This window comes from Paraburkholderia bengalensis, from assembly GCF_037126505.1.
Taxonomy (GTDB): Bacteria; Pseudomonadota; Gammaproteobacteria; order Burkholderiales; family Burkholderiaceae; genus Paraburkholderia; species Paraburkholderia bengalensis.
The window spans coordinates 55238-111973 of record NZ_JACFYJ010000012.1 but is presented as its reverse complement, the minus strand read 5'-3'; the positions used below and the strand labels follow the sequence as shown (position 1 = coordinate 111973).

The following is a 56736-nucleotide window of genomic DNA, read 5'->3' as shown; positions in this document are numbered from 1 at the left end:
ATACATAGGTAATTGGCGGCACCTCGAACGTGTAGTGGCGTATTGATGGGTCTCCTTCCGCTAACACAGCCCTGCAGAATCGCGCGTCGCCGTAGAGGTAGAGGCGAGCACCGAGTTTCGGAGACTGCAAAATCCACATTGTGCTGTACCGATGGCGGGGTGCTCTCGACCGTTGAACGGGCGAAAGTGACTGTTCTTCAGAGAAAAGAAGTGGCAAGGGAGCAATCATCGATGCGGCCCTCCAATCTTAAGAACTGTTTGAGTGCCGTTAGACTGCCGATAAACCATGCGGCGGGGACGACTCCGTGAGGGCTGGTATGAACCCAGTCCGCCACTGCATCACTATCATCAACGACCGTTTTGCTATGACGTACAATGGCTTAAGAGGTGCTGACGGGCCTCAAGTGCCCAGTTTGAGCATGCCATCACAAGCTAAAATAAACAGATTTTTCCTCTTAAATGAGGAAAAATCGTGCTTTTTCCTCGCATCTGAGTTATATGTCATCAAGCGCCCGAAGTCAAGATTCTGCGGAAGTAATCGGTCACGAGACTGTCGTTGATTTCTCGCGGGAAGCGAAGCTCGCTTTGAGAGCGGAGTTGGAGCGGCGTCAGCTCACATATAAAGACCTCGCCGCCCGCATGTGTGAAGTGGGATTTCGCGAAACGCCAAAATCTGTCGCGGAGAAAATAGGGAAGGGACGGTTCCAGTTCGCTTTCTTTCTTCAGTGTTTCTACGCGCTAGGAGTGGATGTTGTGCGCATACATATTCCGTCTCGACCGGATATCGCTGTCGAGCTTGCACGGCTTCACGGCGTGCAAGAGTAAGGAATCCACAATTTTAGATTTTGCGTGCGTTTTACAGTCGCTCCGCACGTAAAACGTTGGCCGTAGCTTCTGTCGCTGCGCGCAAACCTTTACAACCCGAGCTTCTGCGGTGTGACGACAAGTCGAGCTTCTGTCGCTAGGCACCCATCTGAGCGATGCTCTGCCTAGCTCGTCGTGAGGTGACGCTTGCGAAACAGTGCGTAGCGCTAAAACGGGTAGCGGGCGGGGCTGCATCTAAAATCGCAACGACACCGGCGATGACGGTCGGTGCGGAAAAGATAGCTATAGGCTGGATGAAACCAACCTCTACCGCAGTCTTACCACTCTATCTAGATGCTTTCGACCTGGCCACCATGCTCGGTCTCTCAGTCGGGACAATCATCCTGCGAGCACGACACCGCCCCTGGCTGCTGCCACCGCGCGTCGAAGTCTACAACAGGGAACTGTTGCGCTGGCGGCAGGATGTCGTCCAAACCTGGTTGCGCAACGGATAAGCGCGAGTGTCCGGAACTAAAGCAACTCGACTGGATGGATTCCGAACGCCTCTGCGAGTTTCTCGAGCGTCGCAAGCTGAAGGGGCGTGCCGCGGCCGTGCGGTGCTTCGACCCTGGAGATGAAATTGCGGTCAACCCCCGCAAGCTGCCCCAAGTGTTTCTGCGAGATGCCCATCTTTTCTCGCAAGTTGGCGACCTTAGCGCTAACCGCGGCGCTAGTGACATCCCCGGTTGGCGGGCGTCGCTCGATTTCGCCCTTGCCAGAGAAAGTCATTAACACACGAACATCGATGTCAAGCGCCCTCGCGAGCGCCTCTGCGCGTTCCAATGTCAGGTTGGGGGATGTTCGTTCCAAACGACTGATGGTCGTGCGGTCGGCGCCAATATGAGTGCCAAGCTCCTCCTGCGACATCCCCAGTTCAATGCGATAGGCCCTCAGGTTTCTTGCGAAACGCTCTCGCAGGGTCACTGGTTCACTAGATTTCGTCATGCCGCCATTTTCATGACGACAACATAAATGTCTACGGCAGATAAATGTTCTACATTTAACGTGTAGACATTTACATGTACAATGTAAACGCCTACACTTCGCTTCATCGGTTTTAGATGGGGCTGAAAGCGTCAGCACGTCGCGTCCAATCGAGGTGCCTTTTGACTTTAGACAATTCTGGAAGCAGCAGGTGGAAGCGGTTTCGCGACCAGCCGTTTACCCGAGTTCAGTTGCTGGGCGGAGGCAATCCCGAGGAGCGCATCCGCGCTTTAGATAGCGTTGGCAAGTGCGATGAGCTTGTGGTGCCGGGCGGCCAGCCAGATATCGTCGATTCGGTGCGTGCGCTCTCGACGTTGCCTATGCCGGCGCTGTGCGTAGCCGGTCCTCACGAATGCCACGAGTGGCGGTCAATTCGAGGCGCTGTAAACAGGGAGCAGTCGTGATGTCGTTTTATGCAGTAGACCATGCAACGTTCAGGCGGGGAGAGGACATTGCCATTGCTGTGTGCATCGGCCGTTTCGGCTCGGACCTGCGATGCACGCAAGAGCTGTACAGCGGTTGCGTGCAGCACGGCGGCGCCCACAATATTTGGACCGACGCGTATCACGCTTTATATAGAAATGAGAGCGCTCAGCTTGTTTCGGACGACGGTCAGCTGACATTAACCAGGTCGGCGTCGACTAAACGGCAGCACCGTGTAACGCACGTGACGTGCTTTGTCGAGCAGGAACGAGCGGCGGTGCAAATTGCATCCGCTCGGTTTACGGTATCTGTCGACTCGGTAGGTCGTGTACGCGGCGAAGCTGTTGCCACTGGCCAGCGGGCGAAAAAAATAGCACGCTTGCGCGTTGACCCATTTCATTCTGCTTCGGAAATCGGCCTTGCGGTACTGCTGCATCTAGCTAGCCTGGAATACCAACCCGCGGTCTCAGACATCATGCGCCGAATGCGGCGGGAAGACCCATTGTGAACAGTCGATGAGCGAAGCTCCCGAATTGTCGCCAGCCACCCCCTTTCTGCAGACAGATGTCTCTGTGTACCTCGGTGATTGCAGCGGCGATTCGTTGAAGGTAGTGTGCGATGGCATCTCAATCGAATCGCGCGGGTCGACATGGCAGCGCGCGTTGCTCGCCCTTGCGCATCCGACGCCACCTGGTCCATATCCGGTCGCCGCGCAATTTACGATTTTTGTTCACGAGACGTCTGGCTATGCTACGACGGACCCTCGCGCAGTGGTCACCTTTCGAATTGACGTTCGATGCGACGGAATGTGGGCGCACGCCAGCGTTCAAAGTGCTCAGTCGGTCACGGAGCTCCCATCTGTCTCATACGTGATTGGCGACGATGTGGTCACTACTGCCCGTCGCGTGCTGGAGGCGTGGCAAGTACGTGGTGCCGCGTGAGGCACTGCCAATATCCCGGATGAGGCGATTGCTCTCGGGGTGCCTGTTTATGAACCCAACGCTTCCTCGCGCCACTAACCGGAGGTCCCGACAGGACATGGGTGAACTGACGATTTTTTTTTACGATGGCGCCTATGGTGGAGACCTCGCCACAATGGTGCACCTGTGCGATGTGGAAGGCAGTGTGGTGCCCGATGACAGGCCTCCCTTTCCGCTTCTTGAGGAGGTGAGGCGCGTGCTCGGGATGTGTGCGGAAAAGTATGCGGCGCCCTGTGCGTCAGGAGACTGCTTCTCTGTACTCATCGGTCGAAAGACGGAAGCGCAGCTCCAGCATCTGGCAAGGCTTGACGTGGTGGCGCAGCAAGGGCTCGCTCGCGCAAGCGTGATATACGCAGACGGCTCTCGGACTGACATAAACGGCGCAGTCTTCGAGGGTGACGACGACGTCGTGACGACACTCCTCAATGTTCTGGAAGCGCAAACGGACGGCGTGCGATAGGAACGATGTCATGGCCCTCATGCTGCATGTGGTGTGGGAAAATAGGATGCTGCTAGCCGTACCAGCATGCGCCGCTTTCCTCGGCTACCTCCTCGGTCGCTTGCTTCGCGGCGTTGGCCGAAAATAGCGCTGCTACAAGTCGCTTGGGCGACATGTGCTGATGACAGTCTTGTCAGCACCGCATTGAACGGTTTGCCGCAATCGCCTTTTTTATTGGCGTTCCGGTTTAGTCGTCATGCTTCGACGTGCTCTACTTGACACCCCGTGCTGTTCAGTTCGACACGGAACATCCATCATGAAGATACGTGCCGCGAGACCCGAAGACCTCGACGCCATCAACGTCTTGCTCACTGAAAATGCGCTGCCGGCGTCCGACATCACCCGTGAACTGTTGCGTGACTTCGCCGTCGCAGAAGGGGACGGTGGCTTTCTAGTGGGGTGCGTTGGGCTGGAGAGCTGTGGCGCCAATGCGCTGTTGCGGTCACTGGCTGTTGCGCAGACAGTGCGCAACGCCGGATTGGGAGGTCGACTGTTGGCACGTGCAGAAGACCTAGCACGCAAAAAGGGCATCTCGGAACTGTGGCTGCTTACTACGACGGCACCCGATTTCTTTCGCCGAAAAGGCTATGTGGACGTCGGACGAGGCGCCGCGCCGACCGAATTGCAGGCGACTTCGCAGTTCGCCCAATTGTGTCCAGCGAGTGCTGTCTGCATGACGAAAATTATCTCTTCATGCTAGCCGTGGTTATCGACCCAGGCGACACCGCGATAGACGTGCAAGTTCTGCTGCTCATCAGTAAACAGCCTGCTAAAGAAAGCAGTCAAGCGCGCTATCGGGGATAGGACATCACGCCACACTTCGTTTCACGAAGTACGAATCGCGGGAAAGAAACTGCAATACGTGCTTGAGTTCTTTTCACCCATTCTGCAAAGGGACCATCAGGCCGTCATCGAAAGCTTGGCGTCTGTGCAGGATGTACGTGGCAGGCTAAACGACCTCGTGACCAATGAAGCGCTCCTGCGCGAGCATGCGTTTCAGTTGTGGCCGGAAATAGATATGCTTCAAGTCGCTTGGGCAACATGTGCTGATGACAGCCTTGCCAGCACCGTATCGAACGGTTCTGCCACAGTCAAACCCTCGGAGCACCTGATTCCTATCAAGCATGAGCACCGCGCCGGTGGCGGCGCCGCGATAATATCGTCGCGTTACAGCGACGAAACGTAACTGTATGTCGCGTAGCAGCAAAGAAAGCTCCGCGCGTGTCGCGCAGCACTGAAAAACCAGCTCAACGCCCTGTTTGATTGCAGCATGAGTCGCGGTGCAGCGAGGACCAGGCGGCCGTGAAATCGGACAAAAACCTGTTGTATATTGATGCCGAACTTCGTACGTTCGTCTTGGAAGTTGTAAGAGTGCTCTGTCCGACGAGGAACTGTGAATACGCTTCGACGACGTGCGAGGACCTTGCTGGTCAGCTATCCGCGAATGCATCGTGGAACATCGCGACCGCCGGCATGTCCCGTGACGTGGCGTTGAGTAGAGCAGAAGAAGGCGTGAGAGCGAAGGTCGATGCGGCCGAGTGGGACTTTTCGCGAAGCGAGGTAGCTTGGGTACTGAACCGCTCGCGCGGGTTGATGCAGATGGGGGATGATGGCAAGGCGCAAATCTCGTGAGGTCTGCGAAACGGCGAGCCTGGGACTATGAGACGCAGAATCGACGCAAACAGTTGCATGCGCTATCCGACCACTACTAAAGCTAGGACGAACAAACGCTAAATCGTTCCTGACGGGCAGTCAACACGCAGGGAACGTTGCAACGTGCTGTGTTCCCTGCCAAATGACTGGCGACAATGTGTCGCAGGTTACGCGGCCGCTGCCAACTGTGCCTTGTGCTGTGCGACCACTGCTGCTTCTTCCTTCAAGGCTCTTTTGACCGCCGGGCGGGTCTCGATGCGCTCTATGTAGGCGTTCAGGTTCTTCAGGTGGTCGAGGCTCACGCCCGAACGCTCATGCCACAGCGTCGCCCATACGTACGCATCTGCGACCGTGAATTGCTCTCCCATCAGATAAGCGCGGCCATCAGCAAGTTTTGCGTCGAGCAAGCCGTAGGCGGTCTGCAGCTTGTGCGTGTGATATGCGATGCCGTCCGCGTTCATCAGCTTGCGCATGAGCGGAATGTGTTTCTGCGCGATTTCCGTCGCGATAAACGTTAGCAACTGGTCCATCTTCACGCGCTCCAGCGTGCCGCGCTTCGGGATGAGACCGGCCTCCAGATGCTGGTCAGCGAGGTACGAGATGATGATGATGGTTTCAGTCAATCGGGTTTTCGCTTCATCGTCAAGCTCAAGGACGGGCACGTACTGCAGCGAGTTGACGTCGGCGAACTTCGAGCCGTTCGACGTGGACTTGCCGAACACGTCGAAATGAATCAGTTCCGGGGAGAGGCCAAGCTCGTTGGCAATGACCTGTACAGCTTGTGAGCACGTTGCGTCGGCAATGTAGAGCTTCATTTCCTTGACTTCCTTGGTGGTGGGTAGGGCTAGCTGGTTGGGGAGATGTGTTGCAATAAGTTGTAGAGAAGTATCGGCATTTCTAGCAGTCGGATAAATCACTGTTCAGGAGTCGCTCTGTCGCTTTCCGGTCGACAATTCTCTTGGTTAAGTCACTGTATGCAGGCGCGCTATGCGTCGTGATGGGAGTGAAGCAGTGAACAAGATGGCTGGTGGCGACGGCGGCTGCACACTGAAGCTCACTCTCCGAGTCTCGACATGGACGAGGTGTGATGCGCTAAGTGCACTAACGAGCATGTCCGGTCATACGCCAGTCAAGTGCATTGCAGCGTCGATAGCGACGAAATCAGTCGCGAAGCGTCATGCGGCGCCTCTCATCCGTCGTGCAACGACGATGGAAGAAGTGGTGAACCTCGTCGTCTATCTGTCCTCGCCGTGAGCATCCGTGGTTATGCAAGCCATGAATGCGGGCGGACCGCGGTATCGCGGACGATTGCCAGGCACGACGTCATCGTTAAAAAGTAGGCCTGCCCGCAAAGCCGGGCGGCCCGTATGTATGTCGGACAGCGAAAGCCAGGTATTCGCCGTCACACAAGTCAGTCCGCCGCAGCCGTGACGTCTTGTGCAGAGCGGAATTTTGCAAATGCCGTGCGTATTTCAGCGGCAAAGACTTGTGGTTGCTCGAACGCGGCAAAGTGACCACCCTTCGCGGCCCGGTTCCAGTAGAACATGTTGCTGAAGGCGCGCTCCGCCCACTCCTTGGGCGGCGTATAGATTTCACCAGGGAACACACTGACGGCAACGGGAATATCGACCGGCACGGCAGCGAACGTCAGCCCGGGATGCTCCGCATAGATGCGGGCCGACGACGCACCGGTGTTGGTGAGCCAGTAGAACATGATGTTGTCGAGCATCTGGTCGTACGAGAAGACGTTTTCCGCCACACCGTTGCTGTCGCTCCACGCCGCGAGCTTCTCATAAATCCAGGCTGCCTGGCCCGCCGGCGAGTCGGCAAGCGAATAGCCGATGGTTTGTGGGCGTGTCGTCTGCAGGTGGTGATAGAACGAACCATCTTCAGCGAAGAGAATGCATTGCGCGATGGCGACCTTCTCCTCGTCGGTCGGATTCTCCGGGAAGGGAACCGGTGCAACGAAAGGCAGGTTCACATGAATCGCGCGAAGCCCTTCGAGCTTCAGGCGGCCCATCTCGGTCGTGATGACGCTGCCCCAGTCACCACCTTGCGCGACATACTCGAAGTACCCGAGCCGCTTCATCAGCAGGTCCCACGCACGGCCGATGCGCGTGCGGTTCCAGCCTTTCTCTGTCGGCTTACCGCTGAAGCCAAATCCCGGAATGCTCGGCAAGACGAGATGGAACGCCTCTTCCGCATGCCCGCCGTGTTTCGTCGGATTGACGAGCGGGTCGATAACGTCCAGGAACTCGACGATGGAGCCGGGCCAGCCGTGCGTCATGACCATCGGTGTCGCATTCTCGTGCTTGGAGCGAATATGCAGGAAGTGAATCTCCACGCCGTCGATTTCGGTCGTGAACTGTGGATAGCTGTTCAGTCGGGTCTCGAGACGACGCCAGTCATACTGCGTGCGCCAGTATTCAACGAGTTTTCGCACACGTTCGAGTTGGGGGCCCTGAGCCGAATCCACGACCGTTTCTCGTTCCGGAAAACGAGTTGCGCTGAGACGCTGCCTGAGGTCTTCAAGGTCCGACTGAGGAATTTCGATACGAAAAGGGGTGATGTCCATGGCTACGGTTGTCTGCCTGAATGGCGCTATTAGGGAACCGGAATGCTATGCGCGTGCAGGACGCCGTTGAAGCTACGTTCGGGAGACGCAGTGTCGCTTTGACGGAGACAGTGATTGTCGCTTCACGAGAGACGCTCTGACGACAACCGCGCTGTTTATCCAATTCAGCCGCGTAGCGAGAATGGCGACTTTCGTGCGCCTATCAGCTTGCCTGGGGTCGCTAATCGTATCCAAATCCATCTCGCAGGGCTTTCTTCATGAACACTGCAACGTCGCATGGCGAGGACGGAGAGAAGCTGCTGATTTTGGCAGCGGTCTGTCTGGCAGCGCTGGTGCTTCCTCTTTCATTTTCTGGCGGCGCGGTTGCCACGCCCGCAATCGGTCGCGACTTGGGCGGTAGCGCGACCATGCTCACCTGGGTGACCAACTCATTCATGCTGAGCTTCGGCAGTCTGCTGATGGCGGCTGGCGCGCTGGCCGACCAGTTCGGCCGTAAGCGCCTATTTGCGTTTGGCCTCGGTGGTTTCATCCTTACGTCCTTTGCGATGGGCTTCGCGCCGTCAACGCTGTGGTTGGATGTACTTCGCGCGATTCAGGGTGTAGCTGCCGCCGCGTCGCTGTCGAGTGGCGCCGCATCGCTTGCGCAGGAATTCGATGGCCATGCGCGCACGCGTGCATTCAGTATGCTGGGCACCAGCTTCGGTATCGGGCTTGCGTTCGGCCCACTCATGGCCGGTGTGCTCATCGAACACTTTGGCTGGCGCTCCATCTTCTTCATCATCTCGGCCATCGGCGTCCTCGCTTTCGTGTTCGGCATTCCGCGCATGCGTGAAACGCGTGACCCGGGTGCTACGGGTCTCGACTATCTAGGGACGATTACATTCACGGCAATGCTCGCGCTCTTCACGTTCGGTGTGATTCAGGCGCCGGAAAGCGGATGGGGCAGCACGCTCGTTGTGACGCTGCTTGTGCTCTCTGCCTTCATGCTGGGGACGTTCATCGTTGTCGAGAACAGGGCGAAGCGCCCGATGCTCGAGTTGAGCCTTTTCCGTTACCCGCGCTTTGTCGGCGTGCAGATTCTGCCTGTGGGAACGTGCTACTGCTACATCGTGCTCGTCGTGATGCTGCCGCTGCGCTTTATTGGCGCGGAAGGTATGAGCGAAATCGAAGCAGGCCTGCTCATGATTGCGCTTTCCTTGCCGATGCTCATCGTGCCGTTGCTGGTCGCATCCTTCACACGCTGGATTTCCGCCGGTGTGCTGTCGGGTATCGGATTTCTCATTGCTGCGGCGGGGCTTTACTGGTTGAGTCTCATCGATTTCAGTGCAGCCAAGTTGGCGCTTATCATGCCGATGCTGGTGATTGGCATTGGCGCAGGCATGCCGTGGGGGTTGATGGATGGTCTGTCGGTCAGCGTGGTGCCGAAGGAGCGCGCAGGAATGGCTGCGGGCATCTTTAGCACGACGCGGGTGGCGGGCGAGGGCATCGCGCTGGCGATTGCCACGGCTGTCCTGGCTGCTCTGGCACACACGAGTTTGCTGCGTATCATGCCGGAAAACGTCGACGGCATTGCGTCACGCGTGTCGGAAGCTGCACAGCGCATCACCGCGGGCGACATGGCCCATGCTGCGGAGATTCTTCCGGAGGCAACGCGCCACGCGCTTTCCACAAGCTATGCGGACGCTTTCACCAGCCTGTTACACGTGCTGATTGTTATTACTTTGCTGTCAGCCGTGGCCACTTTCGCGTTCCTAAGCCACACGCCTGAGCAGGACGATGAGCCGGGCGCTGAGGCCGGCGCGAAGAAGGTTACGGACACGGTGGCAAGTGCCTGAGCGATGAAAGGGTACGAGACCTGATACAGTTCCTGGATTCCTGTTATTACGTCAGGACGGTCATCACATGAATGAACGCGCAGATGCTCCTATCAATGAAATTGTCGCCTTTGTGGCGGTCGCGCAGAGCGGCAGTTTCACCCGTGCAGCTGAAGAGATTGGCACGAGCAAGTCGAATGTGGGCAAGGCTGTTCAGCGTCTCGAAACGCGGCTGGGCTCACGCCTTTTCCAGCGCACGACTCGCGCGGTGCGTCTGACTGAAGACGGTGAGATTTATCTCGAAGCCGCGCAGCAGGCGCTGGAAAGTCTGCGTGACGCGGAACAGCAACTGGCATCGAGACGCTCGGAGCCAGTCGGGCGCGTGAAAATCGACCTGCCTGCCGGCTTTGGTCGCCTGCTTCTGCCGAGCTTCATCACGCTGCGTGAGAGGTACCCAGGCATTACGCTGGAAGTCGCGCTAACCGACCGGATGTCGGACCCCATCGGAGAAGGCTGGGATGTTGTAGTGCGCATCGGCACACTACCTGAGACCAGTGAGCTGACCGTACGCAAGCTGTGCGACCTGCGGTTGGGTCTATATGCGGCACCCGAATACCTTCAGCGCAAGGGACGGGCCATCAGGGACATCTCAGAGCTGGGGGCTCACGACGCTGTTGTCTTTCGGGGGCCTTCGGGGCGTCTGCGGCCGTGGTCACTCAAGGATGCGGATGCGGTGCGGGAGTTTTCACCTCAACCCGTTCTGGTGCTCACAGATGGTCAGGCTCTAGTCGAGGCAGCGATTGCGGGCTTTGGCATTGCGCAGATACTTGACCGCGTGGCGCTCCCCTATGTTCAGGCGGGGCGATTGGTTCACGTACTCCCGGATGCAGACGTGAACGGGCCGCCTGTACATGCGATTATTTCCCTTGGCCAGAAAATGGCTGCGAAAACGCGGGCGGTCGTCAACCACCTCGCCGAAACTCTGCAATCAGCGTCGTGAAAGCTGAGCGCTTCCCGTCGCGTTGCGAATTTCCTGGTTGCATGATTGTTCAACTACGGGAAGAACTTGATTCTGCCCCGTGCGCACTATTCCATCCTTAGGGCGGGTTACCCGTCCGTCTTGCAATCCAGGGTAACGCGTTCACCACAGGAACGTCGGGGCCGTTTGCACTCGATTACCGGCAAGACTTAAGTAGAAAAATACATCAGTGATTCTCCAGCCGCCCGATATTACCCATTAAAGCGGTATCGCTGCCTCCATTCCTGTCATCTCCAATTCCATGTGCGTAGCGGAATCGGACGCAGGCCTGCAACGCGGAGCCTACCGGCTGAAGGACGGAAAGACGCTGCCTACGTACGATGAACCCGCGGACAGCCCTCAGACGATGGTGAACAGTGCGAGCCGCCGATGGCCGGCGGCACAATAATCACTGGCGGAGCGTGTCGATGATGAACCCGATTGATGCAGCATCCATGTTTGCCGAGTGCTTCATTTACGGCTCCGGGAATGTGCGAGAGATTGCGGCCATCGATGCGACGGGTCTGAAATTCGACCTTTAACCGCCGCATGAAGCACTGTGCTGGATGCATAACCCCATCTTCTGCTGTCAGTTGTCCCTTGGCGCCTGGGGCTTTGCGTCCTCCTCGGTAGCCAAGTCCCGATTCTATTGTTTTGCGTCTTCCGGCCGCGTCCGCTCGCCGTAACCCCGAGGCGAGCGGGCATTTTTCTATACACCGCACTTGGAAATAGGAAACCCGCCCTGCTGTGGGCGGGTTTCCGGGATAACTCCAGCAGGCAGTTTGCTTATTTCATCGCTACGGCCGGTTCAGTTGCGTGGCGCCGTTCGACTTGCCCGATGGCAGGTTCAGCGAGCCGTGGAACAACATCGCCCCAGCCACCACCGAGCGCGCGAATCAGGTTCACGGTCGACGCAGCCTGAACACCCTGCAGCTTCACGGCATCACGACGCGCCTGCAGGACTGTTCGCTGGGCTTCGAGCACGTCGAGATAGTTGATGGCTCCCTCGGTGTACTGCTTCCGGGAAAGGTCGGCAGCCCGTTGAGACGCTTTCACCGCATCATCCTGTGTTTTCGTCTGCGTCTCGAGGATGCGCATGTCAGATAGATTGTCTTCGACCTCCTGAAATGCGACGAGAACCTGCTGTCGGTACTGGGCGACGTCCTCTTCGTAGATAGCGCGTGCGTTTGCTAGGTTTCCCTTGCGGCGACCGCCATCGAAGATTGGAATGTTCAACGAGGTGCCTGCGAGCGGGCCTAGCAGAAATGTGCGACTGCTCCATTTGAAGAGCTCGCCAATGGTGTCCGATTCGAACCCGCCCATTCCAGTCAGCGTCAGCGACGGGAAGAATGCGGCCTTGGCGATGCCGATGCGTGCATTGGCCGCGGCCATGGCGCGCTCGGCAGCGGCGATATCTGGACGGCGCTCGAGCAGCGACGAAGGCAGGCCCGGCGGAATGCGCAGATTGACCGGCTGAAGCGGATTCGCTGCTATCGAAAACTCCGCAGGAGCCTTGCCGAGCAGTACGGCAAGGCTGTGCTCGGACGTTGCGCGCAGGCGCTGTACTGTCATCGCATCCGAGCGCGCGGTCGACAAGTCCGCCTGGGCACGCTGAACGTCCAGTTCGGTCACGTCACCTTCGGCAAATCGCCGCTGCACGAGCCTCAGGCTTTCTTCACGCAGCTGGACCGCCTGCGTGAATACATCGGCTTCCGCGTCAAGTTCGCGCAACGCAAAGTAGTTCTGTGCAACGTCAGCCTGCAACGCGAGCAGCACGGAGCGGTAAAGTGCCTCGCTTTGCTGGGATTGCGCCTTCGCGGCGTCGATGTTTGATGCCACGCGCCCGAACAGGTCAACTTCATAGGACGCGGTCGCCTGCGCGCGCCAGAACGTCTGCTGCGGGATGTTCGTGCCGTCCGGCTGGAACTGCGAGGCGGCCGACAGCTTTTGCCGCGACGGACCAAACCCGGCATCCAGAGTCGGGTACAGGTCCGCACGTGCAACCTGGTTCAGCGCCCGCGCCTGCTTCACGCGGGCGACCGCTGCCTTCAGGTTCTGGTTCGCATCAAACGCCTGCTTTTCCAGGTCGTTGAGTGTCGCGTCGTCAAACACCTTCCACCATTCGCCGCGCGCGACATCTTCGGACGGTTGCGCCGTCTTCCACGTGCCAACTTCTTCGCCGGTCAGAGGCTGTTTTGGTGCCTCCTTGAATGCGATTTGGGGGGTGGGGGCCACCTCATACTTTGGCGCAAGGGAGCACCCTGCCAGCACGAGCAAGGTCCCCAGCAAAAGCGACCCAGTAAAGCCGCCTTTCATCGATACGATTCTTTTCACGATTGACTCCTTATTCGGAAAGCGCGGGTTCCGCGACCTTCGGGCCATTCTTGCCCGAACTGACGGACTGCACGTCCTTGTGGTCATCCGGGCCGTGGATGTGCGGGTGATGTCCATGCTTGTCGGCGAGTCGCTTCCCGCCCGCAAGCTTGCGCAAAATCACGTAGAACACGGGTGTAAGCACCAGGCCGAAGAACGTCACGCCCAGCATGCCAAAGAACACCGCGATGCCCATCGCGCGCCGCATTTCCGAGCCGGCGCCGGTCGAGACGACGAGAGGAATCACTCCCATGATGAACGCGATGGACGTCATCAGAATCGGACGCAGACGCAGACGACACGCTTCGATGGCGGCCTGAACAATGGTGCGGCCTTGCATCTCCAGTTCGCGAGCAAATTCGACAATCAGGATGGCGTTCTTTGCCGACAGACCTACCAGTACCATCAGGCCAATCTGCGTGAAGATGTTGTTGTCCCCGCGCGTGAGCCATACCCCGAAGAGCGCCGACAGTATGCTCATCGGCACAATCAGGAGAATCGCGAGCGGCAGCGTCAGGCTCTCGTACATTGCAGCGAGCACCAGGAATACAAGCAGCACGCTGATGGGGAATACCCAGAATGCTGCGTTGCCTGTGAGAATCTGCTGATACGTGAGGTCGGTCCACTCGTACTTGATGCCGCGTGGTAGCGTTTTCTCCGCGATGCGTTCAACCGCCGCCATCGCCTGGCCCGACGAGTATCCAGGCGCGGGACCGCCGTTGATGTCCGCAGCAAGATAACCGTTGTAGCGAACCACCATCTCCGGACCATACGTCGGCGTCACCTTGACCAGTGACGACAGCGGCACCATCTCACCGCGGTTGTTGCGGGTCTTGAGTTGCAGGATGCTGTCCGCCGTGGCCCGGTACTGTGCGTCCGCCTGGACACGGACCTGATAGACGCGACCGAACTTGTTGAAGTCGTTCACGTACAGCGAACCAAGATAAATCTGCATCGTGTCGAATACGTCCGTTACCGATACTCCCAGCTGCTCTGCGCGTTCACGGTCCAGTTCCACATTCAACTGGGGCACGTTAATCTGGTAGCTCGAGAACGACGGCCCGAGTTCGGGCGCCTTGGCTGCCTCGGCGAGGAACGCCTGTGTGGCCTTGTTCAGCGCTTCGTAGCCGAGCGCACCGCGGTCCTCAATCTGGAGCTTGAACCCGCCGATGGTGCCCAGACCCTGAACCGGTGGCGGCGGGAACGTGGCAATAACCGCGTCCTTGATGCCCGCGTATTTCGCATTCAGACCTCCGACGATGTCCGCTGCCTTTTCTCCCTTACCCCGTTCCTTCGAAGGATTCGTCACGGAGAATACGAGCCCGCTGCTTGACGAGTTCATCAGGCCAGTCACCGACAGGCCCGGGAATTCGGTCGTATGCTTCACACCCGGCTGTCGCCGGGCAATCGCCCCCATGTCGTCCACCACTTTCTGGGTGCGGTCGAGTGATGCGCCCGGGGGAAGCTGCAGGATGCTGACGAAGTAGTCCTTGTCCTGCGCTGGCACGAAGCCGCCGGGGACGACCTTGCCCAGAAGCAATGTGCCGCCAAGCAGTATTGCGTACACGACCATCATCGCAGCCTTGCGTTGGACGATGCCGCCGACGCCCTTGCCGTATGCTTCCGAGCCGCGGTGAAAGACCTTGTTGAACGCGCTAAAGAACGGTCCAAGGATGCGGTCCATGACGCGCGTGAGCCAGTCCTTCGGCGCGTGATGGTCCTTCAGCAGCAATGCGGAGAGCGCCGGCGACAGGGTGAGTGAGTTGAACGCCGAGATGACCGTGGAGATAGCGATGGTCATCGCGAACTGCTTGTAAAACTGGCCAGTGAGACCCGACATGAACGCGAGCGGTACGAATACAGCAACGAGGGTCAGCGCGATTGCGATGATTGGGCCGCTCACTTCGCGCATAGCCTCGTACGATGCTTCAAGTGGCGTCAGGCCTGCTGCAATGTTCCGCTCGACGTTCTCGACCACCACGATGGCATCGTCGACCACGATACCAATGGCCAGCACCATTCCGAAGAGCGATAGAGCATTGATGGTAAAGCCGAAGGCGAGCATCAGCGAGAACGTGCCCACAATCGATACCGGGACGGCGAGCAGCGGAATGAGCGAGGCACGCCAAGTCTGCAGGAACACGATGACCACAATAACCACGAGGACAATTGCCTCGAAGAGCGTGTGCACGACCGCGTCGATACTCTCACGCACGAACTGCGTTGGGTCATAGACAATTTCTGCCTTGACGCCATCGGGCATGTCTTGCTGCATTTCTGCAGTGAGCTTGCGGATGTCATCCGAAATTTGAAGCGAATTGGCGTTCGGCTGCTGGAAGATGATGATTTGCACCGCCTTCTTGCCGTCAATGCCTGCACGTAGCGCGTATTCTGATGCCCCCAGCTCAACACGTGCGACGTCACCAAGGTGCGTCACCGCGCCGTCCGGAGAGGTCTTCAGGATGATTCGGCGGAATTCCTCCTCCGTCTTCAGCCGCCCCTGCGCATTGACACTTAACTGCATAGGGATGTTGGTGGTCATCGGCGCACCGCCGACGATACCGGCCGCCACCTGCACGTTCTGCTCCCGGACAGCCTTGATGACGTCTGTCGCGGTCAAGTTTTGGCGCGCGACCTTAGTCGGGTCGAGCCAGATTCGCATCGAATAGTCGCCAGAGCCCCACAGTGCAACTTCGCCAACACCCGGGACCTGAGCAAAGCGGTCCTTGATGTTGATGAGCGCGTAATTACGCAGATAGGTGAGGTCATAGCGGTCGTTCGGCGACACCAGGTTCACCCCCATCGTGAGTGTTGGAGACGACTTGATGGTGGTTACACCCAGACGCTGGACGTCTTCCGGTAGTCTGGGCATTGCCTGTGACACCCGATTCTGCACGAGCTGTTGTGCCTTATCCGGGTCGGTGCCGAGCTTGAAAGTGACGGTCGTCGTCATATTGCCGTCGCTGTTGGCCTGCGACTGCATGTACAGCATGTTTTCGACGCCGTTAATCTGCTCCTCGAGTGGTGCGGCTACGGTTTCGGCGATAACCTTCGGGTTGGCACCTGGATACTGAGCGCGCACGACGACCGACGGCGGCACAACTTCGGGGTATTCGGCGGTAGGCAGCTTTGTCAGCGCAATGATGCCCGCTAGCAGAATCACCACCGATAGCACGGCCGCGAAAATGGGCCGGTCGATGAAGAATTTGGATATGTTCATGTTAGGCTCACTTGGGTTACGCCGCAGGCTTGGCCGCCTCGGCCATCTTCACCATATGTGGCTGAACAGTGTCGTTTGGCCGCGCGTGCATCATGCCGTTGACAATGATGTTTTCGCCGGGCTTGAGACCCGAGGTCACGACGCGCAGGTTGCCGTGTAACGGCCCAAGCGTGACCTCGCGGTATTGGACCTTGTTCGAACTGTCGACGACGAGTACGTACTTCTTCGCCTGGTCTGTGCCGACTGCGGCGTCGTCGATAAGCACTGCAGGATGCGGCTCGCCGCCGCCGACCTTCACTCGTGCATACAGACCGGGTACGAGCGTGCCGTCGCTGTTGTCGAACGTTGCGCGAACGCGAATCGTCGCCGACGTCGTATCGAGCCGGTTGTCAACCGAGGTGACGAAGCCTTTACGCGAGTAGCCGTCTTCGTTCGCCAGCCCCATGGAGACAGGCAACCTGGTATTGCGGTCGCGACCGAGGTACTGAAGGTAGGTTTGCTCGTCCACTTCGAACGAAGCGTAGATGGGTGACACGGAGACGAGCGTCGTAAGGAGCGGTGCGTTCGCACCGGCCGACACGATGTTGCCCACGGTCAGTTCAGCGCGCGAGACACGGCCCGTCACCGGGGCCGTGATGTTCGTGTAACTGAGGTTCACCTGAGCGGCCTCGAGCGCAGCCTCTGCTGCCTTGACAGCTGCTGTGCCTTCGCGGGAAGCGTTTTGCTTTTCGTCGTAATCGCGCTTAGCAATCGCGTTATCGACCAGCAGTCGCTGGGCGCGCTCGGCATCCGTGAGCGTGTAAGTAGCGCGGGTCTTCGCAGCTGCCAGCTGTGCGGCAGCGCGGTCGACTTCGGCCTGATACGGACGCGGGTCAATCGTGAAGAGCGGTTCACCCTTCTTCACGAGTGCCCCGTCCTTGAAATGCACGGTGACGATGGTGCCAGCCACAAGAGGCCGGACGTCGACGTGGTCGACTGCCTCCAGGCGGCCTGAGTAGCTTTGCCAATCAGTAATCGTTTGGCTCAGAACGGTCGCTACGTCGACGGCTGTCGCCGCCGGCGAGTCGGCTGCCACGGCGTTGGACACCGGCCAGGTTTCCACTCCCCGCAGATAGGCGGCGCCATAGACGCCGCCTACAATGGCGAGGGCGCCAAGCGAAAGGTAAAGCGGCTTGCGATGCATCTTCACAATACGTACTCCTTAATGTCAAATTTGGCTGAAACTGAAGTTTGTTTGTTTCCTCTGAGCGAAAGCGTGAACCTTCAGCCTGCGGCAAGCCGCCTTCTTAGAAAGGCAACAGTGTCAGCAAGCGCCGACTCATGCGAGACCAGACCGTCATGAGTCGCTCCCCCGTAACGGGTTATCTCGACTGGGACGCCAGACGAAATCAGTTCACGAGCAAAGACTTCGCCGTCGGCTCGAGCAATGTCGCGCTCGGCAGTGGCAATCAGGGTCGGCGGCAGATTTCGAAGCCGCTTGGACTCGAGAGGCGCAGCATATGGGTGCATTCGTTGGGCGACGAGAGGCAGATAGGCACGGTACGCGCGGCTGCAATCTTCGGGGCCCGGCTTGCAGGCGTCCGCGAACGCCGGGTGCAGGAGTCTCGACATGCTCGGGTCCAACATCGGAGCCAGTAGCACCTGCGCGGTAACCTGCACCCCTGCGCGGTCACGAGCGACCGCCCCTAGCGCCGCTGCAATATTGCCGCCAGCGTCGTGCCCGACGGCGGCAACCCGCGAGCCATCCGCGTGGTGCGCGGGCGCCGCGCCGACAACCCACTGCAACGCCAGGTAGGCGTCCTCGGCCGCGCTCGGAAACGGAAACTCTGGTGCGAGCGAATAACCCACTGCTATAACCCACGCAGGCACTTTGTTCGCCAAAACACTCGCCAGTGCTGCGGTATCCGCTAAACCGCCTCCTACGAATCCACCACCGTGAAAGTAGAGGACAACGGGAAGCGTTTCGGACGCAGACGAGCGGAAACTGCGCAACACGATGGGTTGAGCGTAGCCGTCGATGCGGATGTCCTTGATTTGCAGTTGGGCGGTCATTTCGACAACCTGAGCGTATGCCATATGGGCTAACAAACATGAATGGAACGCGATTGTCTTAAGGGTGACGCGGTCGATAAAGCCCTCGACATCGATAAGACAATTCGCAGAAATCGAACTGTTCAACTCATGGCTGTCTCCCGGAGGAGCACATGCCGTGCGTCGCCCGTCTCTGACTGAGCAGCGATTTCTATATGGGACGCGCGCCGAGCGGGCGCTGGCGCGAAGGCCAGCGCCATGTCCTTTCGTAAGAGATGGCAGCTCTCGAACCGCTCAGCAGCCCACTCTACGAAGACGCGAACCTGCGCAGAGAGGTGCCTGTTCTGAGGGTAGACCGCCCATATCGGAAACGGCGCCGGTCGCCAGTCCGACAGCACCTCGACCAAACGGCCAGCCTCGATATGGGGAAGCGCAAAGAAATATGGAACCCGTATCAGGCCCAGGCCTTGTATGCCGCATTGAAGGTAGGCTTCGCCATCATTTGCAGCGAGCCTGGAGCGCATACGTATTTCGACTGGCTCGCCGTCCACAAGGAAGTCCATCTCGATGACGCGGCCATTGCGACTCGAAAAGTAGTTGACGGCGACATGGGCATCAAGCTCTTCCAGCGTTTGCGGTACGCCATACCGTTCCAAGTATTCGGGACTCGCGAGCGTGACAAATTCGGACGCGCCGACCCGCCTCGCGACAAGTGTCGAGTCCGGCAAGTGCCCCATACGAATCGCACAATCCACTCCGTCCTGTATGAGGTCGACGGGTTTGTCTCCGACGCCGAGCATGAGGTCTATATCTGGGTACCGCTGCTGGAAGTCGGCAAGCGCCGGGACAATGAGAAGCCTGCCGATTGAGCCCGGCATGTCCACTTTCAGCTTGCCGCGCGGCGTGGCAGGAGACGAGAAGGTGGTCTCTGAATCTTCCACGTCAGCGATAATCCGAGCGCAACGTTCATAGTACGCGGCGCCTTCAGGTGTGAGACTGATTCGACGGGTGGTGCGATTGAGCAGCCGGACCTTTAGATGGGCCTCCAAGTTCTGGATAATTGTCGTGACTGACGAGCGGGTCATTTGCAGTGCATCAGCTGCTCGAGAAAAGCTGTTCGAGTCGACTACCCGCGTGAACACCTGCATTGCCTGAAGCTTGTCCATGATTCGGCGCATACCTCACAAGTTATGTGGTGTTCGCCGCCGGTTGGCCACCACAAAAGTCCGCAAAAACTCGATATCCGTTCTGTTCCGTTGCCCGAAGTACCCTGTTATTGAGGGTATTTCTGAATGGGTGTCAGTATCGCTGTTCGAGCTATCCGGATAAACACTCGCTCTGGAGACGCTTTGACCTCTCGCGAGCGACAATCGCCCCCCCGCGTCGCGGGACTGTGTCCTAGCGGAAATCCAGGGGGCTTGTGTTTGTGCCTGCAAGTGCACGGGCGAGAATCATTGCGTCGCCATTCAGCGTGTGAGTCCGCCGTGCACATGAGGTTTCCAGACGTGGTCGCCAGCCTAATCGGCATACCTGGCGCAGCAGGGATACCGGAACGCCGGGCGTTGCCCGCACACCAAACCTGTTCTTCGTAGCTGCATAGCGGTGGGGGAATGCGACGAAAGGGCCAGCAATTGGTTGGACAGCTGGTCGACGATTCGCATGGTATGCGCCTTCCCCATTCTGTTTGCCTGTGCGCCCGTCGGTTGGGAGAGCGGCATCGTGCGCCGGGGCAACTGCCTCACTTGTGCTGGGAGCTGAGCACTCCGTACGTGCCAGCATCTGCGACCACAGGATGGCAGCCGGGCGCCGCTTCGAAACCTTGAAGGTTAGTTGGCCATTGCGGCGTTCAAACACGATATGGCCGGTTGAAATTTCAGTCAGGGACAATGGCCTCAGCGCACGCGACGAGGATGTTCCAAAAAAGTTCGACGCGTTTTTTGCGGCCCGGAGCAACGGGATGGTAGGGGCTTGCCATCGTGCACCTATGGTGGATGCACAGGCAAATCATGCGAGGCTTATCACGGCCTAGGGCCAGGGTCTGGATGAAAGTCAATGCACGGCAGGCGGCTTTGAGGGCGCAGGAGCGGCTCGCGAAAGAGCGGCCTGTCGCCAACCTGTCCGAGGACCCGGAGCTTCGAAATGTCGCATAGGATTGCGGGCTACCAAGGCAGGTCGTGCGCACTTCTCGCAACACGGTAGGCATGCCTCCGTTCAGATGATTGCGTGCGTATCGCGTCGAACGCTCAAAGCACCCGTTGCGGCACACGCTGCTTAGCGGGTTCGCGGACCAGAGCCACTTCGCACCCGGCTTTCTTGAGGCAATCGGAACGACGCCTGGACGTGGCGTCGTCAATGCGGAGGTTGAGGGCGACGAGCGACTGCCTGTTAAATCAGCCCGTTCAACACTTCCGGGTTCCAAGGCTTCAGGAGGTCGATGCGTCCGTCGCGCACCTTGTTAGCCCAATCGGGATTTACCAGCATGCCGCGGCCGATGGCAATCAGGTCGAAGTCGCCGCGTTCGACCAGCTTCAGAACATTGTCGAGCGAGTCGACATTTGCTGTATCGCCCATCAGGGTTTCGATGTGCTCGCCTGTCATGCCGATGGAGCCCACAGTAATCGTTGGCTTACCTGAGAGTCTTTTCGTCCAGGCGGCGAGGTTCATGTCTGAACCGAATTCGTTTTCCCAAAAGCGGCGCGTCGAGCAGTGGAAGACATCCACGCCGGCATCGACCATCACGCGTGCAAACTCCTCGAGCTCCGCCGGTGACTCCCAGTTCCTGGCAGCAAAGTCCTGCACCTTCCATTGGGAGATTCGAATGGAGATGACGAAGTCGGGTCCGGTTACCCGCCGGATTTCTGCGATGGCATCGGCCGCGAGGCGCGCGCGATTCCGTAGCGAGCCACCCCACTGGTCTTCGCGTCTGTTCGTGCCCGGCCAGAAGAACTGGTCAAGCAGATAGCCGTGCGCGGCATGCAATTCGACACCGTCGAAGCCTACCGATTTGGCATTGAATGCAGCCTTGCCGTACGCTTCGACGATGGCGTCGAGGTCCGCCGGAAGTGCGGGCTCGCCATCGGGCGTGGTGGGCTTTCCGATACCGCCGAACAGGCCTGACGGGCCCACGCGGCGAGGCGGGCGATAGTCGGTGCCTTTCGGGGCATACAGGCCGTCGATTGTGTGTTGCTTCATCTGGCCCACGTGCCAAATCTGCGCGAGGATAGGAGTGCCTTCGGCGTGGACCGCACCGACGACTTTCTTCCAGCCGTCGAGCGCTTCACGGCCGTACATGCGCGGAACATCCGTTTCATTGGCGGCCGCATCGTGCGGAATCCAGGTGCCCTCGGTGATAATGAGGCCCACACCGCCAGCGGCCCGCTTGCGGTAATACGCAGCGTTTGCATCGCCAGGCACTCCGGCCGGCGCCATCGTGCGCGTCATGGGAGACATCACGACGCGGTTGTTGACCCGCAGTCCGCCTATCTGGACTGGTTCGAACAGCTTCGCTGTCCGTGCGCCGGCAATCGATTCGATATTTTTGCGGGCAGACGGCACGACTTGGATATCTTGCATGTTGGTTCCCGTGAGGTTAAGGGCACTGCATTTACGCCACTACCTGTGCAGCTACATAGCCTTGTAGACGCCGTTCATTGAGGTGGAACGATTCGTATCGAAATACGAACTCGTTCGGGGTCTCAGAGAACGTCCGGCGTTTGCCTTATGGTGGGGTAACCGCGCCTCACGAAAAAGCCGTGACGGGGAGACGGAGTGTCTCCCTGTGTGCTTCAATCCCAGATTCTCTGGTGACTGCAGCGCCACGAACAGGCGGTAGTTCAATACTTCCGGGCATCGCCAGGTTCGATGCTCCAGTTCGCCGCCGTCTCGCCTTCGGTAACGGAGGCAATGCAGATGATATGGTTACCCTCGGGGAGTCATTCGTGGGCGCTGCGGAGGTCGCATGCCGGATTCAGCTGGAATTGTTCAATCGCATCTGAGAGCGCATCGATGTATGGGTCCTGCAGGCCGTGCTCCTCAAGCGCGGCATGAAGCTTGTGAAGGTATTCGACGTTGGTACCGAAATTGCCGGAGGCAGACGCGATAAGCGGTGCAACGGTTGGCACCGAGGAATCAGGCTCGAACTGGTCGCGGGTGATGTCGGCTACAAACGCCAATGCGTGTGTGCGTGTGCCATCCCTGAATGTCACCGGCGCCCATTTTGGAAGGTATGACCCGAGCACCATCTCGCGAATCCATACGAGCAGGAGCTCCTCGTTGACGGTGTCTTCAGAGAGTTTCAATGCGACGCCATCCGTATGACCGCCGGCTTCCAATGCAAGCATGCGCCCAGGTTTGTCCGGGCTGCCGCGGCCGACAACCATGCGAAGACAGAAGCTGCGATGCCAGTCGTGCAGCGTTGCAGCCTGTTTGCTAGCGATATTCACCGTCGGATTCCATATCAGTGACCCGTAAGCGAAAATCCAGACGTCGGTTGCGTCCGCCGGTCGGTCACGCATCGTCGCCGCGAGGGATGCTTCGATGCGTTCCCGCGACCACAAATTTGGCAGGGACTCAAAGTTCTCCAGGTATGCGCCCGAATGAATAGCTTGGCGTGTCAACATGTCGTGCCTTGTCGTGATGGGAATGCCCCAAATGTGGACAAAGTATGACGGAGCTCCTTTGGTGGATAAATAGCGTGTTGAGAGACGCACCTACGACTCAGCGGCGACAATCGGGACACCGCTGGAGTACGTCATCTCGTCGGACCACGGGCAGGTCAGCATCTTTGGCACTGTCCCTGCTTGGATTGGTGCGTTGGTCGACCCGCTCGTCAATCAGGTATGCCGGGTTAATCTCAATTGCGAGTGCCAGCGAGGTTCGGACGTCTTCGCATTTGCCGGGCGCAAGGGTTCTGCGGGCAGCACGACGGCCGGCCAAGCGAAAGCAGTCAGAAAAAGTACTTATGCACAAGGTCCGCTAAACCAATCACGATTTCAAGGGCAATAAGCCCTATGACATACCATTCGAGGCGGTGAACATGCTTGGTTTCCGCGATTTCCGCCAAGGTTTGCGCAGTTCCTGAAATCAGCTGCAGCTTGCGTTCAAGCGCGGCTTGTCGCTCGTGCAGTTCGTATTCGTCCTCCAATAGTGCATAGAGGCCACCGAGCTCCGGGTGTTCCCAAAGGGTCTCCGGCTTGTCGCCGATTTCAGCCCGGCCGACCATGCGGTGTTCGATTAGGAGCATCCCGCCAATTTTTGAGAGTAGCGTTTTGGCGTCCGCGCTCACCTTTCCTGTTCTCGCCAGTTCCGATGCCAACGGAATGATGCTATCGAATTCGCTCGCGGTCTTGTCTTCGTACATCGACAGCACAAGGCTTTTGCTGAGGCTGTCCGCTATTATCTGAGCCTTTTCCAACGTCAGCGCGTCGAGCCATACTGCACCGCCTTGCACCCCAACGTTCGTTTTGCCGCTGTGGATGGCGATTTCTTCGAGCTGAGGTCGCTCGTAGGCGTTGTACAGCAACTGAGCTAACGAGGAGAGAAACCGTTGTTCATCACCAAGCGACACACCAAATAACACGACGACGCCGTACCTGAAAAGAACGGCGATGCCGTCAGCCCCGCCTACCGTTACCGTCAGCGGCGTGGTGGCGAGTGAATCGGTGATGCCTGCATCGCATGCGCGACGGCGGCTTCGAGCAGTTCGCTTTCCGAATCCGCGCACAGCGCGACCGTGCATTTGATGTCGCTCGGACATTCACGGCAATCAATGTATTTGCGGCTCATGACAGTCTCCTCAGATCAAAGGCGTCGCGCGAAACGCGTGCGCCGGCGTCGCCTCGGCGTGTGTCGGCGGGACGGCGGCGAGCGGGAACGCGTGGCTTGTGCGCGGCTAGGCGGCGCGGCGTGCGCCGGAGAAGGTAGGTAAAAAAAGTATAGGTCGCGTGCGCTGTTCCGCAGCCGCTCCGTCCCCTTCCATTCGTTTGCCGCGTTATCAGGCCGGTGGGACAATACCGCCCTTCGTCGCAGATGCCGCGTCACAACTCACCGCTTCTTTCAGCCGATGCCTAATTCGTCCGATCACGCCCTCGATCACGTCCGCGTCGCCGTTATCGGCGGCGGCCCTGCGGGCTTGATGGCCGCCGAAGCCTTGGCGCGCGGCGGCGTGCGCGTCGATGTGTACGACGCGATGCCGTCCGTCGGGCGCAAGTTTCTGATGGCGGGCAAAGGCGGCATGAATATCACGCACTCCGAACCGCTTGACGCGTTTCTCGGACGCTACGGCAAACGTCGCGCGGAGATTGAACCATTGCTCGACGTTTTCGGACCAGATGCGCTGCGTGCGTGGCTGGACGAACTGGGCATCGCAACCTTCGTCGGCAGTTCGGGGCGCGTGTTTCCAACCGACATGAAAGCCGCGCCCATGCTGCGCGCGTGGCTGCATCGGCTGCGCGAAGCAGGCGTGCGCTTTCACATGCGACACAAATGGATCGGCTGGACCGAATCGGCTTCGGCGGGTGCGCATGGTCTGCGCTTCATGACGCCCGACGGCGAGCGCGGCGTGTCGGCAGACGCCGTCGTGTTCGCGCTCGGCGGCGGCAGCTGGGCGCGCCTCGGCTCGGATGCCGCATGGGTGCCGTCGATGCAGCAGCGCGGGATCGACGTCGCGCCGCTGTTGCCCGCGAACTGCGGCTTCGACGCTGCCTGGTCCGACTACTTTAGCGAACGCTATGCCGGACATCCCGTGAAACCCGTGTCGATTTCGGTCGACGGCGTGGACGGCAGTATCCAGCATCGGCAAGGTGAGTTCGTCGTGACGTCGACGGGCATCGAAGGCAGTCTCGTGTACGCGTTGTCGTCGCTGATTCGCGATCGTCTGCTCGCCGACGGTGAAGCGACGATCCGGCTCGATCTCGCGCCCGGCCTGAGCGAGCAGCGCGTGACGGAGGAAGTAACGCGCCCGCGCGGCTCGCGCTCGATGTCGAGCCATCTGCATAGCCGGATCGGCATATCGGGCGTGAAGCTGGGCTTGCTGCACGAGTGCCTGTCGAAGAAAGCGTTTTCCGATGCAGCGACGCTCGCGCGAGCCATCAAGGCGCTTGCGTTGCGCCTCACGCGCGCGCGGCCCATCGACGAAGCGATCAGCAGCGCGGGCGGCGTGCCGTTCGAGGCGCTCGATGGCGCGTTGATGAGCCGGAAATTGCCGGGCGTGTTCTGCGCGGGCGAAATGCTCGACTGGGAAGCGCCGACGGGCGGCTATCTGCTGACGGCGTGCTTCGCGAGCGGTCTGGTGGCGGGGCGCGGCGCGCTCGAGTATCTGAAGCTGAAGCGGTGAGCGCGCCGCGACCGCGGACGCACTACTTGGTCTTGAGCCGCCACAGTGAGGTGACTTCCTTGACACGCGCCGCGTGCAACGGATCGGCGGCATCCGTCGCCTTGGGGTGACGCGGCTTGATGTCCTCGCGCCCGACCACCGCCAGCCCCGCATTGTCGATCGACGTCTGCAGCCAGTCGCGCGTGCGCATTCCAAGGTGTTCCGCGAAATCGGACAGGATCAGCCAGCCCTCGCCGTCCGGCTCGAGATGCGCCGCCAAGCCGTTCAGAAAACCGAGCAGCATGCGGCTTTCGTAGTCGTAGACGGCATTTTCAATGGGCGACGCCGGCCGCGCGGGCACCCACGGCGGATTGCAGACGACGAGCGGCGCACGTCCTTCGGGAAACAGATCCGCGGCGACGACTTCGACCTGCTTGTCATAGCCGAGGCGCGTGAGATTTTCCCTCGCGCAGGCGAGCGCGCGCGGGTCCTGGTCGGTCGCCACGATGCGCTGGACGCCGCGCCGCGCGAGCACCGCCGACAGCACGCCCGTGCCGACGCCGACATCGAACGCCTTTTCCAGCGACGGCAGCGGCGTCCGCGCGACGAGATCCACATATTCGCCGCGCACAGGCGAGAACACGCCGTAGTGCGGATGGATGCGCTCGCTCAGCGCGGGAATCTCGACGCCCTTCTTGCGCCATTCGTGCGCACCGATCAAGCCGAGCAGTTCGCGCAGCGAGACCACGGACGCTTCCTGTGTCGGCGGGCCGTAGACCTCTTCGCACGCCTCGCGGACGTCGGGCGCGCGGCGCAACGGGATCGTGTAGTCGCCGTCGAGCGGAATCAGCAGCATGCCGAGCGTGCGCGCTCTTTGAGATTGCGCCTGGCGATGCAGATTGAACGCATCGAGCGGATTGGCCGCCTGCTTGCGCGGCTTGCGTTCGAGCCGGCGGGTCATCGCCTGCAGCAACTGGCGCGCGTTCTGGAAATCGCCGCGCCACAGCAGCGCCGTGCCTTCGCAGGCGAGGCGGTAGGCGGCGTCGGCCGTCGTGCGGTCGTCGGCGATCACCACGCGCTTCGCGGGCGGCACGGCCGCTTCGGAACGCCAGCGGGCGGAACGCGGGCCGTCGGCTTCGGGCCAGGTGAGAGTGGGCGTGTCGGTCATGGGCGATTGTGGCGCGGGGCAAGCGCGTTCGCGTCAAGGGCTTCTGCTTCGATGCCCGTATTGTATTGAACGTCGCGGCGACGCCGCACGAGCGGGAAGATTCGCGACGCGAAAGTTCGCGATGCAAGAGCGACGCAAAAGCAAAACGGGCCACGAGGCTAACCTCGTGACCCGTTTTTCCATGCTTTGGTGCCGGCTGCAGGACTCGAACCCGCCACCTCATGATTACAAGTCAAGCGCTCTACCTGATGAGCTAAGCCGGCATGAGCCCGAAATTCTACTTCATTTCACGACTTTGAGGTGACCTCTTCCGCCACCTTTCGTGCCGTCGTCGTCGGGACGCGGGTCTTCATCCGTTTCGCTGACTTTTTCGGCAGCTTGCGGCGGCTCTTGCGGCGCTTCGTCGATCACGGCTTCGTCGTCCGCGGAATCGGTTGCCTCGCCGCCCGCCGACTCGACCGGGAACGCCATGCCTTGTCCGTTCTCGCGCGCATAAATGGCAAGCACGTTCGCGACGGGCACCTCGATCTTGTGCGATTTGCCCGAAAACCGCGCGTGAAACTCGATCCACTCGTTGCCCATCTGCAGCTGGCTGGTCGCCTCGAAGCTGATGTTCAACACGATCTCGTTGTCGCGCACGAACTGGCGCGGCACGCGCGTCTGATTATCCACACGCACCGCGATATGCGGCGTGTAGCCGTTATCGGTACACCACTCGTACAGCGCGCGCAACAGGTACGGCTTCGTCGAAATCTCTTGCATCAACTGTCCTCTTGCCGGACTGGCGCGCGGCACACCACGCCGCGCGCCGCGCCCGAAGCCAATCCCACACTTAGCGGCGCATCACCTTTTCCGACGGCGTCAGCGCTTCGATATAGGCCGGACGGCTGAAAATGCGCTCGGCGTACTTCATCAGCGGCGCGGCGTTCTTCGACAGTTCGATGCCGTAGTGATCCAGACGCCACAACAGCGGCGCGATCGCGACGTCGAGCATCGAGAACTCTTCGCCGAGCATGTACTTGTTCTTCAGGAAGATCGGCGCGAGCTGCGTGAGGCGGTCACGAATAGCGAGGCGCGCCTTTTCGTGGTTCTTCTCGGCGGCCTTGCCCTTCTCGTTTTCGAGCGTGCCGACGTGCACGAACAGCTCTTTTTCGAAATTCAGCAAGAACAGACGCGCGCGAGCACGCTGGACGGGATCGGCCGGCATCAGCTGCGGATGCGGGAAGCGTTCGTCAATGTACTCGTTGATGATGTTCGATTCGTACAGGATCAGATCCCGTTCGACGAGGATCGGCACCTGACCATACGGATTCATCACGGCGATGTCTTCCGGTTTGTTGAACAGGTCGACGTCGCGGATTTCGAAGTCCATGCCCTTTTCGAACAACACCAGCCGGCAGCGCTGGGAGAACGGGCAAGTAGTGCCGGAATACAGAACCATCATGTTTGCGTTTCCTCAAAAAACTTAAAGGGCCAGCGAGCGGGAAAACCGTCATGCAGGTTTTCCCTTGCGCCGGCCCCACACCCGTTACGGTGTGACTATTTGATATCTTTCCAGTACGCGGCGTTCAGTCGCCAGGCGAAAAAGCTCAGAACGCCCAAGAACAGCAGCACCCACACGCCAAGCTGACGACGGGTCTTCTGCGTCGGTTCGGACATCCATGACAGGTACGACACGAGGTCGGCCACAGCAGAATCATAATCTACCGGCGACATCGTCCCAGGCGTGACCTGCTGGTATCCCACGAACTTCTTGACCTTTTCCTTCGTGTTTTCGTCGATTTCGTCTTCGAACTTCGCCGTTCGTTGCCCCTGAAGCTGCCACAGCACGTGAGGCATGCTCACGTTCTCGAACACCATATTGTTCCAGCCGGTCGGCCGTGTGTCATCGCGGTAGAAACTGCGCAAATACGTGTACAGCCAGTCACGGTTCCTAGCCCGCGCTTCCACCGACAGATCCGGCGGCGTTGCGCCGAACCACGCTTTCGCGTCGTCGGGGCGCATGGCGACCGTCATCGTATTGCCGACTTTATCTGTCGTGAACAGCAGGTTCTTTTCAATTTCCTTCTGCGAAATGCCGATATCCTGCAATCGGCTGTACCGCATCAGGTTCGCGCTGTGGCAATTCAGGCAGTAGTTTACAAACAATTGGGCGCCGTGCTGCAACGAAGCAATATTCTCCGCGTTGTCGGGCGCACGGTCGAGCGGGAATTCGCCTTCCGCGCGAGCGGGCATTGCCGACAGCGCCAGCACGGTCACACCGAGCAGCGCGAGCGTCGATAGCAGTTTTTTCATCTTCGTTTTCTCCTGGCTCGCGGTTAGTGGGGTTTGAACCGCACTCGTTCGGGCGGCTGCTTGAAGCGGCCAAGCGGCGTCCAGAACGGCATGCCGAGGAAAAACGCGAAGTAGATCAGCGCGCAGATCTGCGCGATCAATGTCGCGGCGGGCGACGGTGGCTTGGTGCCGAGAAACGCCAGCGTCAGGAAGGCCAGCACGAAGATGCCGTAAAACACCTTGTGGAAGAACGGCCGGTAACGGATCGACTTGACGGGCGAGCGGTCGAGCCATGGCAGGAAGAACAGCGATACAACGGCGCTGCCCATCACCACCACGCCCCAGAACTTCGACTCCGTGAACGCCATCGCGAGAATCACGAGAATGGCGAGCACGGGCAGGCCGAGTTTCCATTTGCCGCGCGCGCGGATCAGCGCGAACAGGCCGAGCAGGCCGATCACGATCATCAGCACGATCTTGAACGGGTCGGTGGTGGCCCGCAGCATCGCGTAGAACGCGGTGAAGTACCAGACGGGCGCGATTTCGGGCGGCGTCTGCAGCGGGTTGGCGGGAACGAAGTTGTTCGCTTCGAGGAAGTAGCCGCCCATTTCCGGCGCGAAGAAGATGATCGCCGCGAACACGATCAGGAACACGCACACGCCCATGAAGTCGTGCACCGAGTAGTACGGGTGGAACGGAATGCCGTCGAGCGGTATGCCGTTCGCGTCCTTTTTCCCCTTGATCTCGATGCCGTCCGGGTTGTTCGATCCCACTTCATGCAGCGCGACGATATGCGCGACCACCAGCCCGAGCAGCACCAGCGGAATCGCGATCACATGGAACGCGAAGAAGCGGTTCAGCGTGACGTCGGAGACGACGTAGTCGCCGCGAATCCACAGCGACAGGTCCGGGCCAATAAACGGAATCGCCGAGAACAGGTTCACGATGACCTGCGCGCCCCAGTATGACATCTGTCCCCACGGCAGCAGATAGCCGAAGAACGCCTCGGCCATCAGACACAGGAAAATGGCGCAGCCGAAGATCCACACCAGTTCGCGCGGCTTGCGATACGAGCCGTACAGCAGCCCGCGGAACATGTGCAGATACACGACGACGAAGAACATCGACGCGCCCGTGGAATGCATGTAGCGGATCAGCCAGCCCCACGGCACTTCGCGCATGATGTACTCGACCGACGCAAAGGCGAGCGTCGCGTCGGGCTTGTAGTTCATCGTGAGGAAAATGCCCGTGACGATCTGGTTGACGAGCACCAGCAGCGCCAGCGAGCCGAAGAAGTACCAGAAGTTGAAGTTCTTCGGCGCGTAGTACTCGGAGACGTGAGCTTTCCAGGTCGCCGTCATGGGGAAGCGGCGATCGATCCAGCCCGTGAGTCCCGTTGTTTCCACCTCTTTTTCGGTCGTCGCCATTACGCTTCTCCTTTCTCGTCCTTGCCGATCACGAGCGTGTTGCCTGTGATCATGTAAGGCGGGATGTCGAGGTTTTGCGGCGCGGGTTTGTTCTTGAAGACGCGGCCCGCCATGTCGTAGGTCGAGCCGTGGCACGGGCATAGAAAGCCGCCGGGCCAGTCGTCGGGCAGGTTGGGCTGCGCGCCTTCCTGGAAGCGTGGAGTCGGCGTGCAGCCCAGATGCGTGCACACCGCGACGGCGACGAAAAGATTCTTGTGGTCGGGCCGGGAACGGAACTCGTTTTTGGTGTAGTCCGGCTCCGGCATCGAAAACGGATTCTTGCTCTGGGGATCGGCGACTTCCTTGTCGGCCTTCTGGACGTCGGCCAGCATTTTGTCGGTGCGATTGATGATCCAGACAGGCTTGCCGCGCCAGGCAACCGTCATCATGTCGCCGGGCTTCAGATTGGAAATATCGACTTCGACGGGCGCGCCCGCCGCTTTGGCTTTTTCGGATGGTGCAAACGAACTAACAAAGGGTACGACGGTGGCGACCCCTCCAATGCCACCTGCTACGGTCGTCGCAATCAGCCAGGTACGGCGGCTGCCATCGACGCGTTCATCTTCCTTGTCTCGCATCACACGCCCCACTTCTGAGTTGGATTTTTCCTTCACGTCGGGTCTACCGCCGCTAGTTTGCTCGAATGGAGTCGGCATTTACAAGGGCCGATTGCCAAAAACCGTGCGAAGTCATTGATAAATCAGGGTTTCCCCGCACGGAATGCAAACTTTTTTATGGCTTTTATTAAGTATTTCCTCCGTTTTTCAATCCTTTTAGTCGCCTGATCGGACCAATATTCATACCGGATTATGAATATCGATAAACAGGTGTTCCAGTTCGAACTGTTCGGACAGATGCGCGCCCAGCGCCTGCACGCCGTAACGTTCGGTGGCGTGGTGTCCTGCCGAAATGAACGCGACGCCGCTTTCCGCCGATATATGCGTGACCGGCTCGGAAATCTCGCCCGTCAGATAGACGTCCGCGCCCGCCTCGATGGCCGCTTCGAAGTAGCCTTGCGCAGCGCCCGTGCACCACGCCACGCGCCGCAATTGCCTGTCGGGGTCGCCCAGCACGAGCGGCGTGCGGCCGAGCGTCTGCTCGACTTCCGCGCTCAGGTGCGCGAGCGTGATCGGCATGGGCAGCGTGCTCATCCAGCCGATATCGTTCTCGCCGAAGCGTCCGTCCGGAATCAGGCCGAATTTCGCGCCGAGCTGCGCGTTGTTACCGTAAATCGGATGATCGTCGAGGGGTAGATGGAACGCGAACAGGTTCAGATCGTTGGCGAGCAGCGCCTTGAGCCGGTGATATTTACGGCCGGTGATCTGCGGCGACTCGTTGCGCCAGAAATAGCCATGATGGACGAGAACGGCGTCGGCGCCCCACTCCAGCGCGGCCTCCAGGAAGGCCAGGGACGCCGTCACGCCCGTCGCGATTTTCTCGATCTTGCGCCTGCCTTCGACCTGCAGGCCGTTCGGGCAATAGTCCTTGAAGCGCGAAGTTTCAAGGAGATTGTTCAAGTACAATTCGAGTTCGATCCGATCCATATACACCTCTAATTTTCAGATGCTCAGACGCTTTTGGCTGTTCTTCGCCCAGGCGGTGACCGTGCTGCTGGCGCTGATGTTCATCATTGCGACCCTCAAGCCGCAATGGCTGCAGCGTCAAGGGCAGTTCGGCAAGCAACTGGCCGAGCCGATCGTCGCGCTCCGAGAGGTGGCACCCGGAATCGGCAGCGGTGGCGCGGCCCAGAATTCCTACGCGGACGCGGCGCAAAAAGCGATGCCCGCCGTCGTCAACGTGTTTTCGAGCAAGGACGGCTCGCTTCCGCCCGATCCGCGCGCCAAAGATCCCCTGTTCCGCTACTTCTTCGGCGACAAGAACAAAAAGCAGCAAGAGCAACCCGCGGCCAATCTCGGCTCGGGAGTTATCGTGAGTTCGGAAGGTTACATTCTAACGAACCAGCATGTCGTGGACGGCGCAGATCAGATCGAAATCGCGCTGGCCGACGGCCGCACGACGAACGCGAAGGTGATCGGCGTCGATCCCGAAACCGATCTCGCCGTGCTCAAGGTCAACATGACCAATTTGCCCACCATCACGCTCGGCCGGATGGACCAGACGCGCGTCGGCGACGTGGTGCTCGCGATCGGCAATCCGTTCGGCGTCGGGCAGACCGTGACGATGGGCATCGTCAGCGCGCTCGGGCGCAATCACCTCGGCATCAATACGTTCGAAAACTTCATCCAGACGGACGCGCCCATCAATCCCGGCAATTCGGGCGGCGCGCTCGTCGACGTGAACGGCAACCTGCTCGGCATCAACACGGCGATCTATTCGCGCTCGGGCGGCTCGCTGGGCATCGGCTTCGCGATTCCCGTCTCGACGGCGCGCAGCGTGCTGGAAAGCATCATCACGACGGGCACGGTGACGCGCGGCTGGATCGGCGTCGAGCCGCAAGACGTGACGCCTGAAATCGCGGAATCGTTCGGGCTCGACCAGAAGTCGGGCGCGATCGTCGCGGGCGTGCTGAAGGGCGGCCCTGCGGACAAGGCCGGCATCAAGCCCGGCGATATTCTCGTGGCCGTCAACGGTCAGGACATCACCGATACGACGCGCCTGCTGAACGTGATCGCGCAGATCAAGCCCGGCACCGACGCGAAGGTGCATCTGGTGCGCAAAAACAAGGAAATGGATCTGACGGTGATGATCGGCAAGCGCCCGCCGCCGCCGAAACAGCCCGCCGACGAAGGCGATGACGATGAAGGCGGTTGACAGTCGGATTGAGCGGCTGCGTTGAGCGGTCGGATTGATCGGCTTTAGCGCGAAGGTTCATGCTTCAGGCAAGCCGTCGAAGCAAACACGACGGGCAACAAAAAGGGCAGTCTCCATCGGAGCACTGCCCTTTTTGGCATCTATCTGCGGTACGCGGTTCCGGCTGGCGCGGCGGCCATCGGCGCACACCAGCCGTTCAGCTCGCGGCCTCGTTCTCGGTCGACGCAACCGGCTTGCTGACGAAGAGCCGCGCCGCGATGATCCCCGCTTCGTACAGCACGATCAGCGGAATCGCCAGGATCAGTTGCGAGAACACGTCCGGCGGTGTCACGACGGCCGAAATCACGAACGCGCCGACAATCACGTACGGACGGATTTCCTTGAGCTTCTTGATGGTCAGCACGTTCATCCGCACCAGCAGCACGACGACGATCGGCACTTCGAACGTCACGCCGAAAGCAATGAACATCGTCAGCACGAAGCTCAGGTAGTTGTCGATATCCGTTGTCATCTCCGCACCGAGCGGCGCGTTGTAATGCGCCATCACGCGGAAGATGGTCGGAAACACGACGAAATACGCGAACGCCATCCCGCACAGGAACAGCGTGTAGCTGCTGCCGACCAGCGGCCCAACCAGCTTCTTCTCGTGCTGATATAGCCCCGGCGCGACGAACGCCCAGATCTGATACAGCACGAACGGCAACGCGATCACGAAAGCGACCAGCATCGTCACCTTCATCGGCACGAAGAACGAGCCGGTCACATCGGTGACGATCATCTTGCCGTCCTTCGGCAGATTGTTCATCAGCGGACGCGCGAGAAGCCGGAAGATGTCGGGCGCCCAGTACACGAGCCCGACGAACACGACGATCACCGAAATGCCCGCGCGAATGATCCGGTCGCGCAGTTCGACGAGATGCGAGATGAAGGTCTCTTCAGTGCCTTCATTCTGATTTTGGGGGTCGCTCACACCGGCCCTCGGTTGGAGATTGATACGCGGGACATCGGAAGATCAGAAGAAGCGCGTGGGGCGACGCAGGCTGACGGGCGTGTGCCTTGCGACGCGCGCCGCACCCGATTGCACACGTGTGCGCCGCAACGTTGCGTGCTTGTACCAGGTCGGCGTGGCCGTCTGCCTGACGCGCCAGTTCTTGCGCTTGGGCGTGCCCGCATTGGCGCTGCGCCAGGACGTGCCGTCCGTCATGACGTGCGAATCGTCCGTCGCGGAGGCCAGGCTCTCGACGGCGCCGCCCGCAATGCTCGGCGACACCGACGTGCCCTGGGCCCACGCCTCGTTCAGTTCGGTTTCGTGCTTGCGCAGATTGTCGTGAATCGTGGTTTCGACGTTTTGCGCGGCGCTTTCGAACTCCGTCTTCATGCGTCGCAATTCGTCGAGTTCGATTTCACGCGTGACTTCGGCCTTTACGTCGTTGATATAGCGCTGCGCGCGGCCGAATAGCGCGCCCGCCGTGCGGGCCACGCGCGGCAAGCGCTCCGGCCCGAGCACGACCAGCGCGACCACGCCGATCAACGCCATTTTGGTCAAACCGAGGTCCAGCATGGATTGGGCTTCCCGTCAGTGCGCGCGCACAGCGCAAGCGTCGGCTGGCGCCGTGTTAGCGGGAATCGCCGGAATGCGGCGCCTTTTCCTTTGCGTCGACATCGACGGTATTCGTGCGCGAAATCTGGTCGCGCGGCGGCGCATCGGGCGTTTCGCCGTCCTTCATGCCTTCCTTGAAGCCCTTCACCGCGCCGCCCAGATCGCTGCCGATGTTGCGCAGTTTCTTCGTGCCGAAAACCAGAGCGACGATCAGCAGAACGATCAGCCAGTGCCAAATACTCAACGAACCCATGAAAATCTCCTTAACCCCCACCGTCGTACTTGGGCGACGGCGACTGTATGCCTTTCGGCTGAACCGAAGCGCGTTCCATGCGCTCCCTCTGTGAAACTACCGCCGACGCCTTTTCATTGCATCGGCGCCCACGCCTATCTGTCTCATTATGAACACGCCTGCGAGTCGCTGTCGTTACATCCCTACATAAAATGGCGACTTCGCCAGCCGGTTGCGCCATTGTGCGTAGTCAAAAAACGCATGCGGCGAATCATTGTCGAATCGGCCGCGCGATGACCAGACAGTATCGCGCCTGGCGAAAAACGGCGCAGCTTGCGCGCCTTCATCCCCGCTTCATCCCTGCGTTCATCCCATACGCAGCCACGGACGCGGCCCCGCCAGCAGATGCGCGTGCAGGTGATACACCTCCTGTCCGCCGCCAGGCCCCGTGTTGATGACCGTGCGGAAACCCGTCTGCCCGCCCGTGTAGGCGACGCCCAGCTGATCTGCGAGGCGCGCAACCAATATCAACATTTTACCAAGCAGGGCGGCGTCGCTTTCGGTGCAGTGCGACAGCGTATCGATGTGCTTGCGCGGGATCACGAGTACATGCGTTTCGGCTGCGGGCCGGATATCGCGGAACGCGACGAACTCGTCGTCTTCATGGACTTTCGTCGACGGGATTTCCCCCGCGGCGATCTTGCAGAAAAGGCAGTTCGGATCGTGGCTCATGGTCTTGGTGGACGGCGAATGCGACGCGCAAGGGCAATCAGAACCAGCCGCGCGGGTTCGTCAGCGGCTTGTTGTCGTACAGGTACAGCCAGCCTTTGATGATACGGTACAACGTCCAGATCGCGACAGCCCACAGGATGGGCACGCCGATCAGCACGATAAAGAGCGCCACGCCGATCAGGTGCCCGACCAATCCCATCCAGAACGTGCGGATCTGCCAGTCGAAATGCGCCTCGTACGGCGTGCCGACCGTCTCCGGCCGCTTGATGTAGTTGATGATGATCGCGACGAGCACCGAAATGCCACCCGTCAGCCAGTACACGGCATAGAGCGCATAGATGATGTGCGTCAGCGTGCGCAGCCCGCGCTGCCGGTCGATTTCGACCGCGCTCTGGTACGACGGAGGCGGATATCCGCCGTGCGACTGTTCCATGCTTGCGTCCTCCAGGAGAGTGCGAACGGAGTCTGTTGCAGAGCCCGTACCGCGTCGGCGACCGTCGACTGGCTGCGCGCATTGCGCGAGACAGGCTCAGTCGCCGTTCTGCTCGCGCTCGCGGCTCTTGCGCAACGCCTTTTCCTCGATGCCCGACAACCCTTCGCGGCGCTCCAGTTCGGCGAGCACGTCGACGGGATTCAGATCGAAGTGCGACAGCATCACGAGACAATGAAACCACAGATCGGCCACTTCGTAGACCAGCGCCTTGCGCTCCGCGCCCAGCCGCACGTCTTTCGCGGCCAGCACGACTTCCGTGGCTTCTTCGCCGATCTTCTTCAGCACGGCGTCGTCGCCCTTGTGAAAGAGGCGCGCGACGTACGAAGCGTCGGGGTCCCCGCCCTTGCGGCTATCGATGAGGGCGGCGAGGCGGCGAAGCGTGTCGGCCGTGGATTGCAGATCTTGCGTCATTTGTAGATATGTTCGGGGTCTTTCAGCACGGGATCGACGGCAACCCAGTTGCCGGCATCGACCGAGCCTTCGAATTTCTGGAAAAAGCACGAGTGCCGGCCCGTGTGGCACGCGATGCCCGACACCTGCTCGACCTTCAGCAGCACGACGTCTTCGTCGCAATCCAGCCGCACCTCGCGCACATGCTGCACGTGGCCCGACTCCTCGCCCTTGAACCATAGGCGTTGACGCGAACGCGAGAAGTAGACGGCGCGGCCCGTTTCGATTGTTTTGGACAGCGCTTCGCGATTCATCCACGCGAACATCAGCACGTCGTTCGTGGAAGCTTCCTGCGCGATCACGGGTACGAGGCCGTTCGCGTCCCACTGCACCTTGTCGAGCCAGCCGACTTCAGATGGATTGATCACGTTACAACCTCACCGAAATGCCCTGATCGGCCATGAAGTGCTTGCACTCGCCGACCGTGTGCTCGCCATAGTGAAAAATGCTCGCGGCCAGCACGGCGTCCGCGCGGCCTTCCTTGATGCCGTCGGCCAGATGCTGCAGCGAGCCGACACCGCCCGAAGCAATGACGGGAATGGGCACCGCGTCGGACACCGCACGCGTGAGCGCAATGTCGAAGCCGCTTTTCGTGCCGTCGCGGTCCATGCTGGTCAGCAGGATTTCACCCGCGCCGAGTTCGGCCATCTTGCGCGCCCACTCGACGGCGTCGAGCCCCGTGTTCTTGCGGCCGCCGTGCGTGAACACTTCCCAGCGCGGCGTTTCGCCCTCCGCCGACACCCGCTTCGCGTCGATCGCGACGACGATGCACTGCGAGCCGTATTTATCGGTCGAATCGCGCACGAGCTGAGGATTCGCGACGGCCGACGAGTTCATGCTGACCTTGTCCGCGCCCGCGTTCAAAAGACGCCGCACGTCTTCGACGGCACGCACGCCGCCGCCGACCGTCAGCGGAATGAACACCTGCGAGGCCACCGCCTCGATGATGGGCAGGATCAGGTCGCGCTGGTCGGAGGTGGCCGTGATGTCGAGGAACGTGAGTTCGTCGGCGCCCTGCTCGTCGTAGCGGCGCGCGATTTCGACGGGATCCCCCGCGTCGCGCAGTTCGACGAAGTTGACGCCCTTGACCACGCGGCCAGCCGTCACGTCCAGACAGGGGATGATGCGTTTAGCTAAAGCCATGATCTTGCTGATTCTTGCCTATACCGCTGGGTGAGGCCGCTCGCACGTGAACCGAGTCACGAGAAGCGGCATAAGGCCTGCACGCCGGAAACCGGCAGCATGCGCGCCGTCGGGCACGCACCGCGAGAGCGCTTTAGGCGTCGTCCGATTCGCGCAGGCGATCTGCGTGCGTCTGCGCCGCGGCGAAATCGAGGTCGCCCGAATAGATCGCGCGGCCGCAGATCACGCCTTCGATCCCCTCGTCTTCCACTTCGCACAGCGCTTCGATGTCGCCGAGGTTGGACAGCCCGCCGCTCGCGATCACGGGAATCTTCACCGCGCGCGCGAGGCGTACCGTCGCCTCGATGTTGATGCCCTGCAGCATGCCGTCGCGGCCGATGTCGGTGTAAATGATCGACTCGCAGCCGTAGTCCTCGAACTTGCGCGCGAGGTCGGCGACTTCGTGGCCTGTCAGCTTGCTCCAGCCGTCGGTGGCCACCTTGCCGTCTTTCGCGTCGAGCCCGACGATGATATGCCCGCCGAATGCCGTGCATGCCTCCAGCAGGAAGCCCGGATTCTTCACGGCCGCCGTGCCGATGATCACGTATTCGAGGCCGTCATCCAGATAGCGTTCGATCGTATTCAGATCGCGGATGCCGCCGCCGAGCTGCACGGGAATCTCGCCGCCGACTTCTTCGATGATCGCGCGAATCGCTTCCTCGTTCTTCGGCTTGCCGGCGAACGCGCCATTCAGGTCGACGAGGTGCAGGCGCCGCGCGCCACGGTCGACCCAATGTCGGGCCATCACCGCCGGTTCCTCGTGGAAAATCGTCGCCTGGTCCATATCGCCCTGTTTGAGGCGTACACACTGACCGTCTTTCAGGTCGATGGCGGGGATCAGCAGCATAGCAATCGGGTGTTGTCTGGGAGAAAAGTTGAAGTTCGGCTGGCGGGAAAACCGGCTGCGGCCCGCGCCAGGCCGTTCCGCTAGTTTAGTACATGTCTTTCGGCGACCTTGCCGATCGGCTTCTGGCGCGAATGCACCGGAACAAGGCAATAAAACCGGACGAAGAACATGGACGGTTGAAGACGCTGACGAAAGAGATCAGGGATTCCAGTGCACGAAGTTGCGATACACGCGCAGGCCTGCGTCGGCGCTCTTTTCCGGGTGGAATTGGGTCGCAAAAATGTTATCCCGCGCCACCGCCGAGGTAAAGGGCACACCGTACACCGTTTCGCCCGACGTATGCGCGGCATTTTCCGGCACGACGTAATAGCTATGCACGAAATAGAAGAACGCGTTGTCGGCGACGCCATCCCACAGCGGATGCGGCTGCGCCTGACGCACGCGGTTCCAGCCCATCTGCGGCACCTTGAAGCGCGAGCCGTCGTCTTGCAACTGGCCTTCCAGATCGAAACGCACCACCTTGCCGGGCAACAGGCCGAGGCCCTTCGTGTCGCCTTCCGCGCTCCAGTCGAACAGCATCTGCTCGCCCACGCACACGCCCATCAGCGGTTTGTTGCGCGACGCCTCGACCACAGCCTCCTGCAAGCCGGATTCGCCGAGCGAGCGCATGCAGTCGGGCATCGCGCCCTGGCCGGGCAGTACCACGCGGTCGGCCGCGCGAATCGCTTCGGGCTTGTCGACGATGGCCACGTCCGCTTCAGGCGCGGCTTTCCGCAGTGCCTGGGCCACCGAACGCAGGTTGCCCATTCCGTAATCCACAATCGCTATCGAAGTTTTCATTTCAAGTTAGGCAGCAACGCCTTCAATCCGTTGACGATGAACTCCACCGCCAGCGCCGACAACATCAGGCCCATCAGCCGCGTGCCGATATTGATTCCCGTCCGCCCCACCCAGCGGGCAATCGGTTCAGCGAGACTCAGCGAGCCGAAACAGAGCGCCGCAATCACGGCGCCAATGGCAATCAGACTAATCCGCTCGTACCAATGAGGATAGCTGGCCGAATAGACAAGGACGGTACTGATGGAGCCCGGCCCCGTCAGAAGCGGAATCGCCAGCGGCACGACGGCGATGTTGTCCTTCATCTCCGCTTCGTGCCGTTCTTCCGGCGTCGAGCGCGCATTGCCGACCTGCGCGTTCAGCATGCTGATCGACATCAGCAGCATGATGATGCCGCCCCCGACTTCCAGCGCACCGATCGAGATGCCAAAGAAACGGATGATCTGCTGTCCGATCAGCGTCGACACGGCGATCACGCAAAACACCGAGATCGATGCGATACGAATCGTGCGACGCTGCTCCGCGATCGATTGCTGCTGCGTCAGACTCAGAAAAAACGGAATCGCGCCGACCGGGTTGATCAACGCGAGCAGCGAAATAAACGACTTGATGATGTCCATCTCAAGCCGGCCGCGCGCAGCGCAGCCGGTCCTATTGGTGGAGGTGTGTCGCTCAGAGACTGCCCTTGGTCGACGGAATCTGTCCCGCCGCGCGCTCGTCCAGTTCAGTCGCCATGCGCAACGCGCGGCCGAACGCCTTGAACACCGTTTCCATCTGATGATGCGCGTTCAGGCCACGCAGGTTGTCGATATGCAGCGTAACGCCCGCATGGTTCACGAAGCCGCGGAAAAATTCGATGGACAGATCGACGTCGAACGTACCGATACGCGCGCGCGTGAAAGGCACGTGGAATTCGAGGCCCGGACGACCGGAAAAATCGATCACGACGCGCGACAGCGCTTCGTCGAGCGGCACGTAAGAATGGCCGTAACGGCGGATGCCCTTCTTGTCGCCGACTGCTTTGGCGATGGCCTGACCCAGCGTGATGCCGACGTCTTCGACGGTATGGTGATCGTCGATATGCGTATCGCCATGCGCTTCGATGTCCAGATCGATCAGCCCGTGACGGGCGATCTGGTCGAGCATGTGATCGAGGAACGGCACGCCCGTGGCCAGCTTCTGCTGACCGGTGCCGTCCAGGTTGATCTTCACACGGATCTGCGTTTCGCTTGTGTTGCGAACGACTTCCGCAAGGCGCATGGCAATTCCTCGAATCTGACTTGAAAAAGTGGGGGTTTTAGAAAAAGTGCCGGCGCGACATCAATTCAGCACGAGTTTCAGCGCGGCGAGCATTTGCGCGTTTTCTTCCGGCGAACCGACCGTCAAACGCACGCAATTCGCGAGCAATGGATGCATTTTACTCACGTTTTTGATCAAAACCCGCGAAGTAAGCAGGGTTTCGAACGTCACCGATGCATCCGGCACGCGCACGAGCAGGAAGTTGCCCGCGCTCGGGAACACCTGCGCGCCCGGCAGCGCGGCGATCGCCTGCGCCAGTTTCGCGCGTTCGTCGCGCAGTTGCGCGGCCTGCGCGTCGAGCACGTCGATGTGACCGAGCAGGAAATCGGCCGTAGCCTGCGTCAGCACGTTGACGTTGTACGGCGGACGCACCTTGTCGAACTCGTTGATCCACTCGCTGCGGCCCGCCATGTAGCCAAGGCGGATGCCCGCCAGCCCCAGCTTCGACACCGTGCGCATCACGACCACGTTGTCGAACTCGCCCGCGCGCGGCATCCAGCTGTGCTGCGCGAACGGCTGATACGCCTCGTCGATCACGACGAGGCTTTGGTTCGCCGCCTGGATGAGGCGTTCCATGTCGGCGGCATCGAACAGCGTGCCCGTCGGATTGTTCGGATACGCGAGATAGATTACGGCGGGCTGATGCTCGCCGATTGCGGCAAGCATGGCGGCCATGTCGAGCGTGAAATCGGCCTTCAGCGGCACGCCGACGAAGTCCATGTTCGCGAGCTTCGCGGACATGGCGTACATCACGAAACCGGGCACGGGTGCCAGCACCTTCGCGCCCGGCGTCGAGCACGCGACGGAAATCATGCTGATCAGTTCGTCCGAGCCGTTGCCGAGCAGCACGTCGCAGTTCGCGGGCACGTTCATCGTGCGCTTGAGCTTGTCGAGCAGCGCCTCGGGGCGCGGCGCGGGATAGCGGTTCAGCGCGACGGCCGCCAGATGCTCGCCGAGCTGCGCAGCGAGCGCCTCGGGCAGCGGAAACGGATTTTCCATCGCGTCGAGCTTCACGAGACCCGTCGCGTCGGCGACGGGATAGCTCGTCATCGCGAGCACGTCGCGGCGAATGATGTCTTGAGGTGTCGTCATGGCGTCAATGCGCCCGTCTTCCGACAGGCGGCAGCGCAATGGGGCAGCCGCGGCCGCCCCGGGTTTGAAGTCTCGATGTTCGTGAAAGCGTCGTCCGTCCCGCAAAGCGCGCCCTTTGCCCGCTCGAGACGGCGCCTCGCCGCAAGAAAGATCAGCCTGTGTTCTTCATCCGGTATTCGGCGCTGCGCGCGTGCGCCTGCAGGCCTTCGCCGTACGCGAGTTCGGCGGCGATTTCGCCGAGCGTCTGCGCGCCGTCCGCGCTCACTTCGATCAGGCTCGAGCGCTTGAAGAAATCATAAACGCCGAGCGGCGACGAAAAACGTGCGGTACGAGACGTAGGCAGCACGTGATTCGGCCCCGCGCAGTAATCGCCGAGACTTTCGCTTGTGTAGCGGCCGAGGAAGATCGCGCCGGCGTGACGGATCTGCTGCGCCCACTGCTGCGGCTCGAGCGCGGAAATTTCGAGGTGTTCCGGCGCGATGTCGTTGGCGATCGCGCACGCCTGCTCCATGTCGCGCACCTTCACGAGCGCGCCGCGTCCTTCCAGCGACGCCTGGATCACGTCGCGGCGCGGCATGGTCGGCAGCAGCTCGTTGATCGCGTCCTGCACGCGCGCGATGAAGCCGTCGTCCGGGCACAGCAGAATGGATTGCGCGAGTTCGTCGTGCTCGGCCTGCGAAAACAGATCCATCGCGACCCAGCGCGGATCGGTCGTGCCGTCGCACAGCACGAGAATCTCCGACGGCCCGGCGATCATGTCGATACCCACCGTGCCGAACACGCGGCGCTTCGCCGACGCGACATACGCATTGCCCGGTCCGCAGATCTTGTCGACGGCGGGAATGGTTTGCGTGCCGTACGCGAGCGCGCCGACGGCCTGCGCGCCGCCGATCGTGAACACGCGATCGACGCCGCCCAGCAGCGCCGCCGCCAGCACGAGCGGATTCTTCACGCCATCGGGCGTGGGCACGACCATGACGATTTCGCGCACGCCCGCCACGCGCGCCGGAATCGCGTTCATCAGCACCGACGACGGATACGCTGCCTTGCCGCCCGGCACGTAGATGCCCGCGCGATCGAGCGGCGTGACCTTCTGGCCGAGCACCGTGCCGTCGGCTTCCGTGTATTGCCAGCTATGGCTGCCGCATTCGATCTTCTGCTTTTCGTGATAGCCGCGAACGCGCGCCGCTGCGGCTTCGAGCGCCGCGCGGCGCTTCGGCTCGAGGCCTTCGAGCGCGGCTTCGAGTTCCGACATCGGCAGTTCGAGCGCGGCCACGCTCTGGGCGTTCAGCCGATCGAAGCGATTCGTGTAGTCGAGCACGGCGGCATCGCCGCGCGCCTTCACGTCGGCCAGAATCTGCGCGACCGAGCGCTCGATCGCTTCGTCTTCGCTCGCTTCGAACGCGAGCACCGCATGCAGCGACTTCTGGAAATCTTCAGTGCTGGAATCGAGTTTGCGAATCTTGATAGACATGCTGGTATCCGTTTCGGTAAGGCGCGCGAGCCAGACGCGGGGTCAGGCGGGTGCGTCCATGCGTTGCGACGCGCGCTGGAACGCATCGAGGATCGGCGCCAGCGCCGCGCGCTTGAGCTTGAGCGCCGCCTGGTTGACCACGAGGCGCGACGAGATCTGCATGATCTCTTCGACTTCGACGAGATTGTTGGCGCGCAGCGTGCCGCCCGAGCTGACCAGGTCGACGATCGCGTCGGCGAGGCCGACGAGCGGCGCCAGTTCCATCGATCCGTACAGCTTGATCAGATCGACGTGCACGCCTTTCGACGCGAAATGCTCGCGCGCCGTCTGCACGTACTTGGTGGCGACGCGCAGGCGCGCGCCCTGGCGCACGGCGTTCGCGTAGTCGAAGCCGGCCGCGACGGCCACCGACATCCTGCAGCGCGCGATGTCGAGATCGATCGGCTGATACAGGCCGCTGCCGCCGTGCTCGATCAGCACGTCCTTGCCCGCGACGCCGAAATCCGCCGCGCCGTACTCGACGTACGTCGGCACGTCGGTGGCACGCACGATGATCACGCGCAGGTTCGGATCGGTGGTCGGCAGAATCAGCTTGCGCGAAGTCTCGGGATCTTCCGTCACTTCGATGCCCGCTGCCGCGAGCAGCGACACCGTTTCCTCGAAGATGCGGCCCTTCGACAGCGCGAGCGTCAGCGGCTTGGCCACGGCTGACGACGACGACGTTTGCGGCAACTCGCTCATGCCTGATTACCTTTGATGCGGCGCACTTTCGCGCCGACTGCGGTGAGTTTCGATTCCATCCGGTCGTAGCCGCGATCGAGGTGATAGATGCGGTCGACGAGCGTTTCGCCTTCCGCGCACAGGCCCGCGATCACGAGGCTCGCCGACGCGCGCAGGTCAGTTGCCATCACCTTCGCGCCCGACAGTTTCTCGACGCCGTTCACGAGTGCCGTCTTGCCGTCGATCGTGATGTTCGCGCCGAGGCGGTTCAGCTCCTGCACGTGCATGAAGCGGTTTTCGAAGATCGTCTCGACCACTTGCGCCGTGCCGTCGGCGAGCGTGTTGAGCGCCATGAACTGCGCCTGCATGTCGGTCGGGAACGCCGGGTATTCGGAGGTGCGGAACGACACGGCCTTCGGGCGTTGATTCATGCGCACGCGCATCCAGTCATCGCCTTCCTCGATCGTGACGCCCGCTTCGCGCAGCTTGTCCGTCACGGCTTCGAGAATCTGCGGACGGATGTGGCGCAGCGTGACGTCGCCGCCCGCCGCCGCGACCGCGCACAGGAACGTGCCGGCTTCGATGCGGTCCGGCACCACCGTGTGCTTCGCGCCGTGCAGCTTGTCGACGCCCTGAACGACGAGACGGTCCGTGCCGATGCCGTCGATCTTCGCGCCCATCGCGACGAGCAGGTTCGCGAGATCGATCACTTCCGGCTCGCGCGCCGCGTTTTCCAGCACTGTCTCGCCATCTGCGAGCACGGCCGCCATCAGCAGGTTTTCGGTGCCCGTGACGGTGATCATGTCGGTGATGATGCGCGCGCCCTTCAGACGCTTCGCGCGCGCTTCGATGAAGCCGTGCTCGATGTTGATCTCGGCGCCCATCGCCTGCAGGCCCTTGATGTGCTGGTCGACGGGACGCGCGCCGATCGCGCAGCCGCCCGGCAGCGACACCTTCGCTTCGCCGAAACGCGCGACGAGCGGACCGAGCACGAGAATCGACGCACGCATCGTTTTCACGAGTTCGTACGGCGCGACGAGGTTGTCGACCTTCGACGCATCGAGTTGCACCTTGCCGTCGCCGCTTTCCGTGCGCACGCCCATCTGGCCGAGCAACTTGAGCGTGGTGCGCACGTCCTGCAGATCGGGCACGTTGTCGAGATGAACCGGCTCCGCGCTCAACAAGCTCGCGCAGAGAATCGGCAGCGCCGCGTTCTTCGCACCCGAAACGACGATCTCACCAGCGAGCTTTTGCCCGCCTTCAATCACGAGTTTGTCCATGCCTGTTTGTTCCTGATCTGCCCGTCCGCCTGCGGGCGTCTTGTGGGCGGTTGCTGCGGCACCGTTCGCGATGCCGCGAGTCTCTTGTTCGATTCGCACTAAATGTCCAACTAATTGCAGCTACTTTTGAAGCTTATTGTGCAGCTTGTTGTTGCGCTCTTCTTGCAGCCATGTTGTTGAGCACTGTCCCCCGACAAACAGCTCCTGGTGAATCCGGGCAATCCGCTCAGATTACGCGCTTTGCCATTCGGCGGGCGTCAGCGTCTTCATGCTGAGCGCGTGGATTTCTTCCCGCATGCGGTCGCCGAGCGCCGCGTACACGAGTTGATGCCGTTGAATCAGACGCTTGCCTTCGAAATTCGGCGATACGATGGTCGCGAAGAAATGCTGGCCGTCGCCTTCCACTTCGAGATGCTCGCAAGGAAGGCCCGCCGCGATGTAATTCTTGACCTGTTCGGGAGTGGGTAGCATGAGTGCTCCTATGAGTGCACCAGTCAGTGACGCAGCTTGTAGCCGTTGGCGAGCATGCGCATGGCCAGCGCAGCCAGCACGACAAAGAAACCGCCGACGATCAGCAGGCTCCACAGCGGATTGATATCCGACATGCCGAAGAAGCCATAGCGAAAGCCGTCGATCATGTAGAAAAACGGGTTGAGTCGCGAGATTTCGCGCCAGCCGGTGGGCAGCGTGTGGGTCGAGTAGAACACGCCCGACAGGAACGTGAGCGGCATGATCAAAAAATTCTGGAAGGCGGCGAGCTGGTCGAACTTCTCGGCCCAGATGCCCGCGATCAAACCGAGCGTGCCGAGGATCGCCGAGCCCAGCATCGCGAACGCGATGATGTATAGCGGGGCGGTAAAGCTCATCGGAATGAACCAGACCGTCACGATGAATACGCCGAGCCCGACGCACAGCCCGCGCACGACGGCCGCGAGCACATAGGCCGCGTACATCTCGTAGTGCGTGAGGGGCGGCAGCAGCACGAATACGAGATTGCCCGTGATCTTCGACTGGATCAGCGACGACGAACTGTTGGCGAACGCATTCTGCAGCACGCTCATCATCACGAGACCGGGCACGAGGAAGCTCGTGTACATGACGCCCGGATAGACCTGCACGTGATCGCGCAGCGCGTGGCCGAAGATCGTCAGATACAGCAGCGCCGTGATGACGGGCGCGAGCACCGTCTGGAACGACACCTTCCAGAAGCGCAGCATTTCTTTGTAGAACAGTGTGCGAAAGCCGCTCATGCCAGCCCCTCGACGACTTCCGGTCCGTTCATCACCTGCAGGAATACGTCTTCGAGGTCGGCCTTGCGGACCTCGATTTCTTCGAACGTGCAACCCGCCGCACGGCATTGCGCGAGGATGCGCTCGACGTCGTCATAGCTCGACAGGCGCAGCAGATGCTGGCGCCCGTTGACGTCGCCGGGATCGACTTCGAGCGAGCGCAGTTCGGCAGGCAACACGCCCTGTGCAAAGCGAATGAACAGTTGCGTGCCGGCAAAGCGTTGCAGCAGCGTGCTCGTGCGCTCCAGCGCGACGACTTCGCCGCGTCGCAGCATGGCGATCCGGTCGCACAGCGATTCGGCTTCTTCCAGGTAGTGCGTGGTGAGTACGATCGTGTGGCCTTCGCGGTTCAGGCGAGAGATGAACTTCCACAGCGTCTGGCGCAGTTCGACGTCGACGCCTGCCGTCGGCTCGTCGAGCACGATTACGGGCGGCCGGTGCACGAGCGCCTGCGCGACCAGCACGCGGCGCTTCATCCCGCCGGACAGCGCGCGCATGTTCGCATCGGCTTTTTCGGTGAGATCGAGATTGGCCATCACTTCGTCGATCCAGTCGTCGTTCTTGCGCAGCCCAAAGTAGCCGGACTGGATGCGCAGCGTCTCGCGCACGGTGAAGAAGGGATCGAACACCAGTTCTTGCGGCACGACGCCGAGTGCGCGGCGCGCGAGGCGGAAATCGTCGACGACGTCGTGTCCGTGGACCGCGATGCTGCCTTCGTCGGCGCGCGCGAGTCCCGCGAGGATGCTGATGAGCGTCGTCTTGCCGGCGCCGTTCGGGCCGAGCAGCCCGAAGAATTCGCCTTGTTCGACGGTGAAGCTGACGCCTTTGAGCGCTTGCAGATCCTTGTAGCGCTTCCTGACGTTACGAATTTCAATCGCTGACATGACTGTGCGCCGCCGGGGGGACGACGCCTGATTGGTCGCCCGGCAAGGGCGCGAAAGCATGGGGAACGGATTTGGGGCCGGGTGCAAAAGAACGCTTGCGCTTTCGCCGTCGACCCTGAGGGGAACGGCCAGCCGCCAAAAAACGTTTGATTATAGGGCAAAAGTCGAAACCGCCGACTTGCCTTGAGAGAAGGTGAGCCAGCGCACAAACGTGAAACGCGGCGCAAGGCTCACTGACGCCTGTCGATCAGATAAGCGTCAATGTCGTACGGTCAGGAGGCTATCGACGCCGTAGGCTTGAGCGAGGCTGGACAGCCCCGCAGGAAGGTTGACGATCACGAGCGGCGTGCCGCGCGCGGTCGCGGCGCGTTGCCACGCAAGCAGCACGGCGAGCGCCGACGAATCGAACTGCCTGAGCGGCGCGCAGTCGACCGCGGTCGCGCCGACGCCGATGCGCGCAAGCCCAGCCGCGAGCGCCGCTTTCGCGCTCGCGTGCGTGAGCGTGTCGCCCGTTTCGAACGTATTGACCGACGTCCTGACGGGCGCGCTTGTGAAGTTGTTCACGACTGTTTGCCGCCGGCGAGTTGCTGGTTGCGTGCCGTCAGGAACTGGATCAGGCCGTCCACGCCGCTCTTCTGGATCTGCTCGTTGAACTGTTGCTGGTACGCCTGGATCAGCCATGCGCCGAGCACGTTCAGGTCATACACGCGCCAGCCTTGCGGCGTCTTGTATAGACGATAGTCGAGTTCGACGGGCGAGCCGTTGTTCATCACGACCGAGCGCACGACGACGTCGGTGTCGTCCGGATTGGCGCGGAACGGCTTGTATTCGATCTGCTGGTCCTTCACCTGCGCGAGCGCGCCCGAATACGTGCGGATCAGCAGCGTCTTGAACTGCTCGACGACGGCGTTCTGCTGCTCCGGCGTAGCGGTGCGCCAGTTGCGGCCCATCGCGAGTTGCGTGGTGCGGCGGAAGTCCGTGTACGGCAGGATTTTCTCGTTGACGAGCTTCGTGACAGCGCCGATGTTGCCGCTCTGGATTGTCTTGTCGGCGCGCACGGCGTCGATCACCTGCTGTGTGACGGTCTTGACCATGACGTCAGGGTTGTTCGTATCGACGGTTTGTGCCGATGCCGCGCTACTGAACGCAAAAAGTGCTGCAAAAAACGGGATGAAGAAGAATAATTTTTTCATTTCCAGTCCTGCAAAAAAAATAGGCTTAACGTTGGAAGCGACAATATCACGCGAGTTCAGCCGCAATCCACGCCCAAACTGCGAGAGTCGTATCCGAGTGTTACGGCAGGCGGATACCACGCTCGCACGTCACGTCTCTCAGTGCAGCTTCAGCGACGGATAGCCGAAGTGCGCGGGCGGCACGATCTGGCCGGCGGGCACGGTGGGCGGCGCGCCCGTGCCGGACGCGGGTTGCGCGGCACTCGCGCCGCTTGCTGCATTATCTGTTGCCGCGCCCGACGCCGCTTCCGGCGCCGAAGCCGTCGCAGGCTTCGCAGCAGGCGCCGCGCCACCACCCGGCACCGGCGCCGGCGCAGCGGCCGCACCGCCGTCGACGTCCTCGTATTTGGGCAGCGGCGCTTCGTTGCCATAGTCCGGCAGCGCCGTCGACGCGCTGCCGTCCGACAGCAGATAACGCCGGCGCTGCAGATACGCATTGCGCACGAACGAATATTTGTCGAGCGCCGCGCCTTCGAGCACGTCGCTCGCGTTCAGCAGGTTCGCGCGCGTGTTGACGATGTTGACCCCGTAAAGCGCCCAGCTCACGCTGTCCGGCTTCACGTAGGTGAGCGGATTGATGAAGTAGTTGCCGGCGATGCCCACGCCGTCGCGCACCGTGCTCGGCCCGAACAGCGGCAGCACGAGATACGGACCCGCCGGCACGCCGTAGTGGCCGAGTGTCAGGCCGAAGTCATTGTCGTGCTTCGGCAGCTTGGCGATCGTCGCGACGTCGAACAGGCCGCCGACACCGAAGATCGTGTTGATCACGATGCGCATGATGTCCGACACGCCGTCGGCGATCTTCAGCTGCAGCAGGTTGTTCGCGGCGATGTACACGTCGCCGATGTTCGAGAAGAAGTTCGTCACGCTGTCGCGCACGGGCTGTGGGGTGACGAACACGTAACCCTTCGCTACTGGCTTCAACGCGTACTGATCGACCTTGTCGTTGAACGTGAAGATCGTGCGATTGAAGCCTTCGAGCGGATCTTCCTTCGTGGGATTCTGAACCGTTGCACAACCAGCAAGCGTTGCCACCGCCAAAGCGAGCCCCGCGACACGTAAGCGTGTCGTCTTCATTTGTTGTTCTCCTTATTGACCCGACGCGCCCGATGCCGCCGCAGCAGGCGCGGCAGGGGCCGGAGCAGGCGCTGCGGGCGCCGCGGCCGATGTGCCGGGTTTGGCAGCGCCCGAATCCGCTGCCTTGCTATACAAAAACTGTCCGATCAGATTTTCCAGGACGATGGCCGATTGAGTCATCGTGATCGTGTCGCCGGCCTTCAGCATTTCGGTGTCGCCGCCCGGTTCGAGACCGATGTACTGCTCGCCCAGCAGGCCGGAGGTCAGAATCTTCGCGGAAGTGTCCTTCGGAAACTCGTATTGCTTGTCGAGATCGAGCGTCACGAGCGCCTGATACGAGTTGCTGTCGAAGCCGATCGACGCCACGCGCCCCACCGTCACGCCCGCGCTCTTGACGGGCGCGCGCACCTTGAGGCCGCCGATGTTGTCGAACTTCAGCTTGACGGGATAGGTCGCCTGAAACGACAGCGAGCTCATGTTGCCGGCCTTCAGCGCAAGGAACAGCAGCGCGATAAACCCTAGCACCACGAACAGACCGACCCAGAAATCGAGAGCAGTTTTTTTCATCTTCATCCCAGAGAGAATCTTCAGCGGCGGCGTGGCGTCTGCGCGGCGCGTGGCGACGCGCCGGCCGTCAGATCACGCCACGCGCTTCTTAGCTGAACATCAGAGCGGTCAGCAGGAAATCGAGACCCAGTACCGCGAGCGACGCGTACACGACTGTCTTCGTGGTCGCACGCGACACGCCTTCGGGCGTCGGTTTTGCTTCGTAGCCCTGGTAGAGCGCAATGAACGTGACCGCGAAGCCAAACACGATGCTCTTGATCACGCCGTTGCCGACGTCGCGATAGGCGTCCACTCCGCCTTGCATCTGCGACCAGAATGCGCCGGCATCCACGCCGATCATCAGCACGCCCACGACATAGCCGCCCAGCACGCCAACCGCGCTGAAGATCGCGGCGAGAATCGGCATCGAGATGATGCCCGCCCACATGCGCGGCGCGACGACCACCTTGAGAGGATCGACGGCCATCATTTCCATCGCCGTCAGTTGCTCGCCCGCCTTCATCAGGCCGATTTCGGCCGTGAGCGACGTGCCCGCGCGCCCCGCGAACAGCAGCGCCGTCACGACGGGCCCGAGCTCGCGCACGAGCGACAGCGCGACGAGCAAGCCGAGCGCCTGCTCGGAGCCATAGCGGTTGAGCGTGTAGTAACCCTGCAGCCCGAGCACGAAGCCGACGAACAGCCCCGATACGGCGATGATCACCAGCGAATAGTTGCCGACGAAGTGAATCTGCTTCGTGACAAGACGCGGGCGGCGCAGCAGCGCAAAGAATTCGGCGACGAGACGCACGAACATGCGTGCCGCATAACCCGTCTGTCCGAGCCCGCATACGACGGAGCGGCCGATGAAACTGATCGCGTTGATCATGCGCGGCCCCCGCCGATGCCGAAATCCGCCGCCAGCGGCGTGCTGCCCGGATAGTGAAATTTGAAGGGACCGTCGGGCGTGCCGTCGATGAACTGGCGCACGGTCGGATCGCTCGACGCGCGCAGCTCGTCGGGCGTGCCTTCGGCGAGCACGCCGCCGTTGGCGAGAAAGTAGACGTAGTCGGCGATCGCGAACGATTCCGGCACGTCGTGCGTGACGAGAATCGACGTTGCGCCGAGCGCCTGGTTGAGCGTGCGGATCAGGTTCGCCGTGATGCCGAGCGAGATGGGGTCGAGACCGGCGAACGGCTCGTCGTACATCATCAGTTCCGGATCGAGCGCGATGGCGCGGGCCAGTGCGACGCGCCGCGCCATGCCGCCCGACACCTGTGACGGCGCGAGATCGCGCGCGCCGCGCAGGCCGACCGCGTTCAGCTTCATCAGCACGAGATCGCGGATCAGGTCTTCAGGGAGATCGGTATGCTCGCGCAGCGCGAAGGCCACGTTCTCGAACACCGACATGTCGGTAAAAAGCGCGCCAAACTGGAACAGCATGCCCATCCGGCGGCGCAGTGCGTACAGGCCGTCGCGCGTCTGCGCGCCGATGTCCTGGCCGTGGAACAGCACCTGGCCGCGCTGCGCGCGCACGAGGCCGCCGATCAGCCGCAGCACGGTGGTCTTCCCGCACCCCGAGCCGCCCATGACCGCGACCACCTGGCCGCGTTTGAAGCGCAGATTCAGGTTCGACAGGACAAGCCGCTCGCCGTAGCCGAAGTCGACGTCGCGCAGCTCAAGGAGGGTCTCGGCAGAGGAAGGCACGTAACTGACAGTCCTTTTACACGGAAGGCGGAATTATAGGGCCTTCGTGCAAACCCTGCCTTGACGACGCTATCGATTTAACTTTTCTAAACTTTTTCTTGCAAAAACTCGCTTTGCAACGCTGCCGTCGCAATAGCGGGATCGGCGGCTTGTGTGATCGCGCGCACGACGGCCGCGCTTTTCACGCCCGTCGCCAGCACTTGCGGCAGCACATCGCCGCTAATGCCCCCGATCGCGACGAGCGGCACGACGCCCTCGAGCAATTTCACGTAGCGCACGAGCCGCGCCAGACCTTGCGGCGCCGTCGGCATCACTTTGGTCGTAGTCGGGAATACGGCGCCGAGCGCAATGTAGCTTGGACGGAAGTGCAACGCGGTGAGCATTTCGTAGTAGCCGTGCGTCGACAGTCCAAGTCGCACGCCCGCCTTCGACAACGCGTGCAGATCGGCCGTATGCACATCTTCCTGGCCGAGATGGACGCCGTAAGCGCCCGCATCGATCGCGGCCTGCCAGTGATCGTTGATGAACACGCGCGCATCGTGCTGGCGGCCCGCCGCCACGGAACGCGCGATTTCCTGTTTCAGTTCGCCCGGCTCCGCCGTCTTGCGGCGCAATTGCAGCGTCTTCACGCCGAACCCGGCCACGCGTTCCACCCAATCGGCCGTGGGCAGCACGGCGTAAAGACCGAGCGCATCGGGGCATGCGGCAAACGGCTGGGCGGGCGCGTCCGGCAGCCCGGCAACGCGCGGAAAGCGCGACAGATCGCACGGCCAGGCATCGTCGGATTTCGTCTCGTCGCCGTCGCGCCATGCGAGCGCGAGCACCAGCGCGTCGTGCGGATCGAAACCGCAATCGAGAAACGCCGCCAGCGCCGCAATCCAGTCTTCGGCAAGCTGGCCTTCCAGCCGATAGCGCACGCCCCCCCAGATGCAGCGACGCGCGGCCCGCCGCCGCTTCGATCACGCCCGCGCCCTGCGTCTGCCAGCGCGCGATCTGCTCGCCGTGCTGTTGCTCATCGGCGACGATGATCAGATCGCCGCCGTTCGCGTCGTCGGGCGACGTCAGGCAGATACGCCAGTTCACGTGCGACGCGGGCCAGTCGCCCAGTCGCGCGCGGATGCGTTCGGCGGCTTCCATCAGTTCGTCGGCGGGCGGCCAGAACAGGTCGCGGCCCGCGAATTTCAAGGTGTCGGTCATGCCGCTGCGCTCCCATCCTGATGCCAGAACGGCATGCCGACGACGGGCGTGCTCGCGTGGGCAGTTTCACGTTCGGCCATCGGGCCGGCCAGCCAGGCCTCGCGGCCCGCTTCGACGCCCATCGCGAAGGCGCGCGCCATCGTCTCGGGATGCGTCGCCTGGGAGACCGCCGTGTTCAGCAGCACGCCGTCGAAACCCCACTCCATCACCTGGCACGCATGCGACGGCACGCCGAGACCCGCATCGACGATCAGCGGCACGTCGGGCAGACGCTCGCGCAGCACGCGCAGGCCGTACGGATTGACGACGCCCTTGCCCGTGCCGATAGGCGCGCCCCACGGCATCAGCGCCTCGCAGCCCGCATCGAGCAGACGCCGGCCGATTACGAGATCTTCCGTGCAGTACGGCAGCACCTTGAAGCCGTCCTTCACCAGCTGCGTGGCCGCTTCGATCAGACCGACGGGATCGGGCTGCAGCGTGTAGTCGTCGCCGATCAGTTCGAGCTTGATCCAGTCGGTTTCGAACACTTCGCGCGCCATGTGCGCCGTCGTGACGGCCTCGCCGACCGTCTGGCAGCCCGCCGTGTTCGGCAGCAGCGGCACGCCGTGCCGCTTGAGCAGATCGAAGAAGCCGGCTTCCGCGCCGCCTTCGCTCATCTGCCGGCGCAGCGCGACGGTTACCATGCCCGGCTTCGATGCCGCGATCGAATCCGACAGCGACTGCAGCGACGGATAGCGCGACGTGCCCAGCAGCACGCGGCTCTGGAAAGTTTCGCCGTACAGCGTGAGCGCGTCGGCGCGGGCGTTCGCGTGTGAGTTCATCTGTGAGTCCTTGTCTGTGACAGTGCGCCGGGGCGTTCAGCCGCCTGCGACGGGATGCACGACGTCGAGCTTGTCGCCCGCCTGCAAGGCACGCGCAGCATGCTGCGTGCGCGCGACGAAAGTGCCGTTCAGCGCGACGGCGAACGGCGGCCGCGCGCCGAATGCGCTGAGCGCGTCGGCGACGGTCGCCCCTTCGGGCAGCGACAGCGGCTTCTGGTTGATCTGGATATCCATGTCGATTCGTTCAAACGTTGAGAGTGACGGCAGGCTCGTGATCCCGCCGGAACAGCTCGCTCCAGCGCGCGTGGCGCTGCCAGTCGTCGAATGCGTCGGCATCGGCGACGCGGCCGTCGAGCAGCGCCGACGCAAACCGCACCGCTTCGCCCGCGACTTCGGGCGCGATCATATAGCCGTGCCGGTAAAGCCCGTTCACGCGCAGCGTGTGGGCGCCGTCCCACAGCAGCACGGGGCGATGATCCGGCAGCGTCGGACGGCATTGCGAGTTCAGTTCGAGAATGCGCGCCTCGCCGAAACCCGGATGCACCGAAAACGCCGCGCTCAGCAGTTCGAGCGCCGAGCGCACGCTGACGGGCGACATGTCCTCGCCCTCCACTTCCGTCGCGCCGATCACATACAGATCGTTCTGCTTGGGCGCGATATAGAGCGGATAGCGCGGATGCAGCAGACGCACGGGCCGTGTCAGGCCGATGCCCGGCGCGTGCACCCGCGCGACTTCGCCGCGAATGCCGCGCAGTGTCGGCATGACAGGCTTCGCGCCCAGGCCGCGGCAGTCGATCGTGATGCGCGCAGCGGGCAAGGCGTGGTCGTCGACGGCAGTGTTCCAGTGCGTGTCGACGCCACGTTGCGCAAGCCCTGCCGCGAGCGCCGTCAATACCTGGCGGTTGTCGAGCTGGCCTTCGTGCGGCAGCAGCCAGCCTTGCGCGAAGCGTCCCGCGAGGGCAGGCTCCGCCGCGCCGACCTGCGCCCCCGCGAGCGCCACGAGGCCGCCGTCGAGCAGCGCGGCGGGCGCGTTCGCGCGCAGCCGCCGCTCGAACAGCGGCGCTTCGGCGCGATCGCTGTGATGCCAGACGATCAGCGAGCCACTGCGCTGGAAGAACACGGGCTCGGGCAATTGCGCAAGCAGCGACGGCCAGGTTTCCAGCGACGCCGCGCCAAGCTGCGTGATCAGCAGCTCGGCGCTGGCGGCTTCCGCGAGCGGCGCGAGCATGGCCGCGGCGACCCACGCGGCTGCCTGCGAGCCCGCCGCATCGCCGCGCTCGTACAGCGCAACGCGATGGCCGTCGCCCGCAAGCTGCCACGCGACCAGCCGGCCGCACAGCCCGCCGCCGATGACGGCGAAATCAGGTTGAGCAGACGTCTTCATCGCGCGGTCCTCCGGCGTGCTGCGCAAAGCGCGTGCGCAATCGCACGTCGGTCGCGAGCGGCAACGTCGAATCCGGCGCAGCGCGCGCCAACGCAACAAACAACTGAAGAATGAGCGGTCATCGAATCCTTTTCCGTACGGCAAGTGCGCACGTACCCAAGGACGAAACCAGCGGACGAGGCCAGCCGGGTATCGGGGTTCACGATATGACGGGAACGCCGCCCCGGCGGAAGGAGAACTTCCAGGAAATACTTCCCGAAAACTTCCCGCGCCGGTATTACCCGGATCGGGTGCGAAGGGTTTCTCTCAGCCTCGCCGCAGCGACTGCCCGCGCACGAAGCACCCCTGTTTCGTCCGGACCATTAGACCATAAAAGGCGCGCGGGCCGCAAACCCGTCCGGAACGCAATCGGCGGTGGCCCATTTTTCTTTCCGGCGGGGTTCTGTCCGCCTCTGGCACAATGGCACGCGTCAATGCGAGCGACATGCCGCGCCGTTGCAAGCCAGTCGTCGGGTTTGCAGTGCCTGCCGGGTGCGTCCTGCAGCGTGCGCTTAGGTCCGACGCTTAAGTTCAACGCTTAAGTTCGGATTAAGCCGCTGCCGGAACAATGCATCGGGCCATCACCCGGTGTGACGCGCAGCGCAACGCGGCCACGCGATGCACGGCGCCACCGCTCGGGCCGACCGTATGAAAGGACGCTTATGATCGACAATTCGAAAAATTCTGCGGACATCACGGCGTGGGGACTGATCAAGCCCTACTGGGTGTCCGAGGATAAATGGAAAGCCTGGGGACTGCTCGCGCTCGTCATCGCGATGAACATGACGATGGTCGCGGCCAACGTCTGGTTCAACACGTGGCAGCGCACGTTCTTCGACGCGATCCAGCAGTACAACTACCCCGTCTTTAAATACTCGCTGCTGCAGTTCACGGTCATC

Annotated in this window: 56 protein-coding genes, 1 tRNA gene, 4 pseudogenes and 1 riboswitch (1 of these 62 running past the window's edge); of the genes and pseudogenes, 12 read left to right on the top strand and 49 right to left on the bottom strand. The window is 61.3% G+C overall.

The features are described from left to right. Positions 1–459 precede the first annotated feature (459 nt). Entirely contained in the window at positions 460–825 is a 366-nt protein-coding gene (locus H3V53_RS43615; RefSeq protein WP_419539469.1) for a DUF6471 domain-containing protein, read from the top strand. A gap of 510 nt (positions 826–1335) precedes the next feature. Here H3V53_RS43615 and H3V53_RS10640 read toward each other — a convergent pair. Then, entirely contained in the window at positions 1336–1809 is a 474-nt protein-coding gene (locus H3V53_RS10640) for a helix-turn-helix domain-containing protein (RefSeq protein WP_336597879.1), read from the bottom strand. A 442-nt stretch (positions 1810–2251) separates the two neighbouring features. Here H3V53_RS10640 and H3V53_RS10635 point away from each other — a divergent pair, with 442 nt between their 5' ends. From H3V53_RS10635 to H3V53_RS10615, 5 genes are all read left to right on the top strand, one after another. Continuing rightward, entirely contained in the window at positions 2252–2779 is a 528-nt protein-coding gene (locus H3V53_RS10635; protein ID WP_336597878.1) for a hypothetical protein, read from the top strand. A gap of 530 nt (positions 2780–3309) precedes the next feature. Further along, the gene (locus H3V53_RS10630) at positions 3310–3711 is read left to right on the top strand and encodes a hypothetical protein (protein WP_336597877.1); all 402 of its coding nucleotides are present in this window, start codon (positions 3310–3312) and stop codon (positions 3709–3711) included. A 295-nt stretch (positions 3712–4006) separates the two neighbouring features. Continuing rightward, positions 4007–4450, top strand: coding sequence for an arsenic resistance N-acetyltransferase ArsN2 (gene arsN2, locus H3V53_RS10625; RefSeq protein ID WP_336597876.1), 444 nt, complete (start codon positions 4007–4009; stop codon positions 4448–4450). A gap of 66 nt (positions 4451–4516) precedes the next feature. Then, positions 4517–4936, top strand: a complete 420-nt coding sequence (locus tag H3V53_RS10620) for a CHAD domain-containing protein (RefSeq protein WP_336597894.1) — start codon at positions 4517–4519, stop codon at positions 4934–4936. A gap of 116 nt (positions 4937–5052) precedes the next feature. Continuing rightward, positions 5053–5382 carry a hypothetical protein gene (locus tag H3V53_RS10615; RefSeq protein ID WP_336597875.1) on the top strand — a complete coding sequence of 110 codons (330 nt, stop codon included), beginning with the start codon at positions 5053–5055 and terminating at the stop codon, positions 5380–5382. 188 nt (positions 5383–5570) lie between these two features. On the opposite strand, the gene H3V53_RS10610 is transcribed toward H3V53_RS10615, so the two are convergent. Continuing rightward, entirely contained in the window at positions 5571–6320 is a 750-nt protein-coding gene (locus tag H3V53_RS10610) for a glutathione S-transferase family protein (protein ID WP_233471158.1), read from the bottom strand. A gap of 494 nt (positions 6321–6814) precedes the next feature. Continuing rightward, positions 6815–7978, bottom strand: a complete 1164-nt coding sequence (locus H3V53_RS10605) for an epoxide hydrolase family protein (RefSeq protein WP_336597874.1) — start codon at positions 7976–7978, stop codon at positions 6815–6817. A 257-nt stretch (positions 7979–8235) separates the two neighbouring features. Between H3V53_RS10605 and H3V53_RS10600 the strand changes: the two genes are divergently transcribed. Together H3V53_RS10600 and H3V53_RS10595 are read left to right on the top strand one after the other, a co-directional pair. Then, positions 8236–9813, top strand: coding sequence for an MFS transporter (locus tag H3V53_RS10600; protein WP_336597873.1), 1578 nt, complete (start codon positions 8236–8238; stop codon positions 9811–9813). Positions 9814–9880: 67 nt separating this feature from the next. After that, the gene (locus tag H3V53_RS10595) at positions 9881–10792 is read left to right on the top strand and encodes a LysR family transcriptional regulator (protein ID WP_336597872.1); all 912 of its coding nucleotides are present in this window, start codon (positions 9881–9883) and stop codon (positions 10790–10792) included. 804 nt (positions 10793–11596) lie between these two features. On the opposite strand, the gene H3V53_RS10590 is transcribed toward H3V53_RS10595, so the two are convergent. The 7 genes from H3V53_RS10590 to H3V53_RS10560 all read right to left on the bottom strand — a co-directional run bounded on the left by H3V53_RS10590 (position 11597) and on the right by H3V53_RS10560 (position 23053). After that, positions 11597–13126 (bottom strand): efflux transporter outer membrane subunit, encoded by a 1530-nt coding sequence (locus H3V53_RS10590; protein ID WP_336597893.1) that lies wholly within the window; start codon positions 13124–13126, stop codon positions 11597–11599. Between the two features lie 28 nt (positions 13127–13154). Beyond that, a complete protein-coding gene (locus tag H3V53_RS10585) occupies positions 13155–16403 on the bottom strand; it encodes an efflux RND transporter permease subunit (RefSeq protein WP_336597871.1) in 3249 nt (1082 codons plus the stop codon). Positions 16404–16419: 16 nt separating this feature from the next. Then, positions 16420–17586 (bottom strand): efflux RND transporter periplasmic adaptor subunit, encoded by a 1167-nt coding sequence (locus H3V53_RS10580; protein ID WP_336597892.1) that lies wholly within the window; start codon positions 17584–17586, stop codon positions 16420–16422. An 80-nt stretch (positions 17587–17666) separates the two neighbouring features. Further along, positions 17667–18581, bottom strand: a complete 915-nt coding sequence (locus H3V53_RS10575; RefSeq protein WP_233471157.1) for an alpha/beta hydrolase — start codon at positions 18579–18581, stop codon at positions 17667–17669. After that, entirely contained in the window at positions 18578–19600 is a 1023-nt protein-coding gene (locus tag H3V53_RS10570) for a LysR family transcriptional regulator (protein ID WP_336597870.1), read from the bottom strand. The genes H3V53_RS10575 and H3V53_RS10570 overlap by 4 nt, the downstream gene beginning before the upstream one ends. Positions 19601–20819: 1219 nt before the next feature. Beyond that, positions 20820–22007, bottom strand: coding sequence for an NADH:flavin oxidoreductase (locus H3V53_RS10565; RefSeq protein WP_176054856.1), 1188 nt, complete (start codon positions 22005–22007; stop codon positions 20820–20822). Positions 22008–22366: 359 nt separating this feature from the next. Continuing rightward, positions 22367–23053, bottom strand: a complete 687-nt coding sequence (locus tag H3V53_RS10560) for a gamma-glutamylcyclotransferase (protein WP_336597869.1) — start codon at positions 23051–23053, stop codon at positions 22367–22369. Between the two features lie 109 nt (positions 23054–23162). Here H3V53_RS10560 and H3V53_RS10555 point away from each other — a divergent pair. Then, positions 23163–23357, top strand: a pseudogene (locus H3V53_RS10555) (NADP-dependent glyceraldehyde-3-phosphate dehydrogenase); the annotation flags it as partial. A gap of 22 nt (positions 23358–23379) precedes the next feature. Here the strand turns inward: H3V53_RS10555 and H3V53_RS10550 are convergent. Both H3V53_RS10550 and H3V53_RS43975 read right to left on the bottom strand, forming a co-directional pair. Continuing rightward, complete coding sequence (locus H3V53_RS10550) at positions 23380–24042, bottom strand: RMD1 family protein (RefSeq protein WP_419539471.1); 663 nt, start codon at positions 24040–24042, stop codon at positions 23380–23382. 26 nt (positions 24043–24068) lie between these two features. Beyond that, a complete protein-coding gene (locus tag H3V53_RS43975) occupies positions 24069–24218 on the bottom strand; it encodes a DUF1059 domain-containing protein (RefSeq protein ID WP_473766655.1) in 150 nt (49 codons plus the stop codon). Positions 24219–24495: 277 nt separating this feature from the next. Here H3V53_RS43975 and H3V53_RS10545 point away from each other — a divergent pair, with 277 nt between their 5' ends. Beyond that, positions 24496–25767 (top strand): TIGR03862 family flavoprotein, encoded by a 1272-nt coding sequence (locus H3V53_RS10545; protein WP_336597867.1) that lies wholly within the window; start codon positions 24496–24498, stop codon positions 25765–25767. Between the two features lie 22 nt (positions 25768–25789). Here H3V53_RS10545 and H3V53_RS10540 read toward each other — a convergent pair whose 3' ends face one another. From H3V53_RS10540 to H3V53_RS10505, 8 genes are all read right to left on the bottom strand, one after another. After that, complete coding sequence (locus tag H3V53_RS10540; RefSeq protein WP_336597866.1) at positions 25790–26914, bottom strand: class I SAM-dependent methyltransferase; 1125 nt, start codon at positions 26912–26914, stop codon at positions 25790–25792. A 187-nt stretch (positions 26915–27101) separates the two neighbouring features. After that, a tRNA-Thr gene (locus tag H3V53_RS10535) sits at positions 27102–27177 on the bottom strand. 19 nt (positions 27178–27196) lie between these two features. Beyond that, the gene (locus H3V53_RS10530) at positions 27197–27676 is read right to left on the bottom strand and encodes a ClpXP protease specificity-enhancing factor (protein ID WP_336597865.1); all 480 of its coding nucleotides are present in this window, start codon (positions 27674–27676) and stop codon (positions 27197–27199) included. Positions 27677–27746: 70 nt separating this feature from the next. Further along, positions 27747–28358 (bottom strand): glutathione S-transferase N-terminal domain-containing protein, encoded by a 612-nt coding sequence (locus H3V53_RS10525; RefSeq protein WP_006052302.1) that lies wholly within the window; start codon positions 28356–28358, stop codon positions 27747–27749. Between the two features lie 95 nt (positions 28359–28453). Beyond that, complete coding sequence (locus tag H3V53_RS10520; RefSeq protein ID WP_054918635.1) at positions 28454–29209, bottom strand: cytochrome c1; 756 nt, start codon at positions 29207–29209, stop codon at positions 28454–28456. 23 nt (positions 29210–29232) lie between these two features. Continuing rightward, on the bottom strand, positions 29233–30615 hold the full coding sequence (locus H3V53_RS10515; protein ID WP_336597864.1) for a cytochrome b: 1383 nt from the start codon (positions 30613–30615) through the stop codon (positions 29233–29235). After that, positions 30615–31232: a ubiquinol-cytochrome c reductase iron-sulfur subunit gene (gene petA / locus H3V53_RS10510; RefSeq protein ID WP_054918670.1), complete on the bottom strand. Its 618-nt coding sequence runs from the start codon at positions 31230–31232 to the stop codon at positions 30615–30617. The genes H3V53_RS10515 and petA overlap by 1 nt, the downstream gene beginning before the upstream one ends. Positions 31233–31451: 219 nt before the next feature. Further along, complete coding sequence (locus H3V53_RS10505; RefSeq protein ID WP_336597863.1) at positions 31452–32198, bottom strand: Nif3-like dinuclear metal center hexameric protein; 747 nt, start codon at positions 32196–32198, stop codon at positions 31452–31454. A gap of 19 nt (positions 32199–32217) precedes the next feature. On the opposite strand from H3V53_RS10505, the gene H3V53_RS10500 reads away from it, so the two are divergent. Further along, entirely contained in the window at positions 32218–33426 is a 1209-nt protein-coding gene (locus H3V53_RS10500; RefSeq protein ID WP_054918629.1) for a Do family serine endopeptidase, read from the top strand. A gap of 196 nt (positions 33427–33622) precedes the next feature. Here H3V53_RS10500 and tatC read toward each other — a convergent pair whose 3' ends face one another. From tatC to H3V53_RS10355, 29 genes and pseudogenes are all read right to left on the bottom strand, one after another. Beyond that, entirely contained in the window at positions 33623–34396 is a 774-nt protein-coding gene (gene tatC / locus H3V53_RS10495; protein ID WP_054918628.1) for a twin-arginine translocase subunit TatC, read from the bottom strand. Between the two features lie 42 nt (positions 34397–34438). Beyond that, a complete protein-coding gene (gene tatB, locus H3V53_RS10490) occupies positions 34439–34987 on the bottom strand; it encodes a Sec-independent protein translocase protein TatB (RefSeq protein ID WP_054918625.1) in 549 nt (182 codons plus the stop codon). A 55-nt stretch (positions 34988–35042) separates the two neighbouring features. Then, positions 35043–35279, bottom strand: a complete 237-nt coding sequence (tatA, locus tag H3V53_RS10485; protein WP_054918622.1) for a Sec-independent protein translocase subunit TatA — start codon at positions 35277–35279, stop codon at positions 35043–35045. Positions 35280–35624: 345 nt separating this feature from the next. After that, complete coding sequence (locus H3V53_RS10480) at positions 35625–35990, bottom strand: HIT domain-containing protein (RefSeq protein WP_054918620.1); 366 nt, start codon at positions 35988–35990, stop codon at positions 35625–35627. 37 nt (positions 35991–36027) lie between these two features. Continuing rightward, a complete protein-coding gene (locus H3V53_RS10475) occupies positions 36028–36423 on the bottom strand; it encodes a DUF4870 family protein (RefSeq protein ID WP_336597862.1) in 396 nt (131 codons plus the stop codon). Between the two features lie 96 nt (positions 36424–36519). After that, a complete protein-coding gene (locus H3V53_RS10470) occupies positions 36520–36894 on the bottom strand; it encodes a phosphoribosyl-ATP diphosphatase (RefSeq protein WP_336597861.1) in 375 nt (124 codons plus the stop codon). Continuing rightward, positions 36891–37301, bottom strand: a complete 411-nt coding sequence (hisI, locus tag H3V53_RS10465; protein ID WP_336597860.1) for a phosphoribosyl-AMP cyclohydrolase — start codon at positions 37299–37301, stop codon at positions 36891–36893. The genes H3V53_RS10470 and hisI overlap by 4 nt, the downstream gene beginning before the upstream one ends. A gap of 1 nt (position 37302) precedes the next feature. Then, the gene (gene hisF / locus H3V53_RS10460) at positions 37303–38076 is read right to left on the bottom strand and encodes an imidazole glycerol phosphate synthase subunit HisF (protein ID WP_054918615.1); all 774 of its coding nucleotides are present in this window, start codon (positions 38074–38076) and stop codon (positions 37303–37305) included. A 133-nt stretch (positions 38077–38209) separates the two neighbouring features. Next, on the bottom strand, positions 38210–38962 hold the full coding sequence (gene hisA, locus H3V53_RS10455; RefSeq protein ID WP_054918613.1) for a 1-(5-phosphoribosyl)-5-[(5-phosphoribosylamino)methylideneamino]imidazole-4-carboxamide isomerase: 753 nt from the start codon (positions 38960–38962) through the stop codon (positions 38210–38212). 198 nt (positions 38963–39160) lie between these two features. Beyond that, on the bottom strand, positions 39161–39802 hold the full coding sequence (gene hisH / locus H3V53_RS10450) for an imidazole glycerol phosphate synthase subunit HisH (protein ID WP_054918611.1): 642 nt from the start codon (positions 39800–39802) through the stop codon (positions 39161–39163). After that, on the bottom strand, positions 39799–40419 hold the full coding sequence (locus H3V53_RS10445) for a MarC family protein (RefSeq protein WP_336597859.1): 621 nt from the start codon (positions 40417–40419) through the stop codon (positions 39799–39801). The genes hisH and H3V53_RS10445 overlap by 4 nt, the downstream gene beginning before the upstream one ends. A 52-nt stretch (positions 40420–40471) precedes the next feature. Next, positions 40472–41059: an imidazoleglycerol-phosphate dehydratase HisB gene (hisB, locus tag H3V53_RS10440; RefSeq protein WP_028367589.1), complete on the bottom strand. Its 588-nt coding sequence runs from the start codon at positions 41057–41059 to the stop codon at positions 40472–40474. Between the two features lie 60 nt (positions 41060–41119). Further along, the gene (hisC, locus tag H3V53_RS10435) at positions 41120–42190 is read right to left on the bottom strand and encodes a histidinol-phosphate transaminase (protein WP_336597858.1); all 1071 of its coding nucleotides are present in this window, start codon (positions 42188–42190) and stop codon (positions 41120–41122) included. Positions 42191–42341: 151 nt separating this feature from the next. Next, positions 42342–43664 carry a histidinol dehydrogenase gene (hisD, locus tag H3V53_RS10430; protein ID WP_336597857.1) on the bottom strand — a complete coding sequence of 441 codons (1323 nt, stop codon included), beginning with the start codon at positions 43662–43664 and terminating at the stop codon, positions 42342–42344. A 42-nt stretch (positions 43665–43706) separates the two neighbouring features. Further along, entirely contained in the window at positions 43707–44405 is a 699-nt protein-coding gene (gene hisG / locus H3V53_RS10425) for an ATP phosphoribosyltransferase (protein ID WP_336597856.1), read from the bottom strand. Next, positions 44402–45664: a UDP-N-acetylglucosamine 1-carboxyvinyltransferase gene (gene murA / locus H3V53_RS10420; protein WP_336597855.1), complete on the bottom strand. Its 1263-nt coding sequence runs from the start codon at positions 45662–45664 to the stop codon at positions 44402–44404. Before murA ends, hisG begins: the two co-directional genes overlap by 4 nt. Positions 45665–45895: 231 nt before the next feature. After that, positions 45896–46135 carry a BolA family protein gene (locus H3V53_RS10415; protein WP_054918605.1) on the bottom strand — a complete coding sequence of 80 codons (240 nt, stop codon included), beginning with the start codon at positions 46133–46135 and terminating at the stop codon, positions 45896–45898. Between the two features lie 23 nt (positions 46136–46158). Beyond that, the gene (locus H3V53_RS10410) at positions 46159–46914 is read right to left on the bottom strand and encodes an ABC transporter permease (protein ID WP_054918603.1); all 756 of its coding nucleotides are present in this window, start codon (positions 46912–46914) and stop codon (positions 46159–46161) included. Beyond that, the gene (locus H3V53_RS10405) at positions 46911–47837 is read right to left on the bottom strand and encodes an ABC transporter ATP-binding protein (RefSeq protein WP_336597854.1); all 927 of its coding nucleotides are present in this window, start codon (positions 47835–47837) and stop codon (positions 46911–46913) included. Before H3V53_RS10405 ends, H3V53_RS10410 begins: the two co-directional genes overlap by 4 nt. Positions 47838–48095: 258 nt before the next feature. Beyond that, a complete protein-coding gene (locus H3V53_RS10400; protein ID WP_336597853.1) occupies positions 48096–48401 on the bottom strand; it encodes an STAS domain-containing protein in 306 nt (101 codons plus the stop codon). After that, a complete protein-coding gene (locus H3V53_RS10395; RefSeq protein WP_336597852.1) occupies positions 48398–49030 on the bottom strand; it encodes an MlaC/ttg2D family ABC transporter substrate-binding protein in 633 nt (210 codons plus the stop codon). The genes H3V53_RS10400 and H3V53_RS10395 overlap by 4 nt, the downstream gene beginning before the upstream one ends. 462 nt (positions 49031–49492) lie before the next feature. After that, positions 49493–50146 (bottom strand): annotated as a pseudogene (locus H3V53_RS10390) (MlaA family lipoprotein); the annotation flags it as partial. Between the two features lie 12 nt (positions 50147–50158). Continuing rightward, positions 50159–50713, bottom strand: a complete 555-nt coding sequence (mlaD, locus tag H3V53_RS10385) for an outer membrane lipid asymmetry maintenance protein MlaD (RefSeq protein ID WP_054918662.1) — start codon at positions 50711–50713, stop codon at positions 50159–50161. An 88-nt stretch (positions 50714–50801) separates the two neighbouring features. Beyond that, positions 50802–51578, bottom strand: a complete 777-nt coding sequence (mlaE, locus tag H3V53_RS10380) for a lipid asymmetry maintenance ABC transporter permease subunit MlaE (protein ID WP_054918594.1) — start codon at positions 51576–51578, stop codon at positions 50802–50804. Then, the gene (locus H3V53_RS10375; protein ID WP_336597850.1) at positions 51575–52396 is read right to left on the bottom strand and encodes an ABC transporter ATP-binding protein; all 822 of its coding nucleotides are present in this window, start codon (positions 52394–52396) and stop codon (positions 51575–51577) included. The genes mlaE and H3V53_RS10375 overlap by 4 nt, the downstream gene beginning before the upstream one ends. A gap of 86 nt (positions 52397–52482) precedes the next feature. Then, positions 52483–53593: pseudogene (thiE, locus tag H3V53_RS10370) on the bottom strand (thiamine phosphate synthase). Beyond that, the gene (locus H3V53_RS10365; protein ID WP_336597849.1) at positions 53590–54414 is read right to left on the bottom strand and encodes a thiazole synthase; all 825 of its coding nucleotides are present in this window, start codon (positions 54412–54414) and stop codon (positions 53590–53592) included. The pseudogene thiE and the gene H3V53_RS10365 overlap by 4 nt, the downstream one beginning before the upstream one ends. Positions 54415–54450: 36 nt before the next feature. Continuing rightward, the gene (gene thiS, locus H3V53_RS10360) at positions 54451–54648 is read right to left on the bottom strand and encodes a sulfur carrier protein ThiS (protein WP_054918587.1); all 198 of its coding nucleotides are present in this window, start codon (positions 54646–54648) and stop codon (positions 54451–54453) included. A gap of 10 nt (positions 54649–54658) precedes the next feature. Further along, positions 54659–55798: an FAD-dependent oxidoreductase gene (locus H3V53_RS10355; RefSeq protein ID WP_336597848.1), complete on the bottom strand. Its 1140-nt coding sequence runs from the start codon at positions 55796–55798 to the stop codon at positions 54659–54661. A gap of 246 nt (positions 55799–56044) precedes the next feature. Next, positions 56045–56155: riboswitch (TPP riboswitch) on the bottom strand. A 344-nt stretch (positions 56156–56499) separates the two neighbouring features. Between H3V53_RS10355 and H3V53_RS10350 the strand changes: the two are divergent. Then, positions 56500–56736, top strand: a pseudogene (locus tag H3V53_RS10350) (ABC transporter ATP-binding protein/permease) (its annotated part continues 1488 nt past the right edge of the window); the annotation flags it as partial.

Coding starts and splice junctions, on each gene's coding strand:
- H3V53_RS43615 (WP_419539469.1), top strand. CDS start 460: ATGAGGAAAAATCGTGCTTTTTCCTCGCATCTGAGTTATATGTCATCA.
- H3V53_RS10640 (WP_336597879.1), bottom strand. CDS start 1,809: ATGACGAAATCTAGTGAACCAGTGACCCTGCGAGAGCGTTTCGCAAGA.
- H3V53_RS10635 (WP_336597878.1), top strand. CDS start 2,252: ATGTCGTTTTATGCAGTAGACCATGCAACGTTCAGGCGGGGAGAGGAC.
- H3V53_RS10630 (WP_336597877.1), top strand. CDS start 3,310: ATGGGTGAACTGACGATTTTTTTTTACGATGGCGCCTATGGTGGAGAC.
- arsN2 (WP_336597876.1), top strand. CDS start 4,007: ATGAAGATACGTGCCGCGAGACCCGAAGACCTCGACGCCATCAACGTC.
- H3V53_RS10605 (WP_336597874.1), bottom strand. CDS start 7,978: ATGGACATCACCCCTTTTCGTATCGAAATTCCTCAGTCGGACCTTGAA.
- H3V53_RS10600 (WP_336597873.1), top strand. CDS start 8,236: ATGAACACTGCAACGTCGCATGGCGAGGACGGAGAGAAGCTGCTGATT.
- H3V53_RS10595 (WP_336597872.1), top strand. CDS start 9,881: ATGAATGAACGCGCAGATGCTCCTATCAATGAAATTGTCGCCTTTGTG.
- H3V53_RS10590 (WP_336597893.1), bottom strand. CDS start 13,126: ATGAAAGGCGGCTTTACTGGGTCGCTTTTGCTGGGGACCTTGCTCGTG.
- H3V53_RS10585 (WP_336597871.1), bottom strand. CDS start 16,403: ATGAACATATCCAAATTCTTCATCGACCGGCCCATTTTCGCGGCCGTG.
- H3V53_RS10580 (WP_336597892.1), bottom strand. CDS start 17,586: ATGCATCGCAAGCCGCTTTACCTTTCGCTTGGCGCCCTCGCCATTGTA.
- H3V53_RS10570 (WP_336597870.1), bottom strand. CDS start 19,600: ATGGACAAGCTTCAGGCAATGCAGGTGTTCACGCGGGTAGTCGACTCG.
- H3V53_RS10565 (WP_176054856.1), bottom strand. CDS start 22,007: ATGCAAGATATCCAAGTCGTGCCGTCTGCCCGCAAAAATATCGAATCG.
- H3V53_RS10560 (WP_336597869.1), bottom strand. CDS start 23,053: ATGTTGACACGCCAAGCTATTCATTCGGGCGCATACCTGGAGAACTTT.
- H3V53_RS43975 (WP_473766655.1), bottom strand. CDS start 24,218: ATGAGCCGCAAATACATTGATTGCCGTGAATGTCCGAGCGACATCAAA.
- H3V53_RS10545 (WP_336597867.1), top strand. CDS start 24,496: ATGCCTAATTCGTCCGATCACGCCCTCGATCACGTCCGCGTCGCCGTT.
- H3V53_RS10540 (WP_336597866.1), bottom strand. CDS start 26,914: ATGACCGACACGCCCACTCTCACCTGGCCCGAAGCCGACGGCCCGCGT.
- H3V53_RS10530 (WP_336597865.1), bottom strand. CDS start 27,676: ATGCAAGAGATTTCGACGAAGCCGTACCTGTTGCGCGCGCTGTACGAG.
- H3V53_RS10525 (WP_006052302.1), bottom strand. CDS start 28,358: ATGATGGTTCTGTATTCCGGCACTACTTGCCCGTTCTCCCAGCGCTGC.
- H3V53_RS10520 (WP_054918635.1), bottom strand. CDS start 29,209: ATGAAAAAACTGCTATCGACGCTCGCGCTGCTCGGTGTGACCGTGCTG.
- H3V53_RS10515 (WP_336597864.1), bottom strand. CDS start 30,615: ATGGCGACGACCGAAAAAGAGGTGGAAACAACGGGACTCACGGGCTGG.
- petA (WP_054918670.1), bottom strand. CDS start 31,232: ATGCGAGACAAGGAAGATGAACGCGTCGATGGCAGCCGCCGTACCTGG.
- H3V53_RS10505 (WP_336597863.1), bottom strand. CDS start 32,198: ATGGATCGGATCGAACTCGAATTGTACTTGAACAATCTCCTTGAAACT.
- H3V53_RS10500 (WP_054918629.1), top strand. CDS start 32,218: ATGCTCAGACGCTTTTGGCTGTTCTTCGCCCAGGCGGTGACCGTGCTG.
- tatB (WP_054918625.1), bottom strand. CDS start 34,987: ATGCTGGACCTCGGTTTGACCAAAATGGCGTTGATCGGCGTGGTCGCG.
- tatA (WP_054918622.1), bottom strand. CDS start 35,279: ATGGGTTCGTTGAGTATTTGGCACTGGCTGATCGTTCTGCTGATCGTC.
- H3V53_RS10480 (WP_054918620.1), bottom strand. CDS start 35,990: ATGAGCCACGATCCGAACTGCCTTTTCTGCAAGATCGCCGCGGGGGAA.
- H3V53_RS10475 (WP_336597862.1), bottom strand. CDS start 36,423: ATGGAACAGTCGCACGGCGGATATCCGCCTCCGTCGTACCAGAGCGCG.
- H3V53_RS10470 (WP_336597861.1), bottom strand. CDS start 36,894: ATGACGCAAGATCTGCAATCCACGGCCGACACGCTTCGCCGCCTCGCC.
- hisF (WP_054918615.1), bottom strand. CDS start 38,076: ATGGCTTTAGCTAAACGCATCATCCCCTGTCTGGACGTGACGGCTGGC.
- hisA (WP_054918613.1), bottom strand. CDS start 38,962: ATGCTGCTGATCCCCGCCATCGACCTGAAAGACGGTCAGTGTGTACGC.
- hisH (WP_054918611.1), bottom strand. CDS start 39,802: ATGAAAACTTCGATAGCGATTGTGGATTACGGAATGGGCAACCTGCGT.
- H3V53_RS10445 (WP_336597859.1), bottom strand. CDS start 40,419: ATGGACATCATCAAGTCGTTTATTTCGCTGCTCGCGTTGATCAACCCG.
- hisB (WP_028367589.1), bottom strand. CDS start 41,059: ATGCGCCTTGCGGAAGTCGTTCGCAACACAAGCGAAACGCAGATCCGT.
- hisC (WP_336597858.1), bottom strand. CDS start 42,190: ATGACGACACCTCAAGACATCATTCGCCGCGACGTGCTCGCGATGACG.
- hisD (WP_336597857.1), bottom strand. CDS start 43,664: ATGTCTATCAAGATTCGCAAACTCGATTCCAGCACTGAAGATTTCCAG.
- hisG (WP_336597856.1), bottom strand. CDS start 44,405: ATGAGCGAGTTGCCGCAAACGTCGTCGTCGTCAGCCGTGGCCAAGCCG.
- murA (WP_336597855.1), bottom strand. CDS start 45,664: ATGGACAAACTCGTGATTGAAGGCGGGCAAAAGCTCGCTGGTGAGATC.
- H3V53_RS10415 (WP_054918605.1), bottom strand. CDS start 46,135: ATGCTACCCACTCCCGAACAGGTCAAGAATTACATCGCGGCGGGCCTT.
- H3V53_RS10410 (WP_054918603.1), bottom strand. CDS start 46,914: ATGAGCGGCTTTCGCACACTGTTCTACAAAGAAATGCTGCGCTTCTGG.
- H3V53_RS10405 (WP_336597854.1), bottom strand. CDS start 47,837: ATGTCAGCGATTGAAATTCGTAACGTCAGGAAGCGCTACAAGGATCTG.
- H3V53_RS10395 (WP_336597852.1), bottom strand. CDS start 49,030: ATGAAAAAATTATTCTTCTTCATCCCGTTTTTTGCAGCACTTTTTGCG.
- mlaD (WP_054918662.1), bottom strand. CDS start 50,713: ATGAAAAAAACTGCTCTCGATTTCTGGGTCGGTCTGTTCGTGGTGCTA.
- mlaE (WP_054918594.1), bottom strand. CDS start 51,578: ATGATCAACGCGATCAGTTTCATCGGCCGCTCCGTCGTATGCGGGCTC.
- H3V53_RS10365 (WP_336597849.1), bottom strand. CDS start 54,414: ATGAACTCACACGCGAACGCCCGCGCCGACGCGCTCACGCTGTACGGC.
- thiS (WP_054918587.1), bottom strand. CDS start 54,648: ATGGATATCCAGATCAACCAGAAGCCGCTGTCGCTGCCCGAAGGGGCG.
- H3V53_RS10355 (WP_336597848.1), bottom strand. CDS start 55,798: ATGAAGACGTCTGCTCAACCTGATTTCGCCGTCATCGGCGGCGGGCTG.